At 45.5% G+C, this 42,819-nt stretch carries 41 protein-coding genes (1 of these 41 only partly in view); 7 read left to right on the forward strand and 34 right to left on the reverse strand.

The genetic code is table 11. The annotated features are described in order from the left end of the window. From EIZ58_RS25735 to EIZ58_RS25795, 12 genes are all read right to left on the reverse strand, one after another. On the reverse strand, positions 1–770 hold the 5' portion of the coding sequence (locus tag EIZ58_RS25735; protein ID WP_134703839.1) for a zinc-dependent alcohol dehydrogenase. The gene continues 217 nt to the left of window position 1, outside the view; the window shows 770 of its 987 coding nt (coding positions 1–770); it begins with the start codon at positions 768–770; its stop codon lies beyond the left edge, outside the window. A gap of 514 nt (positions 771–1,284) precedes the next feature. Further along, on the reverse strand, positions 1,285–1,830 hold the full coding sequence (locus tag EIZ58_RS35075; RefSeq protein ID WP_305034158.1) for a UGSC family (seleno)protein: 546 nt from the start codon (positions 1,828–1,830) through the stop codon (positions 1,285–1,287). Positions 1,831–1,892: 62 nt separating this feature from the next. Beyond that, on the reverse strand, positions 1,893–2,933 hold the full coding sequence (locus tag EIZ58_RS25750) for a hypothetical protein (RefSeq protein WP_134703842.1): 1,041 nt from the start codon (positions 2,931–2,933) through the stop codon (positions 1,893–1,895). A 23-nt stretch (positions 2,934–2,956) separates the two neighbouring features. Next, positions 2,957–4,240 carry a TRAP transporter large permease gene (locus EIZ58_RS25755; RefSeq protein ID WP_134703843.1) on the reverse strand — a complete coding sequence of 428 codons (1,284 nt, stop codon included), beginning with the start codon at positions 4,238–4,240 and terminating at the stop codon, positions 2,957–2,959. 11 nt (positions 4,241–4,251) lie between these two features. Then, positions 4,252–4,830: a TRAP transporter small permease gene (locus EIZ58_RS25760; protein WP_134703844.1), complete on the reverse strand. Its 579-nt coding sequence runs from the start codon at positions 4,828–4,830 to the stop codon at positions 4,252–4,254. Between the two features lie 78 nt (positions 4,831–4,908). Next, positions 4,909–5,970 carry a TRAP transporter substrate-binding protein gene (locus EIZ58_RS25765; RefSeq protein ID WP_134703845.1) on the reverse strand — a complete coding sequence of 354 codons (1,062 nt, stop codon included), beginning with the start codon at positions 5,968–5,970 and terminating at the stop codon, positions 4,909–4,911. Continuing rightward, positions 5,957–6,682 carry a GntR family transcriptional regulator gene (locus EIZ58_RS25770; protein WP_134703846.1) on the reverse strand — a complete coding sequence of 242 codons (726 nt, stop codon included), beginning with the start codon at positions 6,680–6,682 and terminating at the stop codon, positions 5,957–5,959. Before EIZ58_RS25770 ends, EIZ58_RS25765 begins: the two co-directional genes overlap by 14 nt. 23 nt (positions 6,683–6,705) lie before the next feature. Further along, positions 6,706–8,070: an FAD-dependent oxidoreductase gene (locus EIZ58_RS25775; protein WP_167577974.1), complete on the reverse strand. Its 1,365-nt coding sequence runs from the start codon at positions 8,068–8,070 to the stop codon at positions 6,706–6,708. 313 nt (positions 8,071–8,383) lie between these two features. Continuing rightward, on the reverse strand, positions 8,384–8,944 hold the full coding sequence (locus EIZ58_RS25780; protein WP_167577975.1) for a DUF2179 domain-containing protein: 561 nt from the start codon (positions 8,942–8,944) through the stop codon (positions 8,384–8,386). A gap of 36 nt (positions 8,945–8,980) precedes the next feature. After that, positions 8,981–10,060, reverse strand: a complete 1,080-nt coding sequence (locus EIZ58_RS25785; RefSeq protein WP_134703849.1) for a tartrate dehydrogenase — start codon at positions 10,058–10,060, stop codon at positions 8,981–8,983. An 18-nt stretch (positions 10,061–10,078) separates the two neighbouring features. Continuing rightward, positions 10,079–11,500, reverse strand: coding sequence for an aldehyde dehydrogenase family protein (locus tag EIZ58_RS25790; protein WP_134703850.1), 1,422 nt, complete (start codon positions 11,498–11,500; stop codon positions 10,079–10,081). A gap of 13 nt (positions 11,501–11,513) precedes the next feature. Further along, a complete protein-coding gene (locus tag EIZ58_RS25795) occupies positions 11,514–12,587 on the reverse strand; it encodes an aromatic ring-hydroxylating oxygenase subunit alpha (RefSeq protein ID WP_134703851.1) in 1,074 nt (357 codons plus the stop codon). Between the two features lie 223 nt (positions 12,588–12,810). Between EIZ58_RS25795 and EIZ58_RS33870 the strand changes: the two genes are divergently transcribed. Continuing rightward, on the forward strand, positions 12,811–13,011 hold the full coding sequence (locus EIZ58_RS33870) for a hypothetical protein (protein WP_167577976.1): 201 nt from the start codon (positions 12,811–12,813) through the stop codon (positions 13,009–13,011). Positions 13,012–13,227: 216 nt separating this feature from the next. Here EIZ58_RS33870 and EIZ58_RS25800 read toward each other — a convergent pair whose 3' ends face one another. Beyond that, entirely contained in the window at positions 13,228–14,826 is a 1,599-nt protein-coding gene (locus EIZ58_RS25800; protein WP_134703852.1) for a BCCT family transporter, read from the reverse strand. A gap of 266 nt (positions 14,827–15,092) precedes the next feature. Between EIZ58_RS25800 and EIZ58_RS25805 the strand changes: the two genes are divergently transcribed. Both EIZ58_RS25805 and EIZ58_RS25810 read left to right on the forward strand, forming a co-directional pair. Beyond that, positions 15,093–16,469 (forward strand): sigma-54 interaction domain-containing protein, encoded by a 1,377-nt coding sequence (locus tag EIZ58_RS25805; RefSeq protein WP_134703853.1) that lies wholly within the window; start codon positions 15,093–15,095, stop codon positions 16,467–16,469. A gap of 216 nt (positions 16,470–16,685) precedes the next feature. After that, a complete protein-coding gene (locus tag EIZ58_RS25810) occupies positions 16,686–17,384 on the forward strand; it encodes a FadR/GntR family transcriptional regulator (protein WP_134703854.1) in 699 nt (232 codons plus the stop codon). A 50-nt stretch (positions 17,385–17,434) separates the two neighbouring features. On the opposite strand, the gene EIZ58_RS25815 is transcribed toward EIZ58_RS25810, so the two are convergent. The 8 genes from EIZ58_RS25815 to EIZ58_RS25850 form a co-directional block, all read right to left on the reverse strand. Continuing rightward, a complete protein-coding gene (locus EIZ58_RS25815) occupies positions 17,435–18,718 on the reverse strand; it encodes a TRAP transporter large permease (RefSeq protein WP_134703855.1) in 1,284 nt (427 codons plus the stop codon). Positions 18,719–18,734: 16 nt separating this feature from the next. After that, complete coding sequence (locus tag EIZ58_RS25820; RefSeq protein WP_134703856.1) at positions 18,735–19,310, reverse strand: TRAP transporter small permease; 576 nt, start codon at positions 19,308–19,310, stop codon at positions 18,735–18,737. Positions 19,311–19,348: 38 nt separating this feature from the next. Next, on the reverse strand, positions 19,349–20,380 hold the full coding sequence (locus tag EIZ58_RS25825; RefSeq protein ID WP_167577977.1) for a TRAP transporter substrate-binding protein: 1,032 nt from the start codon (positions 20,378–20,380) through the stop codon (positions 19,349–19,351). An 18-nt stretch (positions 20,381–20,398) separates the two neighbouring features. Then, the gene (locus EIZ58_RS25830; protein ID WP_240689422.1) at positions 20,399–21,466 is read right to left on the reverse strand and encodes an Ldh family oxidoreductase; all 1,068 of its coding nucleotides are present in this window, start codon (positions 21,464–21,466) and stop codon (positions 20,399–20,401) included. After that, positions 21,441–22,169 (reverse strand): FadR/GntR family transcriptional regulator, encoded by a 729-nt coding sequence (locus tag EIZ58_RS25835; protein ID WP_134703858.1) that lies wholly within the window; start codon positions 22,167–22,169, stop codon positions 21,441–21,443. The genes EIZ58_RS25830 and EIZ58_RS25835 overlap by 26 nt, the downstream gene beginning before the upstream one ends. Positions 22,170–22,186: 17 nt before the next feature. After that, complete coding sequence (locus tag EIZ58_RS25840; RefSeq protein ID WP_134703859.1) at positions 22,187–23,134, reverse strand: hydroxyacid dehydrogenase; 948 nt, start codon at positions 23,132–23,134, stop codon at positions 22,187–22,189. Positions 23,135–23,211: 77 nt separating this feature from the next. After that, positions 23,212–24,363 carry a UxaA family hydrolase gene (locus EIZ58_RS25845; RefSeq protein WP_134703860.1) on the reverse strand — a complete coding sequence of 384 codons (1,152 nt, stop codon included), beginning with the start codon at positions 24,361–24,363 and terminating at the stop codon, positions 23,212–23,214. Positions 24,364–24,437: 74 nt separating this feature from the next. Further along, the gene (locus tag EIZ58_RS25850) at positions 24,438–24,731 is read right to left on the reverse strand and encodes a UxaA family hydrolase (RefSeq protein WP_134703861.1); all 294 of its coding nucleotides are present in this window, start codon (positions 24,729–24,731) and stop codon (positions 24,438–24,440) included. Positions 24,732–25,029: 298 nt separating this feature from the next. Here EIZ58_RS25850 and EIZ58_RS25855 point away from each other — a divergent pair, with 298 nt between their 5' ends. After that, complete coding sequence (locus EIZ58_RS25855) at positions 25,030–26,046, forward strand: YeiH family protein (RefSeq protein ID WP_134703883.1); 1,017 nt, start codon at positions 25,030–25,032, stop codon at positions 26,044–26,046. An 18-nt stretch (positions 26,047–26,064) separates the two neighbouring features. Beyond that, positions 26,065–27,006, forward strand: coding sequence for a selenium metabolism-associated LysR family transcriptional regulator (locus EIZ58_RS25860; RefSeq protein ID WP_134703862.1), 942 nt, complete (start codon positions 26,065–26,067; stop codon positions 27,004–27,006). A 382-nt stretch (positions 27,007–27,388) separates the two neighbouring features. Here the strand turns inward: EIZ58_RS25860 and EIZ58_RS25865 are convergent, their stop codons facing one another. Together EIZ58_RS25865 and EIZ58_RS25870 are read right to left on the reverse strand one after the other, a co-directional pair. Next, positions 27,389–28,645: a sensor histidine kinase gene (locus EIZ58_RS25865; protein WP_134703863.1), complete on the reverse strand. Its 1,257-nt coding sequence runs from the start codon at positions 28,643–28,645 to the stop codon at positions 27,389–27,391. A gap of 311 nt (positions 28,646–28,956) precedes the next feature. Next, on the reverse strand, positions 28,957–29,769 hold the full coding sequence (locus tag EIZ58_RS25870; RefSeq protein WP_134703864.1) for an AraC family transcriptional regulator: 813 nt from the start codon (positions 29,767–29,769) through the stop codon (positions 28,957–28,959). Positions 29,770–29,923: 154 nt separating this feature from the next. Here EIZ58_RS25870 and EIZ58_RS25875 point away from each other — a divergent pair, with 154 nt between their 5' ends. Next, positions 29,924–30,661: an alpha/beta hydrolase family protein gene (locus EIZ58_RS25875; protein ID WP_134703865.1), complete on the forward strand. Its 738-nt coding sequence runs from the start codon at positions 29,924–29,926 to the stop codon at positions 30,659–30,661. A 91-nt stretch (positions 30,662–30,752) separates the two neighbouring features. Here EIZ58_RS25875 and EIZ58_RS25880 read toward each other — a convergent pair whose 3' ends face one another. From EIZ58_RS25880 to EIZ58_RS25920, 9 genes are all read right to left on the reverse strand, one after another. Further along, the gene (locus EIZ58_RS25880) at positions 30,753–31,421 is read right to left on the reverse strand and encodes a cyclase family protein (RefSeq protein WP_134703866.1); all 669 of its coding nucleotides are present in this window, start codon (positions 31,419–31,421) and stop codon (positions 30,753–30,755) included. Positions 31,422–31,520: 99 nt separating this feature from the next. Next, positions 31,521–32,270 carry a phytanoyl-CoA dioxygenase family protein gene (locus EIZ58_RS25885; protein ID WP_134703867.1) on the reverse strand — a complete coding sequence of 250 codons (750 nt, stop codon included), beginning with the start codon at positions 32,268–32,270 and terminating at the stop codon, positions 31,521–31,523. Between the two features lie 42 nt (positions 32,271–32,312). Continuing rightward, on the reverse strand, positions 32,313–33,407 hold the full coding sequence (locus tag EIZ58_RS25890; RefSeq protein WP_240689423.1) for a Gfo/Idh/MocA family protein: 1,095 nt from the start codon (positions 33,405–33,407) through the stop codon (positions 32,313–32,315). Between the two features lie 38 nt (positions 33,408–33,445). Next, on the reverse strand, positions 33,446–34,276 hold the full coding sequence (locus EIZ58_RS25895; RefSeq protein WP_134703869.1) for a carbohydrate ABC transporter permease: 831 nt from the start codon (positions 34,274–34,276) through the stop codon (positions 33,446–33,448). A 12-nt stretch (positions 34,277–34,288) separates the two neighbouring features. After that, the gene (locus EIZ58_RS25900) at positions 34,289–35,203 is read right to left on the reverse strand and encodes a carbohydrate ABC transporter permease (protein WP_240689424.1); all 915 of its coding nucleotides are present in this window, start codon (positions 35,201–35,203) and stop codon (positions 34,289–34,291) included. 71 nt (positions 35,204–35,274) lie between these two features. Then, positions 35,275–36,609: an ABC transporter substrate-binding protein gene (locus EIZ58_RS25905; protein WP_240689425.1), complete on the reverse strand. Its 1,335-nt coding sequence runs from the start codon at positions 36,607–36,609 to the stop codon at positions 35,275–35,277. A 134-nt stretch (positions 36,610–36,743) separates the two neighbouring features. Then, positions 36,744–37,769: a LacI family DNA-binding transcriptional regulator gene (locus EIZ58_RS25910; RefSeq protein ID WP_370297809.1), complete on the reverse strand. Its 1,026-nt coding sequence runs from the start codon at positions 37,767–37,769 to the stop codon at positions 36,744–36,746. Between the two features lie 201 nt (positions 37,770–37,970). Next, the gene (locus EIZ58_RS25915; protein ID WP_134703871.1) at positions 37,971–38,753 is read right to left on the reverse strand and encodes an SDR family NAD(P)-dependent oxidoreductase; all 783 of its coding nucleotides are present in this window, start codon (positions 38,751–38,753) and stop codon (positions 37,971–37,973) included. A 395-nt stretch (positions 38,754–39,148) separates the two neighbouring features. Beyond that, positions 39,149–39,574 (reverse strand): Rrf2 family transcriptional regulator, encoded by a 426-nt coding sequence (locus EIZ58_RS25920; RefSeq protein WP_167577978.1) that lies wholly within the window; start codon positions 39,572–39,574, stop codon positions 39,149–39,151. A 263-nt stretch (positions 39,575–39,837) separates the two neighbouring features. On the opposite strand from EIZ58_RS25920, the gene EIZ58_RS25925 reads away from it, so the two are divergent. After that, entirely contained in the window at positions 39,838–40,893 is a 1,056-nt protein-coding gene (locus tag EIZ58_RS25925; protein ID WP_134703873.1) for a TRAP transporter substrate-binding protein, read from the forward strand. A gap of 97 nt (positions 40,894–40,990) precedes the next feature. Here EIZ58_RS25925 and EIZ58_RS25930 read toward each other — a convergent pair whose 3' ends face one another. Together EIZ58_RS25930 and EIZ58_RS25935 are read right to left on the reverse strand one after the other, a co-directional pair. Beyond that, the gene (locus EIZ58_RS25930; protein WP_134703874.1) at positions 40,991–42,052 is read right to left on the reverse strand and encodes an NAD(P)-dependent alcohol dehydrogenase; all 1,062 of its coding nucleotides are present in this window, start codon (positions 42,050–42,052) and stop codon (positions 40,991–40,993) included. Between the two features lie 82 nt (positions 42,053–42,134). Beyond that, positions 42,135–42,819: iron-containing alcohol dehydrogenase (locus EIZ58_RS25935; RefSeq protein WP_134703875.1), on the reverse strand; the 685-nt coding region annotated here is incomplete at its 5' end.

Here is a 42,819-nt window from a genome sequence, read left to right on the forward strand (position 1 = left end):
TGGAATCGGTGCACATTGACGTTAATCGGTGCCATAATATCTGGAATGGAAACGAAAATCCCTTCATCTCTTGTCACATCCAGGCATAGGTCAAAGTATGACTCGGCGTGAGGGTTCCAATAGCCGCAAGAATGATAAGCGACGTCCACCCCTTTGCCCTTGGTCAAATCCAGAATCGCTTCCTTCGCATCCTCCTTTTGCGTATTAATGACGATATCTGCTCCCCGTTGCTTCGCTAACTCCAAATGGGCATCCGAATAATCCAGGGCGATTAAGGTTTCCGCTCCTTTTTTCTTCAGGCCTTCTACCGCCATTTGACCTTGGAAATTCAAGCCCGCCACAACCACCGTATCTCCTAGCTCCACGCCGCTTTGGTACACTCCGTACATCCCGACACAAATCGGTTCTCCTAAGCAAGCAAGCTTCATATCCAAACCCTCGGGGACTTTATGGAGATGCTGCACCTTGGACTTGAAATAGGTGGAAATACTATTATCCGGCCCGAAGACCATTACCTGATCGCCAACTTGGAACTCTCTTACCTTACTCCCTACCTCTACCACGACGCCTCCACCTTCGTGTCCCATCCAGGGAAAGCACGTAGGCGGCAGATCACTAGGAATAAATAGCCCTTTCCACGCTCTTAAATCCGCATCACAGATCGAGCTTTGAACCGTCTTCACTAACACTTCATCCTCTTGTAACGATAGATTACGAGACACTAGTTGCAGATCACCTGGTTTTGGCATATGCACGCATTTAGTTTCCATCTTCGCAGCCCCCTTGCCTCATTCGTTTGAATTTGATGAGTTTGCTAAGCGTAATGAGATCATCCCGCTCTCCTCAATCTATAGGTATGCGCTTACATCCAAAGATATGATCTTCGGTTTTTCATATCTGCATATAGAGAGAGGAGAGAGAGGAGAGAGAGGAGAGAGTGCCTGTCACTCCCCGATTTTTGTCGATAACGGACGTCTTACTTTTTGTCTATTGACAGCAGTGTGATAACAACTAAAATAATCGATGCGATCAAATGACCAAATCCGTTTAGTGGATTCAGTGCTTCACTTGTCTCCACTATTAGGACAGAACTAGAAGAAGGAAGTATGCCCAAAAGGCTATTCTATGTAGTTCAGCGAAAAACAAGGGTTTATAGTGCCCGCATGATAACAAACAGCGTCCTTAGTATAAAGGACGCTGTTAAAACTCAACCATTTTTTAAAATGAAGTGGATCATCCTAATCCATCTTCTCTCATGTCTTTCTACCAAAATCCCTATTTATTTTAAAGATCGAACCAATCCCCTGTCAGAACAGCCAGTACTTCATCCGCAATTCTTTTCGCTTCCTGGTTCAATGCATCGGGAAGGGCTGTTGCGATCGGGTGAAATACCTCCACAATGTGGTAGCGACTAAATCCTTGCACCTGGGCAGCCAGCCTTCCCTGCTCCATAAACTTATCGGTACAGATGGCGGCAGATGGTATGCCGATCTTTTCCAAATATATTCCGTCAAGCACACTGCTTGAACTGCATGATCCTCAGTCCCCAATACCTGCTATGACCCCATGGCTTGATCTGAGCTGTTCAAGCATGGCCTCCGGGAAAGGCAAGGAAGGATTTTTCTTATCGATCCAAATGATCTCCAGGCGATGTCTTCTTTTAAGTTCTTCAGCTAATGCCGACAGCAGAACTTCTGAGTTTCTTTTCCCATTATTGATAAAGACAATCCTTTTTCCGTCCACTTCTGAAAGTCTTGGGGCCAAATGATTCTCCGCTTCCACAGGTCCTTCTGTAGGATCGAGTACAACCATCTTTTCATTGGTATTCATGCCTCTTCCTCCTTTATCGAAGTTATGTCCTTACCGGGCCAACGACCCGATTAGCAATCGCTTCAGGTAAATCCTGACAAGTGAATCTGCTTCGTTACTGCAACGGTTTGACTGATACTTCCCCAACCCGGAATAAAAGAGGAAAAACGGCCAGCAGGACCGCCTCCAGTCAATAATAATAGATCATCAGGAGAAGGAACCGCAGAGATCCATTCGTCTTCCGCTTCTCCAATTGGTTGGAGCTGCAAACCAAATCGGTAATAATCGGATTTCTTTCTTCTGGCATGTTCGAAAAGGAATTGTCTGACTTGTGATTTATTCCAGCCATATTCCAATAAAGTATCCAAATGTTCAGGACAAAACACAACTACACTTTGCGTGCTTCTTTGCATATGAAACGTCGCCACGTCTGTCATGACGTCGGCTACGGACAGGAGAAGCCCTTCTGGAGAATGAGCAACATGGTTATTGATCTGGTGGGGTCCTTCGGAAGCAAAAGCAGTGACTGTACTCTGGCTTCGCTTAAAACCTCTCTCAACATGGAGGGGCTCCCACTCCGCGCCTTCGGCTTCACCAATGCAAAAACTGATCTTGCCCGGGTGTCCGATGGTCGTTTGATCGAATTGAGAAGAGCCGCCTGCATTTTTCAGGATAAGCCCGATAGCCCGGCCAATTGTAGCGTTGGCGCGATGACCTCCCGCCATGAGATTTTTTCCCGTATTGATCCCAATTTGGTGGATGATAGGACCGTTGACAATGAGAAGGATGGAAGCCCCCCCTGTACTTGAAGTTGGACCGTGAACGCCAAATTGGGGATCGAGCACCGCTTCCATTGCAGCCATAACGACAGGCATATAAGTGGGTAAACACCCGGCCATGACCGCATTAATCGCTATCTTTTCAGCTGAAATGAACCGGTTTCTCTCAGGAATCCCGCCTACTATATGATGAGGCTCCATCTTTACATAGTCTAGCATCGCCTGTACCCGCTCCGGCGTAGGAGGAATAATCGGCAACCCATCTGTCCAGCCCTGTTCAAAAAAGTGATCCACCACTTCGTAAGAATGGTTGAATTCTAAAGATCTGGATGAAAATCTAGCCATTCTATCAACTCCTTCATAGATTATTACGGCCCTAGCACGCTCGGCAGCCACATCGATATTTGGGGAATATACGTAATCAGCATTAAATCAATTGTTAACACCAAAATGAACGGCAGAATGGCTCGAATGAGCTGATCAAGCGGGATATTCGCAATACCTTGTACAATGAAGAGATCCAATCCTACAGGCGGCGTAATCAAGCCCAAGGCTAGGTTGACTACCATGATGAGTCCAAAGAATACGGGATCGATCCCCACACCGGTAACCAGGGGCAGAAATAGCGGAGCGAGAATCGTGATAGCCGCGGAGGCATTCAAAAAGCACCCAGTCACAAAAAGCACCATATTGATCAGCAGTAAAATGAAATACTTATTATCCGTAAAATTCGTGATCATAGCCGCTAATTTCTGAGGAACCTGTTCAGCTGTCAGCAGCCAGCCGAAAACATTCGCCGCTGCGATAATGAAAATGACCATGGCCGTCGTGATTCCTGCCTGCAAAAGCACTTGCGGAAGATGTTTGATCTTCAGATCTTTATACACAAACATTCCAATTATAAGCGCATAAGCGGCTGCAATTGCTGCCGATTCCGTTGGAGTAAAGATCCCTGTACGGATTCCTCCAATGATAATGATGGGTAGAAATAGAGCCCAAATACCTTCTTTAAGAGCTTTTCTAAAAGTAATGATTTCAAATTTCCCGCCCTCGGTGTCATATCCCTTTTTCCGCGCGGTATAGTAATTTAACGCCATAATGGATAATCCTATTAAAATTCCTGGTATGATTCCGGCCGTAAATAAAGCTCCGATGGATACCCCTGCCGTCACCCCATAGACGATCATAGGAATACTGGGAGGGATGACGACTGCGATCGTTCCGGCTGTAGCAACCGTAGAAGCAGCAAACCCCTTGTCATATCCTTTTTTCTCCATCGCCGGGATCATCATTTTCCCGACTGCGGCTGTATCCGCTGCCCCTGAGCCGGATATTCCAGCAAAAAACATCGACGCCAACGTCGATACTTGGGCCAATCCGCCCCGCAGCCAGCCCACGCAGGCATAAGCCATATTGGTAATGCGCTGAGCCATCGTTCCAACCATCATGAGTTCTCCAGCGAGCATGAAAAAAGGAATAGCTAGCAATGGGAACGAGTCCACGGCTGTAAAGTACCGCTGGACAACGACGGTCAGGGGAAGGTTCGCATCACTGAATGTCAGGCCCCCTACAGCAGCTAAAGACAGAGCGATGGCGATGGGAACACCAAGGAACATAAGAGCAAACAATATAGAGGAAACGGCTAATAACATGATGTCCTCCTTTACCCGACATTCTCTGCCGTAACGGCAGGAGACTCTTCTTCCTTCACGTTTTTTCTCACCTTTCCTCCAGTCAGATCCTGAAGCAAAAAAGAAACCGAGTGGATGAAGCAGATGAGCGAACAAGCCACAATCGCCGTATACATATACCCCATATTCATGCCAAGGGAAGGAGATAACTGGCCGCTTGTGATCTTCATCATGGCTAAACCTTTGACAAAAAGAACAGAAAAGAGCGTCATGTTAAGCAATTCCACTACTATGCCAACACGTCGCTTCCACATGAGCGGAAGAAAGTTAATGATGATTTCCACTTGCGCATGTCCCTTTAATTTATAGACAACACCTATCCCTAAGAATACAATCCAGATGAATAAATATCGGATCAGCTCTTCCAGCCAGGGAAAATTTAATAGAGATAAATTCACGCCTGATAACGTATCCATGACCAACGGACTTTGCAATACATATCGAGAAAAAACCTGATAAACAGTACACACAAACGCTACGGCCATGAAGATGATCATGATATATCTGCAGATTCGATCGGTCCAATGACTGAATAGTTGAATCGCCTTCATCCTCTTCTCCTTTAGTATAAAGTATGGGTTTCATCCAGCCTATGGGACGTTTCGTAGGCTGGATGAATTGGGTCCTTGTTAACGCTTTCTAATCTCTTCAACTAGTTTGTATGCATCCTCGCCAAACTCTTTCCTGAACATCTCATAGACCGGGGTCACCGCTTCACGGAAGGCATCCGCTTGAGGATGAGTAACGGTCACGTTTAATTCCGCCAATTTTTGCTCCAAGCTCTTTTCTTCCTCGAGAATTAATTGCCGCTCATACTCAGCAGAAGCCTTAGCGGCCTGCTCTACCCATCCCTGTTGCTCGCTGTTCAGCTTCGACCAAGTGGCTTCGGACATGTGCAGCAATTGAGCGGAGTACACATAATTAATGAAGGCTACACTTGATGCAACTTCGTTAAATTTGCTGTTGAGATACGTATTGATAGCTCCTTCTGCTCCATTAATGAGTTTCGTTTCCAAACCTGTATACACTTCTCCAAACGGAAGCGGTGTCGGAGTAGCTCCCAAAACTTCCCACGTCTTGATATAATAAGGATCTTCTAGCGTTCGGACCTTCTTCCCCCTCAAATCTTCGATCCCATTCACCGGGGTTGTTCCATAGTAGCTTCGGGCTCCACCGATCCAATAGGCAATGGGACGAATTCCTTTTTGAATAAGCGGAGGATGAAGTTTGTCCTGAATAGCCGGATTATCCATCGCTGCAAAGGCATCCTCATAGCTTCCGAACAGGAAAGGAAGGCTAAACACTTGATATTCTGGATTAAACCTGCCCGTCAGCGCAGAAGTGGTCGTCACGACATCGACTGAGCCCATTTGCAGCCCTTCTAGTAAATCTCTTTCATTCCCTAGGGAACCGCTGGAGAAAACTTCAACCTCCATCTGCCCTCCGGATACTTCCTTTAATACTTCTGCAAATTTTACCGACCCTTTATGAAAAGGATGACTCTCTGGCTGAACATGGGCCAGCTTGAACACGATTTTTTTTGCAGAACCCTCCGCAGTTGGAGCAGAAGACGTTCCTTCACCGGCGGGCGCGGAGTTTGAAGATGAACTGCCGCCGCAACCGAGAAGAACCGTACTCATGACTAGCAATGACCCCAAAGCAAGACTAAACATTCTACTATGTTTCTTCATCTTTATGGATCCCCCTCTTAGAGAACATAGAAACCAGGATATCTTGTGCTGTACTTAAATGGTGTCTCAGGATTCGAACCGCTTCCTCTGGGTTGCCCGCTTTCAGCGCTTCTAGAATTTGATGATGCTCCTCCACCCCCGCTTCTGCCCACTCCGGGTCCATCAAGGAGTAATAGCGAAAGAGCGAAAACGTATCGTTAAGAGAATCCAAGAATTGCTTTAGGCGCCTATTTTTTAAAGCTGAAACAATAACCATGTGAAATTGGGTATTGATTTCCCGCAACCCTTGGATATTGTTATCTGCCAGAAATACTTCCGATTGAGCTAGACAACTTTCCATGTGTTGTATGATCTCATGATCGTTGGGAGAGATCGCTTTGAGCCCTTCGGTTTCTACCATCAATCGAATCTCGTAAATTTCAATAATATCTTGAATCGTAGGAATCGAGACAATGACCTTGCGACCCGGGAGCATGGTTACGAGATTTTCTGTTTCCAGCGTACGCAAGGCTTCACGAACCGGAGTGCGGCTTACAGAAAGCTTGGCAGCAATTTTATTCTCGCTTAACAGCTGCCCTGGCTTCAGCTTTCCATCAAGAATGGCTTTTCTTATGGCCTGAAAAACAACTTCTCTTAGAGGAACAAAAGAGGGGATATCCGTCAGCCCCTCCATATCAATGTCTTGGTCAATAATATCTGCGTAGGTTTCCATTGTTGTCCCCCCAACTTTTATATTTAACGATTAACTTGCTTTACTCTTCTCTCTCGATCCCCAAGAAACACGCCCCGCTCTTCTAAACATTCTTGCAATTTAGGGACATTCAGCTCAGGGATATCGACATTATCTTTTACAGCAAGAGCTGCTGCTACTCCGGCTCCCTCTCCCATTACCAGGCAAGGTGCCATATTTCTCGTTGCGCCGTGCGCATACGAAGTCGCAGAAATACATCTGCCTGCCACCAACACATTGCTTAAGCCTTTCGGAATCATTGAACGCAGCGGAATATCAAACGCTCCATCATCCCCGATTTGGTAGAAATAAGCTTGGCCCGTATCCGGGTCATGGATATCCACAGGGAAACAAATTTGCCCGATAGTATCCTCAAACTTGCGTCCGGAATTGACATCCTCATCATTGATTTCATATAAGCCTTCAATATTTCGCGTTTCTCTCACTCCTGCGAAGACAGAAGGGACAAAGTAGGCATCTTCAAATCCAGGCACATGATCTTTTAAAAATTGGCTAATTCGATAGATTTGATCGGTTAATTCCACCGTCGCACGGGATAACGCAAGCGGGTCCGTACCATCCACGCCAACCACAGCAGAGGTGTTCACATTAATGTGATTGGGCCAAACGGTATTGAAAAACACTTTATGATCCTCATTCGGGAAAATGTTATTCTCACGGATGATATCATTCCATTGGCTAAACGCTCCATTAAAGTATACAGGAAAAGGTACCGGATGGTCAGCCCTTGTTGCCATCGCAGGCTGTCTAACAGCAATCGCATCCGCAATCGCCTGGTTGTTCGTTCCAAAACAACGGAGCACCATGGACACAGGCTGCATTTTTCCTGTCTCCTTATCCCCCTTGCGGTAATTGGCCCCCGCCATTACGGCGACATCGGCATCTCCGCTAGCGTCAATGTAAGTCTTCGCGCGAACGGTGCGCACGCCTCCTTTTACTCCTAGTTGAACGCTCTGGATTTTTCCGCCTTCGGCTTCAACTCCGATTACGTTCGTGCCATAAAGCACCGTCACTCCCGCTTCTGCCAGCAATTGAGTGGAAAGAACTCGGAACAGTTCACCATCTACCGGTGTCACGGAATGAACAAAATCCCCATACGGGATATGCCCAACCGCTCCCCCCATCTTAATGAGTCGGTCGACAATTTCCTGCGCCATGCCAAAAACAACCTGGCGACCCAATTTAGTTATGTAGTTATGGAGACAAAGTCCCGTTGTGGCATTGCCGCCCACAAATGGCTTCGCTTCTATTAGGATAGTCTTTACTCCACTTCTTGCAGCCGCTGTAGCCGCCGCAATTCCCGTGACACCGCCTCCAATAACGAGAACCTCACAATCCAGATGTTGCATTCGAAAAACCTCCTTTTGTTTTTGCATCCATGTGTGCTTGTGTTCTTGTGTGCTTGTATACATGTATTATATTACCATTTTAGAATTTTGTAAATACTTTTAATTGTGCCTGTCACTCCCCGAATTTTGTCGATGCCGTGCAGGAAAAAGAAGAAGCCGAACTCCCAGAGGTGGAAGTTCGGCTAATTAAACATTGTCATTGATTATTCAACCCTACGCCCACCATATGTCCGTGATCTGCATTGATCTTAACCGTGAACGTGAAGGCGAGCATAACTTCATGTTTCGATGGAAACGTCGGATTTCCGTGTCCTTAGAATTCAGCCCTTTCTCTCTCGTCGACAAAATTGGGGGAGTGACAGGCACTCTTTTTAATATACTTCAGCAAAAACCCACCTTTAAAGGCTTGCGGATCTAATCGCACGATAAACGCCTTGGGGTCGATCTCCTCCACCCATTTCATCACGTTGACGCCCCACTTTCTTCGCACGACAACCATGAGGACTTCACGTTCTCCTTCTCGTCCTGCTGCACTCCACACGGTAACGCCGAGTCCCGCCTCTCTTAGCTTTGGCGCAAGATTCATATAAGGGTGGGTAACAATTTGGAAAATGGTATAGCCAATCGCTAATCTCTCTTCGATTACACTTCCAGCCAAAGAGCCTACAGCATACCCAAGGGCAAAGGCAGCAATTCTCAACGGATCATCCAGCTGAACCATGACCATGCCTAAGGCAATAACTTGAAGGATTTGCTCAAAGAAGCTAATTACCGAGGCGATATAGCGGCTTCCACGGATCAAGATGATCCATCTGCAGGTCATAACCGTAACGAAAAGTGCTTCCAGTAAAAAAATAAGAACTAAATCAGCCATCGTCATTACCAGCCTTTACGAAAACGAAAACATCCGTTATACGGGGATCAACGTTTCCTCCATGATCTTCACCAATCGATCCCCCACCTCTGATGTCGAGGCTGTTCCATCCATATCGGGCGTTAAGGTTTCCTTTTCCGTCAAAAGCTGCTCTATAGCCTCAATCACCGAATGCGCATAGGCTTCGTACCCCAAAAACTCAAGCAATTGGCTGGCTGACCAGATGGCGGCTAGCGGATTCGCGATTCCCATCCCGGCAATATCCGGAGCTGAACCATGGATCGGCTCAAACATCGAAGGATACTCCCTTTCCGGATTGATATTAGCCCCGGCAGCAAGACCCAACCCTCCGGCAAGCGCGGCACCCAAGTCGGTCAGAATATCCCCAAACAAATTCGAAGTCACCACCACCTCAAACCGCTCCGGCTGCTTGACCATAAACATCGCGGCGGCATCGACGAGATAGGAATAGGTTTGGACATCCGGATACTCCCGGCTTACCTCCTCAAACACCTGGTCCCAGAACACCATCGAGTAATTTAGCGCATTGCCTTTACTAATGCTGGTCAAAGATTTATTCATTTTCCTCGCCGTTTCAAAAGCATAACGAATCACGCGTTCCGTCCCTTTTCGGGAAAACACCCCCGTCTGCAGCACGACCTCCTCCGGTTTCCCTTTGAACAGCCAATCCCCCGCACCGGCATACTCGCCTTCCGAATTTTCACGGATGAACAGCATGTCGATATCTTCCCGTTGACTATCCTTCAAAGGACAAGGCGCACCTTGCAATAGCGTAATCGGGCGTATATTGATATATTGGTCAAATCCCTTTCGTATCTTCAACAAAAGATCCCACAAGGAGATATGATCAGGGACCCCCGGGTACCCTACGGCTCCCAAATAAATCGCATCAAAGGACGCCAGCTGTTCCATGCCATCATCGTCCATCATCTTGCCATGCTTCGCATAATATTCGCATCCCCAAGGAAAATGCGTGAATTCAAACCGAAAGTCTCCGCTCCGTTCCGCCACCTTTTCCAATACCTTGATTCCTTCGCGAATCACTTCCGGTCCAATGCCATCTCCTGCGATTACCGCAATTTTAAAGGTTTTCATCTTATCTGCCTTCTCCTTTTAGTTCCGATTCCAAATAATCAGCTTCATCTCCGTCATTTCTTCGATGGCATATTTAATCCCTTCGCGTCCCGTGCCGCTTTCCTTGACGCCTCCATAAGGCATATGATCCACACGGAAGGTCGGTATATCATTAATCAGGACACCACCGACATGCAATTGTTCAGCTGCATCGAGTGCTGTATGGACATTCTCCGTATAAATGCCCGCTTGCAGGCCAAATCGAGAATCATTGACCTTTTCAATCCCTTCCTGGACGGATTGGATTTTGTTGATAAGCACGATGGGGCCAAACACTTCCTGGCACGAGACCTTCAGGCTTGTTTCGGCATCTAGAATCACCGTCGGATAAAGCACATTCCCTTCCGCTTTGCCTCCGGCGGCGATATGGGCTCCGGCTTGCCTCGCCTCCTCGATCCACGCCAAGGTTCTCTGTACATCTTTAGGTGAAATCAAGGCAGAAACATCAGTTTCAGGATCTAGCGGATCGCCTAATGTCAGTTGTTCAGTAGCTCGAACAAACTTTTCAACAAAAGACTCGTAGACCGCTTCATGAGCATAAATCCGCTGCAGCGAAATACACACTTGACCCTGGTTGGAAAAAGCCCCCGTTACGCAACGGGCGATAATCTTATCGATGTTCACGCCCTGGTCGATGATCACCGCCGCATTCGAACCTAGCTCTAAGGTCACGCGCTTTAATCCAGCTTTGTTACGGATACCAATGCCCACCCCCGGACTTCCGGTAAAGGTAACCATGTGGACTCGCTCATCCGTAACCAGTTTATCCCCGACCACACTGCCTTCCCCGGTCACCACATTCAAAACCCCTGCAGGAAGCCCCGCTTCTTCTAGTAACTCAGCAAGGAACAACGCCGATAGAGGCGTTTGATTGGCAGGCTTCAAGACGATCGTATTCCCCGCAGCAATCGCCGGTCCTACTTTATGCGCTACCAAATTCATAGGGAAATTGAAAGGCGTAATCGCTCCAATTACCCCAAGCGGTTCCCGTACCGTAAAAGCTAGCCTCCCTTCGCCACCTGGTGCGGCATCCATGGGAATCGTCTCCCCATGAATGCGCTTCGCCTCTTCCGCAGCAAATTTATAAGTCTGAACCGTCCGAGCTACCTCCAGTCTGGCTGTGGCCAGGGGTTTCGCGGCTTCTAAAGCAATGATCCTCGCGGCTTCCTCAGCACGTTGCCCCATAAGTTCGGCCAGCTTTTCCAGGATCGCAGCCCTTTGGTGGGCTGGCATCTTCGCCATCACTCCGCGAGCGCGATATGCCGCTTCGATCGCCATCTCAGTCTCTTGAACCGATGCCAATGGCACTTCCGCGATTACCTCCTGCGTAAAAGGGGACAGCAAGGGACTGTATTTTGTGGCTTCCATCCACTCTCCGTTGATAAATAATCTCTTTTTCATCTCTGCACGCTCCTTATTCCTGAACTCCCAGTACTTCTTGAATCATTTCATGAAATTGCAAAACCCCATTTTCCGTCGGAGACAATACCCCTCTCTTGAAGGCCTTCGAACGGAATCCAATTTGCGCCAGCTCCACTAATTCAATATCTTCATCACGGACCTGCTCCATAAATTTCAGTAGATCCTGCTCTTCTTGGGTCAGATTCTCGTCGCGGAAAAAGACGTGATAGACGCCTAAAGTCGTCTCATGGTCGATCGGAATCATCTGGATGACAGACATATTTCCGGAACCCGGATAGATGGTCACCATCAGATTTGGCCATAACCAGTAAAAACGTCCGCCCTGGAATTCAGCCTTATTCAATTCCACGCTTCCATATTTCTTATCCGGCTTAACCACGGTGCCCTGAACGGAATAGTTTTCACAAGCAATCACCTTATATTGGCTCATATCCAGGGTAGCAACAAAACTCGGATGCGCGATCGGGCAATGGTCACATTCCAAGTAGTTATCGACAAAAGCCTTCCAATTTCCTTTAATCACCCTTTGCTTACCCCATACCCTTTTCAATTCTCCCAAGAAGGGGACATCCTCCAGCGACGCAAAGAAATCTCCATAACTTGCTCTAAGCGGCAACGCTTGATCATCCAAATTAACAAAAATCATAGAGGCTTGAATCTCTAACCGAACCGTACGAAGACATGCATCCCCTTCACAGAACGAGTCGACATCCTTAAAATTAGGCGCTTTATGCAACGACCCGTCCAAATTAAACGTCCACCCATGATATCCGCATTGAAGGATCTTCTTATTGCCTTCCTGGTTCTTCTCCAGCTTAGTCGCCCGGTGCGGACAAACATTATAGAAAGCGCGAACGACTTCATCTCTTCCGCACACGATCACCAGGGGCTCGCCTGCCACTTCACAAGTAAAATAATCCCCTGGCTTCTTCACTTGGCTGATATGCCCGACGTATTGCCACGTTTTGGAAAAAATCTTTTCCTGCTCTTCTTCTAGCACCTTCGGGTCAGTATATAAACGATAAGGCATGGTTTTATATTTTTGTTCTGTTGTAAGGTTTTGCATAATCAAGTCCCTCCCATGAATTCCTTTTGATGTTTACTTCTTGCTTAGTTCTATTGCAATAGTAATGCCAATGTTGGGAAAGGCTTTCTAGTGGGGATTCAGTAGGTTTTCAAGGTTTAAAACGTGAATATGAGTTAAAACTAACTCATTTTGAATCAAAATGACTCGGGCGGGGAGTATACCTTGGGCGATCGTATCGTGATTGGGCGATCCACCTCACTTTTTGGGCGATCGGCCATTACTTTTGGGCGTTTCCCTAGCTGGATTGGGCGATCGCATCGTGATTGGGCGATCCACCTCACTTTTCGGGCGATCGGCCATTACTTTTGGGCGTTTCCCTAGCTGGATTGGGCGATCGCATCGTGATTGGGCGATCCACCTCACTTTTCGGGCGATCGGCCATTACTTTTGGGCGTTTCCCTAGCTGGATTGGGCGATCGCATCGTGATTGGGCGATCCACCTCACTTTTCGGGCGATCGGCCATTACTTTTGGGCGTTTCCCTAGCTGGATTGGGCGGTCGTACCCTGTCCGAATCCCCTCTCATTCAGACAGCCTCCTCCAACAAAAGCCCCGCCTCGTCCGAATCCACCCCTATACGGAAAAAAGGATGCCCTCAATGAGGACACCCTTTTTGGTAACTACCCGGTCATGCTTTTCGTTTTCGCATTTGATTTTGCGGCCTTCTTCACATCCACACTCTCACTCGATACTTTCGCCGCATAGTCTTCCTTTAGCCACTTCATGAAGGAGTAAGTGGAGATACCCAGGACGAAAATGAGCGGGAAGGAGGTAATGACCGATAGATTTTGAAGCGCCTTCAATCCGCCTCCGTACATTAGGATAATCGCAATGGCCCCCAAAGTAACCGCCCAGAATAGACGGTGCCACTTGGCCGGTTCTTGTCCATCTTCTAAATCCCTCGAAGCCGCATCGGCTAGCGTATACGCCGAAGAGTCCAGTGTTGTCGCTAAGAATAGCAGCGTGAGGATGGTAAAGGCAGCAAGCAAGATCACACCGCCAGGCAAAGCTTGAAAAGTAGCCACGATCGCGGCCGGCTCCCCGCTCTTTTCCAAAATGCCGGCAATATCAGCACCCGTCGAAGGATCCTTTTGGAAAGCCAACTGAAGGGACATTGAAGTATTCCCCAATACCGCGAAGGCGATCCAACATCCGAGCGTCCCTCCTACTAGTTCAGCGGCGATCAACTGGCGAATCGTTCTCCCTTTCGAGATGCGGGCGACGAAGATCCCCATAAACGGCGCATAGGCCACCCACCAAGCCCAATAGAAAATGGTCCACCCTTCCGAAAACCCGGATCCCCCAACGGAATCAGTGTAGAAGCTCATGCGAGTGAAATTTTGAAGCAAAAGGCCAACCGAGTCGGTAAAGCGAGATAGAATAAAGACGGTAGGCCCGAAAACAAAGATGAACACGGCAATGGCCAAGAACAGCCAGGCGTTCATATCGCTCAAGATCTTGAGACCTTTCTGCAGGCCAGAATAAACGCTAAGTCCAAAAATAACCGTCCAAGCAAGAATAATAAAGGTGTCCAATGTCAGGCTCTTTTCCACGCCAAACATGGTCGAAAGAGATTCAGAGATCAACGGCGTAGCTAGTCCTAATGACGTTCCCACACCACCAATGATGCCGAACATGAAAAAGACATCGATGACCTTTCCGACGAGCCCCTGCGCGTGCTTTTCCCCAATGACCCCTGCACATGCTGTACTTAAGCGTACATTTTTATATTTACGAACGTACATCGCATAGGCAATGGGCAAAGCGGGAAGACAATAAATCGCCCAGGCCGTGAATCCCCAGTGGAACATCCCGTACGTAGCGGCCCAGTCCGCCGCCTCTACACTTCTTGCTTCGACGCCATAAGGTGGATACAGATAGTACCAGGCCCATTCAATGGTTCCCCAATACATCAGCCCCGAACCAATCCCCGCCGTAAAAAGCATCGCAATCCAGCTTCCAGTTGAAAACTCAGGCTTAGTATCCTCGTCCCCCAGCTTGACATGGCCATATTTGCTGAGAGCCAGCCAAATGAGCAAACCGAATGCCGCTGCACATCCCCATAAATATAACGTACCAAACTTCCCTGTGATAGAAGATAAGGCATCTCCAAACACTTTGCTCCCTTGCTCCGGGTCAGCCAAAAGCAGTACGGAAAGAACAACAATAATAGCGACAGCGGATGAAAAAATGACTTTATCAATCCTGGGTGGTTTCATTTTTCATTTTGCCTCCCTCTTCAGTTTGTTATAAGCGCTTTCACCTCTGACAATATCGATTATATCCTCTATTCAAACTTTTTACAGGCTGGTAATTCCATCCAGACACCCTCCCTTCTTTACAATAAATTACTAAGCAATAACCATGCCAGTCCATATTCGCCCTATTTCCACCTTTTTTATATAATTAACACTTTTTAAATTTCAAAATTCGAACTATAATCAACTCAGATGAATTACTTTTAACTCAGAATGGCGGGGGCTATATGTTAAACAGGATCGAAACCCATCAAGAATTAGAAATCACCACAGAGATTTTAATGAATATTCTCAATCACTCTTCTGATGAAATTTTTGTCCTCGATAAAGAAGGACGCATCATTTACGTCAATCGTACGTGCGAAAGGCATTACGGCCTGAAGCCCTCCGAAGTGATCGGCCGGCTCAATGGAGAATTTGTCTCCAAAGGATACTGGGGTCCTTCCATTATCCCTTATGTACTCAAAGAGAAAAAACCCGTTACCATCAAGCAAACGACGTATATCGGTGGAGAATTGCTGACGACGGCCATCCCCATTTTTCATGCGGAAACGAATGAAATTGAACTGATTGTCACCACTTCACATGAACAAACCTTTAAATCCCTCTATCATCCCGAAGAGGAGCATATGGGCGAACCCGCCAAAGAGATTCAGCCTGTCACAAACAACATGATTACCAACAACGAAAAGATGAAAGCGCTATTAAAACTTTGCGATAAGGTTGCTCGAGTGGATACCACCATTCTGATTCAAGGGGAGTCCGGAACAGGCAAAAGCCTACTCGCCAGCCACATCCATAAAATGAGCCAACGAAAAAGCGGACCCTTCCTCGCCCTCAATTGTGCCGCGATACCGGAAGACCTTCTGGAATCCGAACTATTCGGCTATTCTCAGGGAGCTTTTACCGGCGCGAACCGGGGAGGGAAAACAGGGTTGATTGAAGCCGCAAACGGAGGCACCCTCTTCTTGGATGAAATTGGGGAGATTTCTCCAAAAGTCCAAGCCAAATTGCTTCAGGTGATTCAAGAGCGGCAATTCCTCCCGATTGGCGGCCGAGAGGTAAAAACAGTCGATATCCGCATCATCGCCGCCACCAATCAAAACCTGCAGCAGATGGTGGAAAACCGGCAATTCAGGGAAGACCTCTTTTATCGTCTCAATGTCATTGACTTGAAGCTTCCCCCCTTGCGGGAACGAAAAGAGGATATTATCCCGCTCACCTACTATTTTCTGAACAAATTCAACCAAAAATATCAATCCAGCCAGATCATCTCTCAGGAAGCCTTGGAAGTCCTCTCAGACCACCAATGGCCAGGCAATGTCCGCCAGCTGGAGAATGTAATCGAACGGCTGGTCATCACCAGTGATGGGGTCATCCAGCTATCCGATCTTCCCGACATGATCCTTCAAAACGCCAAGCCCAAAACCCACCGCTCCTATTCTTCCTCCCTAGAAGTCGCCCTGGAAGAATTCGAAAAAGAGATGGTCATCAATTCCTATAAAAAATTTCTAAGCTCACGAAAAGTGGCGATGGATCTGAATATCAGCCAAACGAAAGCATCGAAACTGATTCGTAAGTATTGTTCTGACAGTGAAGGATGAGTTCTATTGATTCATAGTAAAAAAGTGGAATTGAAATACGGACTGCTGGCCGTTGCGAACTGCTCTGCCTTCCGTGTGCCACGGCATCTGGTTATGATGCGTAAACGTTCTGCCGTTCCTCAAGAACCGATTCACAAATTTGTAGATTTCATCATTCAGAATAAATGAAAGAAGAGGTATAATGAAATAAACTGAGTAGAAAGCGAAGGAAACCCTATGTTCGAATCCCTGAAAGTTGATCGAAAGTCGGTTTCAAGTGCGGTTATTGAACATATTAAGCAATTAATCCATGAGGAAAAGCTCACTCCCGGGGATAAACTGCCGAGTGAACGGGAGATGGCTGGGCAAATTCAAGTTAGCAGAAATACGGTCCGTGAAGCCTATAAGATGCTAGAGGCAGAGGGTTACCTAATCATCAAGCATGGCAATGGGGTTTTCGTCGCCGATCAAGAATCGCAGATTCGTAAGTTAACGGCATCGTTATTTGTGAAAGAGGATCAGGTTCGTGACCTGCTTTCTATTCGGAAAGTATTAGAGGTGGAAGCTGTTAAATGGGCCGCCCAAAGAGGAACACCACAGGATTACCGTTATTTACACAATGTTCTTGACGATATGAAAACCCTCATTAAAGATCGAAACTATGAAGAATTGAAGTCATTGGATCAGGATTTTCATATCCACATTGCCCAGATGTCAGGCAATAGAATTATGTTGCGCATTATGCTGAATTTAGTAGATATGATTAACGAAATGCAAAATGAATCCTTACTCATACCCGGCCGAGCGAAACAATCTTTAGATGAGCATCTGCAAATTTTAAAGGCCATGGAAGAAAAAGATATCCAAAAGGCAGGTCAGTATATGCAGGAACACCTAACCAGCATAGAACAGTCCCTATCCCTTAAAGAAAAATAAAAGAAGACCTGTTGATCATCGAACTGATGATTCACAGGTCTTCTTCCTTATTAAGGCCCCAGTATACTTGGCAACCACATCGATATTTGCGGAATATAAGTAATCAGCATTAAATCAATCGTAAGTACTAGGATAAAGGGCAGTATTGCTCTTACGAGCTGATCCAATGAGATATTGGCGATCCCTTGCACGATAAACAAATCGAGTCCAACCGGAGGCGTGATTAATCCTAGCGCGAGGTTGACCACCATCACGAGCCCGAAGAATACCGGATCAATCCCCACACTGATAACCAAAGGCAGGAACAGCGGGGTAAGAATGGTGATCGCGGCTGAGGCATTAAGGAAACATCCGGCAACAAACAGAACCATGTTAATGAGCAACAAGATAAAGTACTTGTTGTTGGTTAAATTCATAATCAGGGCTGCCAGCTTTTGAGGAACCTGTTCGGCTGTAAGCAACCATCCAAACAAGTTGGCTGCGGCAATAATAAAGATCACCATCGCCGTGGTAATACCAGCTTGCAAGAATACCTCCGGCAAATGCTTGATTTTCAAGTCCTTATAGACAAACATACCCACGATTAAGGCGTAAGCGGCTGCAATGGCGGCGGACTCTGTCGGCGTAAATATCCCTGTACGAATTCCTACAATGATAATAATAGGAAGCAATAACGCCCAAATGCCTTCCTTTAACGCCTTCCTCAGGGTAATAAGCTCAAATTTTCCCCCTTCGCTATCGTACCCCTTCTTCCGAGCGGTATAGTAATTCAGGCACATAATGGATAAACCGATCAAAATGCCTGGGATAATCCCCGCTGTAAATAACGCACCGATCGAGACACCCGCTGTAACCCCATAGACGATCATGGGTATACTGGGGGGAATTACGACGGCGATCGTACCCGCTGTCGCAACGGTTGATGCAGCAAACCCTTTGTCATAGCCTTTCTTCTCCATCGCAGGAATCAGCATCTTCCCCACGGCGGCGGTATCCGCTGCTCCTGAACCCGATATTCCCGCAAAGAACATACTAGCTAACGTAGATACTTGCGCTAGACCTCCACGCAACCACCCGACACAGGCAAAAGCGACATTGGTGATCCGTTGGGCCATGGTCCCTACCATCATGAGCTCCCCAGCTAGCATAAAGAAAGGAATCGCAAGTAAGGGAAACGAATCCACCGCGGTGAAAAAACGTTGGACAACCACAGTTAAAGGAATGAATCCATCGCTAAACGTTAACCCATAAACAGCAGCGAGAGATAAGGCAATCGCAATGGGGACCCCAATCAGCATAAAAGCAAATAAGATAGACGTAACTGCCAGAATCATTTAATTCATCCCTCCTTTACCCGATCGTCTCCGGTTGTACGGGAGCCGCATGCTTTCCTGCTTCTTTCTTCACCCGATTCACCCCTAGATCTTGTAAGAGAAAAGAAACGGCATGAACGAAACAAATCAAGGAACAAGCGACAATGGCTGTGTACATATAAGCCATATTTAATTGAAGAGAAGGAGATAATTGACCATTCGTAATCTTGAGCATTTCTAGCCCTTTGATGAAAAGCAGCGCAAAAAACACCACATTGATGGCTTCCACAAGAATGGCAAAACGGCGCTTCCAAACCTTAGGCAAGAAATTAATCACTATCTCCACATGAGCATGCCCTTTCAACTTATAAACCGTAGCGACGCCAAGAAAAACAACCCAAACAAACAAATAACGGATGAGCTCTTCCATCCAGGGAAAATTGAAGCCGGCAAGATTGGCTCCGGACATCAGACTCATGACAAAAGAGCTCTGCAAGACATAACGGGAAAATACTTGATAAATGGTGCAAATAAAGGCTAATCCCATGAAGAGCACCATCACATACCTGCAAGCCTGATCGGTCCAATGACTAATGAAATGAAGCGCCTTCATGTCATTCCTCCTAAAAAAAGGGAAGGGCAGCCTTCCCTTTATTTCATATTTTTAATCCTATCAATCAGCTCTTTTCCGCCATATTGATCTTGGAGCTCTTCATACACGGGCACCACCGCTTGACGGAAAGAGTCCAGGTCAGGTTTTTCCTCCACTGCCATTCCGCTGTCCTTTAACTGTTGTAAAAATTTCGATTCAGACTCCTTAGAAACCTCACGCTCATAAGCCCCTGCTTCCATCGCTGCATCCTTTACTACCTGCTGAAGATCCGCGGGAAGCTTATCTAATGCCATCTTGCTCATCAAAAAGACAGCGGCGTCGTACGTATGGGCAGTTAAAGTCAGATGCTTCTGTACTTCATTAAACTTATTGGTAGCAATCTGAGCCAGAGGATTTTCCTGGCTATCTACCACCTTTTGCTCCATCGCCGTATACAACTCGCCAAACGGAATCGGGGTTGGAGTGGAGCCTAAGGCTTTAATCATCGAGATATAGACCGGAGACTCTTGGACACGAACCTTCAGACCCGCTGCATCGTTAGCGGATTTAATCGGCCGCGTATTATTCGTCATGTGACGGTAACCATTCTCCCAGAAAGCTAGGTTGACAATGCCTTTGGATTCTAAGTCCTTGGACAATTCCGCTCCGATTTCCCCATCCAATACTTTCACCGCATGTTCTCGGCTATCAAATAAATAAGGCATACTTAAAACATTCATTTTCGGGGCAAAGTTGGCTACAGGCGCCACCGAACCCACATGCAGCTGAATGCTGCCCATCTGTAACCCTTCAATTTGGTCGCGTCCATTCCCTAGTTGGCTGCTTGGGAAGATATCCACTTTGATTCTCCCGTTCGAATTCTGCTCCACCAAATCTTTAAACTTTTCGGCTCCTTTTTGATAAGGGTGGTCTCCCCCTTGAAGATGGCCCAATTTAAACGTGAATTCCGTACTTGGTGCACTCGTACCGCTTGTACCGCTAGTGGCTGTGGGCTGGTCGGACCCGCCGCATCCTGTAATCGCAACCATGAGAGAAATAGCCAAGACTCCTAAAAACGAACGTTTTATCATTTATGAATCCCCTTCTCTTTAGATTAAAATGGTAGCCGGCAAGTATAACTCTAGTTCTTCTCCCAATAGCCGCAATTCCTTTTCTACTTCCTCGGATAAAGCTATGCCCGTATCTAATCGTCTTCTGTACTCCTTGGATCTTCGTTCCCCCGGGTATAGGATTTCATCCACCCCTTCAGCCTTGGGAACCGACTTTACTTCCTCAAGAAACTGATCGATTAGCAGCTTAAAATGACTCAAGTCCATAAACTTCTCAATATCAAAAAGGATAAAGAAATGACCGATATTGGATTTCTCATCATGCTCATCATACATGTTCTTGACATGCGGCCCAAAAGCAGCTCCCGAAAGCACACCTGTTAAAATCTCAATCGCTAGTGCAAGAGCATATCCCTTGGCCCCGCCCAATGGTAAAACGGCCCCACGTAAAGCTTCTTGAGCATCCTGTGTTTCCACCCCCTGCTCGTTCATCGCCCACCCATTCGGTATGGACTGGCCTTGCTTCGCTGCTAGGATGATCTTCCCTCTGGCCACGACACTGGTGGACATGTCAATAATCACGGGTGTATCCGTACCTGTAGGAAATCCAAACGCAATCGGGTTGGTTCCAAAAAAGGCCTTTTTGCCTCCCCATGGTGCAATGCCGGGTGGCGAGTTGGTGAAAGCCATGATCCCCAGCCCCTGCTCACAGGCCATCTGGCAAAAGTAGGAAGCTGTTCCGAAATGGTTGCTGTTGCGGACGGCAACAGCCGCTAATCCCGTTTTCTTCGCCAGTTCCATTCCTGCCTTCACGCTATGGGCGGCCACGATTTGTCCTAGGCCATGATCCCCGTCCACTAATAGGACAGACTCTCCCTTTTTTTCGACTGAAATGTGAGGAGCAGCCTGAATTCTTCCTTCCTTCATCCGCCTCGCATAGATCGCTAATCGACTGATCCCGTGACTATCTACCCCTTCTAGATTGGCCCTGACTAAGGCATCCGCTGCTATGTAAGCGTCTTCAGGACAGGCTCCAAGCTTTTCAAACACTTGTTGGCTAAACCTCTTCATATCGAGTGGATTATACAAGGGCATTATCTTTTCCATCCTTAACTTGATATTTTATTATCGATTCCTCTACACTACTTAGATGTTCAAGTATCAGTTGCTTGGCTCGTTTCTTATCTCTTGTAATCATGGCCTCCACAATAAGAATATGCTCCTTCAAGGATTGTTCGGAACGTCCCGGAATCTGTATCGTTTGAGTCCTCACTTCAGAAAGTAAATCTATTAAATTTATCATAATACGAATGAGGATGGTATTTCCAGACATTCTGCATAACGCCAGGTGAAATTTTTGATCGAGAAGAGCCAATTCCTCGTAGCTCGCTTTATTTTTGAGGGCCGTCTTATTGTCCTCCAGGATATTTTTCAATTCACGATGGTGATCCAGACGAGGATTCTCCATCGCCCAGATGACCGCTTGCGACTCTAATACCTTCCTTATTGCGAACAGTTCCAGTACATCGTCTTTCTTTATAAAAAAAGAAGAGGTGAGGTTTCGAATCTGAGACTCTTCATCCGAGATGAAAACCCCTTGCCCGTGCTTAATCGTAAGGTAGCCTTGTGCTCCTAAGATCTTGTATGCTTCTCGGACCGTATTTCGGCTGACATTGATCTTTTTCGCCATCTCTCTCTCACCGGGAATCTTTTCTCCTGGCGAAAACTTATCCTGATGGATAAGATCCTTAATATACTGTACCACTTCATCCGAAATGCTTTTCCTATCCACTTTGAATGTATCGAACACGTCAGCACCCCTAGCCGCTAGCGGACAACACAAAGAGCCGATTGTCCCTGCAAAATTTTGATCACTTCTTCGGCTACTAATATAGAAGTCCTTACTTGGGATTCATCGGTTAAACCGGCTACATGTGGAGTAATAACGATGTTGTCGTTCTGTAAAAGAGGATGGTTGGGATCAATCGGCTCCTGCTCTAATACATCGAGGAAAGCACCCATGATCCAATTCGAGTTTACAGCATGAAGTAGAGCTCCCTCGTCGATAATCCCTCCTCTAGCGGTGTTAATGATATAGGCAGTCTCCTTCATCATTTGAAATTGATCGCTAGAAAACATGGAGCGCGTTTGTGGTGTAAGTGGAACATGAATACTAATAAAGTCAGAATGGGAAAGTAATTCACTAAAAGACACAGCTTCAATGCCGGTTTCAGCGGTTGGGAAGTCATAGGGAGTCATAAAGGGGTCATAACCAACGACATGCATGCCAAAAGCCTTTGCTCTTTTAGCCAGGCGATGCGCAATTTCCCCCATCCCGACTACACCTAGAGTCTTGCCATATAGTTCAAAACCGGTAAAGCGCTTACGGTCCCAATTGCCTTTTTTTACATCCTGGTTAGCCTGAAAAAGCGGTCGATTCGCTTCAAGCATAGCCGACATGACATACTCCGCAACGGAGATCGCATTGGCATTCCTTCCATATACAACGTCAACCTTTAATAGCTTGGCAATCTTCAGGTCGATATTATCTAATCCTACCCCCAGACGCCCTACTACTTTTAAATTCTTAGCCGATTGCAGCAGGATGTCATCTACCCTCGTTTGATTTCTTACGATAAGTGCATCCACATCTTTTACCTTTTCTAGCAAAGCTTCACGATCATTCCATAACGTTGGATCGTATTCCACATGAGCAACACTGGATAACCGATCAATTCCAACGGGCCAGATCAGCTCTGTAATTAGTACCTTCATATTCATCCCCCACCCATGAAGTGTTGAGGTAAGGGCGTTTAGTTTCCCTTACCTCCCTATTTTTGAGGTTCTTGTCCTTATGCGCTTCGATAAAGCTTGGTGAGAGAAAACTCACGATGACCTAAGGCTTCTGCCGCAGTCAATCTTCCGTTGATCGTACGAATCAGCATCTCCATTAAAAGATCACCGGCTTGTTGAAGATTTAACTCTCTGCGAAGGAGACCTGATACATCCACATCCACGTGTTCAGACATAGTGGCTACGGTAATCGGGTTCGCCGTAATCTTGATTACGGGTTCAATGGGGTTACCAATGATATTCCCTTGACCGGTTGGGAAGAAGTGAACAACAGCACCACCCGCGGCCATTAAAGTAATACATTCTGCTGCGGCTGACGAGGTGTCCATGAAATTCAATCCCTTCACCGTGGGGGCCATCGCTGGTTCAAGTGCATCCACCACAGGCTTCGTTCCAGTTTTTTCAATGTTGCCTAGAGCCTTTTCTTCAATCGTGGTCAACCCGCCGCGCACATTCCCTTCCGTAGGCTGACTGCCCAGTAGGTCAACGCCTTTCGATTCAATCTCTCCAATATAATCGTTATAGATATTATAGAACTTATCCCCAACCGCAGGGGTTGCGCAGCGTGCAGCGATCAAGTGCTCTCCGCCCGTGAGCTCCGACGTTTCCCCGAATAGGACCGTTCCGCCGGCATCAACCAAGCGATCCACCACATTTCCGACCGTAGGGCAAGAGGCTAATCCAGTAGTGGTATCCGACTCCCCACATTTAATACTGACCATAATTTCAGACAAGTCTACAGGGACACGTTGTAATTCAGAAGCTCGCTGCAGGAATTCTTTCGCTACTCTGGAGGCTTTTTCGATCGTAGCGAAGTCACCATGACGCTCAATGGAGAAACCAGCGACAGGTTTTCCGGTTTTCGCAATACCATCTACAATTCGTTGGGTCCAGATAGGCTCAATTCCAATGACCACAACTGCAGCCACATTGGGGTTAGCGCAATTTCCAATAATCGTTCTAAAGTGTAACTCTAAATCCGGACCATACTGCAAGCGGCCATAAGCATGGGGAATTGCTAACGTTCCAGGTACTACCTTAGCCACCGCCTCTGCGGCTGCATTCGAGATATCATCTACTGGCATAATCACTACATGATTGCGAATTCCTACTCTACCATTCTCACGTCTGTATCCAAAAATCGCTGACATATATATCCACCTCTTATATTTTAATAGTTTTATTTAAAATCTGAAATGTACAAATCTGAAGCCTGCTTCGATCACTATTTCTTATAATCCCATCTAGCCGTCTTCAAGTTATGCGTATGTACATAGTCACCCGGTACAATGTCTTGGGTCGTAACACCGATCGGAATACGGTATTCCATTACCTTCTCCCCTGTCTTGAGATCCGCTAACCCAATCTTATGACCTAGTGGAATAAAACTCTTTGCTTCTACAAAAATAGAGAAATCATTCTCCATGATAACGCCTTCAACCTTCTCACCCGCTTGGATATCTTCCACCGCTACCCCTACATGATCCCCTACATGATGTACAAGAAATTTGTGTGCCATCGATACTCCTCCTCAATCTTTCATTTATTTTTTTGGTTCATTGGTTGGAGGACTTATGGTTAAGTGACCCAACCAATCGCTCATGAACATATTAAAACACGTAATTTTATAATATTCAACACTTTTCAACTATTTTAATTTATTGTAAAATGCAATAAGTGGGCTAAATTATTCTAATAATTCCCAGACCCCTCCTTGTGATATCGTTAAGACAAAACAACCACTATCCAAGGAGGAGAAAAGAATGTCATTACCCCATTTAGATAAGGTTAGGTCAGCAAGCTCTTTGATTCATCCCATGCCTAAGTCAGACCCCAAAAAGGAAAATAAGAATCTAGGCTTCTTAAAAGGAGTGATTCTCACCCTAGTTTTAGCTCTACTAGCTGGCAATATCGCTCGACTCCCCTTCTTCTCTATCATGGGGATTATGATTATCTCCATTATTCTGGGCATGAGCTGGAAGGCTCTCATGCAAGTCCCTGCCGATGCCAGCGCTGGCATCACCTTTAGTAGTAAGATCTTACTCCGGGCAGGCATTATCTTAATGGGATTGCGGCTGAACTTTTCACAAATAGTGGAAGCTGGCTTTTCGGTCGTCCTTGTTGACATCATCGTGATTGCCTTTACCCTGACCCTCATGATCTATCTAGGAAAGGTTCTATCCGTGGATAAATATCTGTCCGCTCTCATCGCGGTGGGAACAGCGGTTTGCGGTGCAGCTGCGATCGTGGCCGTAGCTCCCTTGATTAAAGCCAAAAAGGAGTTTGTCGCGGTATCTGTAGCCTGTATTGCGATTCTTGGGACTATAGGGACCATTATTTACACCGTACTTTATCCGGTTCTGGGTTTGGATTCTTATCAGTATGGCGTGCTAGTAGGGGCTACGCTACATGAGCTAGCTCATGTAATTGCAGCCGCGATTCCTGGAGGAGATGCAAGCGGGGAGATCGCTATTCTTGTTAAATTGGGGAGAGTTGCACTGCTGATCCCTGTGGCGATGATCTTAGGCTATCTTTTCACCTCTAAAGATCAAGAAGAAAGCAAAAAAAGAGGATTCAAAGATCTCCCCATTCCTTGGTTTATCTTTGGTTTCCTCGGTATGTGCTTGGTTAATACCCTGGGTTTCTTGTCTAGCACCGTGACGCAGATGTTCATCGCTTTAAGCGTTTTCCTGCTTTCCATGGCGATGGCTGGTTTGGGATTGAGTATTAATTTTGGAGATTTTAAAAAGGTAGGTTACAAAGCGGTAATCGTGGGGATCATCGGCTTCATCGCCTTAACGGCCATAAGCCCTTTACTTCTCAAGCTGGTATAAATTCGATGGAGGGGAATCATGAACTTAGACCATCTCAAAGTTTTTTACGTAGCAGCAATGAAGAAAAACTTCTCAGAAACTGCGAAATCTCTGCACCTCTCACAACCAACGGTCAGTTTACAGATTCAGCAGCTGGAGTCCGTTTTAGATACGAGATTATTTGAGAGAACAACTAAAAATATCAAGCTAACCAAACCTGGCAAATTACTTTTTCAGTTCGCGGAGAAGATTATTGAATTAGAGAACCTGGCAAAAAAGGAAATCGCTCTACTATCCGAATCCATCCAAGGAAATCTGAATATTGGAGCCAGTCTGACCATTGGCGAATCGATTCTCCCTCCTATGATTGGTAAGTATAGCAGAGAGTTTCCCGGCGTAAATCTCAACATGGATATCTATAATTCTACTCAGATCATTCAATTATTAAAAAATCAAGACATTGATCTAGGTTTTATTGAATCCCCTATCTATCACTCGGAATTAGTTCATCTTCCCTTCATGGAAGATGAACTCATTCTTATCTCTTCCGCATGGGAAGTCCATCCGCTTATTGGCGAGCGCAATGCCATCAGTCCGGAAGAGCTGTTCTCCTTGCCGCTAATATTGAGAGAACCGGGGTCCGGAACTCGACAAGTCATCGAGAAAACTCTTCGCAAACATGACCTTAATCCCGGTAAATTAAACGTGGTGCTAGAACTCGGAAACACCGAATCCATTAAAGCTACGGTTGAGTCCGGTATGGCCTTATCCATTATTTCTCGATCCTCTATCCAAAAAGAGCTTGCATTAGGCTCCCTCCGAACAATCCGTATCCAGGGGATCTCCCTACTCCGCAATTTCTTTGCGGTTTATGAGAAGAATAAACCTACTTCCGTCCCTGCCGATGCCTTCTTAGACCTTATTCTGAAGACCTACGAAACCTCTAGATCCTCCATACGAAGTATAGAATACTCAATCTAATAGCGCGTGATAAAGTGTTCCGTGGTCTGTCTCTGACGGACTACGGAATCTTTATTTCAACTCGTTTTTTATCTGATTTATGGTTTTGTCTTCAAACATGCAAGTTACAATCGTAAAAGCCCACTTCTTAAGCAGTGTAAAGGGATGCGCGTGAGTGTTATTTAGGGGGATGACATTTTGTTTTGAGATAATCAAGAGAGCCCTCTCCTTTTTATTTCCGAGTTAAGTACTAAGGATAGTGTACTATGTGTTTTTGGGTTTGTCAATTTTAAATATTCACATTAGTTTTTGGGTTTTGTTCTTGCCGTGCAGCAAAGAATAACTTAAGCCGAACTCCCTGGGGGAAGTTCGGCTTATTTAAGTAGACTGAGACCCTTCCCCCTTATACACTCGGAAATCGCAAGATAAATTGAGTTCCTTTGCCCAGCTTACTCGTAATATCGATTTTCCCCTGCATCTTTTTAATAATTTGAAAAGAAACCATGGTCCCAAGTCCCGTTCCTTTTTCCTTCGTGGAGTAATATGGGGTTCCCAAGCGATTGATTTGACTCGTCGTCATCCCCACCCCCGTATCGCTAATCGTGATGGAAGCCCATCCGTTTTCCTTGCTAACTTTGATTTCTAAAAGACCGCCATTGTGCATGGCTTCAATGGCATTTTTTCCAATATTAATGAGCGCCTGCCGAAATTTGTACTTATCCCCCATCATGTAGACCTCATCGTCTTGGGAAAGAATCAAATCGATTTGTACATTATTGTAATTCGCATACGTAACTAAAATACTAGAGATTTGGCTGATTTCCTCATTCAGGTTCATTCTTTCAACGATCTCTAAATCCGGTTTGGCGATGGAAAGATAGTCTGAAATAATCCTCTCTGCGCGATTCAGCTCATCTAAGCATATCTTTTGGAAAAACCTCCTCTTCTCTTCATGGATATCCGGATCTGCAAGGAGTTGAATAAACCCTTTCACGGCTGTAAGGGGATTTCGGATCTCATGGGCAACAGAAGCCGCCATATCGCTCACGATCCTTGCTTTCTCCCCTTTAAACACCTCCTCCTCCAGCCGGAAATACCGATTGACCAATTCAATTAAGTAAACATATAAAGCAATAATTATCCCCTGTATGAGGTAGGTCCGGATATTTTCTAACAGATTATCGGTAAACAAGTGCAGGCTTTGCGTATAGGCGAGAAAGGAAATAAAGATAATCAGCTTCATAAACGTACAGAGCATGACCGCAACCAGCATTTTCTGATACAGCTTTAAATGGCTAAAGCTTCTTACAGCCAAGAGAACAACGAACACCGTCGGCAAAATAGAGACGATATAAAACCACTGGTGCGCATTCCCCAACAGAAAGCGGCATAAAACCAGTGTACCAAACAAGAGCAGCGAAACCACCGGCCCACCGTATAGAGAACCAACCACGAGGGGAATCGACCGCAAATCATAGGTGAGTCCGTTAACACTAATCGGGAAAAACATCGTAGTAATAATGGCCAACGCGAAAAAGAGATAGAGGAAGGATTTATAAAGGATGATATTGTTCTGTGCTCTTTTTATATACGGATAAAATACCAGTGGAGAGAAAATCAAGAAAATATTAAGCAGAAAATCCTTCAGATAAACCACCATGTTTTATTACCCCCGCGTTTTCGGAGAGTGCCTGTCACTCCCCGAGTTTTGTCGATTCCCCTTTGTCAGATATATTCGACAAATCTAGCAACTCTTCCTTCTCGGACATGCCTTTACTCCTAAAATAAACAAAAAAAGAGGGCTCCCTTGAAAAGCAATTTCCGGGGACGCCCTCATCACGCTAGTAGCACGTGTTGTATTTAGTAGTTGTTACTTCAGCATCTTGTAAAGCATATACATAGGCGCTGCTTCCGCGCGGTCTACACCGGGATTGTCCCTTGTCAGTAACCTGTCGGCTCGTTATCCTCTTACTAAACCTTCTTCCTATAAAAAGATGGCGGATTCCCGTCTATTTTCTTGAAACTTCGACTAAAAGAATGAATGGTTTCAAAGCCTAATTCACTCGCAATTTGGGATAATGAATAGTTGGTATGGCGGATCAGTTCCTTCGCTTTTTCAATTCTTACGATTTGGTGATAGTGCATAGGTGTGTAGCCGAATGTTTTTTTGAATAAACAGATTAAGTGGTATTTGCTGATATTTGCAATATCTACGAGCTCATTTAATGTTACTTTGTTCGCAAAATTATCATTTAAAAATTCTTTTACTTTCAATAAAGTCTCGTAGTTTGGATCCATATTTGTTTTTTTCCAGTGAAACTCCCGCCATAAATAGACAAGCAGTTCGGTAACCTTAGCTTTGACCTGCAGCTCGTAATGCGGGATTTTTTTATCGAATTCATGAATGAGGTCCAGCAATTTATTTTCAAAAGGAAGCGAGTTGTTTAATCGGATGTGTTCAGGAATAAATAAATCACCTTGTAAAATATCTTTTCGAAAAAATGCCCTCTCTTCACTGCTAAACAGACCGAAATGAACATAGAGTTGATGCACCTTCATTTTACTGATGGATTGGATCGAATGTTTGATATTAGGCCGAAAGAAAAAAATGTCTCCAGGTTCTCCAGTATATTCTTTTCCTTCAACGATGACCTTCAGCTTACCTTGTTTGAGGTACAGGATCTCAAAATCAAAGATCACTCTTTCTTTTAATACCCCATCATTCGGGGCGAATCCATATTTAGCGTCTCGGACAAAAGGTGTAATGAACTCAATTTGATTCATAAAGATCCCTCCCTGAAGCAATTTTTGCTAAAAAAAACAAAAAGATCTGCTAAATAAAATCCTTTTTCCTTCTAGTAAAATTACTAAATAATAGAATGCTATATCAGAAAGCTGCCGGAGCTAGGTTTTAAATACGATAAAAGGAGAGTTTCCATTGAATTATAAAAAGGTAGATCATATTCCCGTCATTTGGCGAGAACCCAAACAGGATATCCAAGGTGTAGTCATTTGGTTAACAGGATTTTCAGGAAATAAAGAAAAAATGATCCCGTACTTGGAAACGATGGCCGATAACGGATTATTGGCGTTCAGCTTTGATCCTCATGAACATGGAGAGCGTTTATTGATGGATCATGATGAATTAAGAGGCAGAATCAAAGGAAATCTTCGCAGGTATTTCTGGCCCATCCTTGCTATCACGTCTGAAGAAATGAGCCGAATCATTGACTGGATCAGCGAAACCTTTCCATCTAAGGCTCCCATTATGGTCGGTGGAATTTCCATGGGCGGTGATATCTCCGTTGTTTCTGCGGGGCTGGATAAAAGGATCAGCAAGGTAGCAGCTAGCATTGCTACACCGGATTGGCTTCGTCCTGGCAGCTGGGAGCCGCAAGGAGAGGCAGATACCTATGCCTGGCATTGTTACCATCGATGCAACCCCTTATCCAATCTCCACAGGTATCAACATTTGCCTTCGATTCGCTTCTTTTGCGGAGCGGAGGATGGTCAGGTTCCGCCTGATGGGGCCGAACGTTTTGTGGATGTGCTTCGACAGGGGAGTTACAAACACACACCTGAAAGGTTAGATGTGGTGAAGCTCAATGGGGTTTCGCATGAATTTGTCCCAAGGATGCTGGAGGCGTCCATTCAATTTTTCCTTGAACAGGAATAGAGAAGCCTGATAATTCCTGATTCTCGGGTTTTTATTTGTGCACACAGCCAAAAGCATAAGCACCTTCCCGAGCGGATAGGTGCTTTCTATGCTAAATTTCAACAACAACCGTAACCGGCGAACTATCTATCCCTTCAATAAACAGAGGGATCGAACACATGCTTTTCAGCCTGCCAGCAGGAAGCCCTTCAAAATTCAAATCTTCGATGATACAGATAAACCGATTATGAAACTTGCCCAATAGATACTGGTGTGCGAGAATTCCGTCCTCTAGATGAGCATAGGAGGCAAGAGAGATCCAATCCATGCCTATTGCTTTTAATTGCGGAAATTCATCGATTAAGTATTGGCAGGCCTCTGCACTGACGCCTGGCCCTTCACTTGCATATCTGTCAGCATCCTCCTTGCGGGTAGTAGAGAATCCGCTTCGGATAAGCAAGACATCGGCATCCCTGATTTGCTCTTCATACGACTTCAGATCATCCGCTCGCACCAGCTCCTTGAAGCCTTTGGGAATATCGACTAAAAGCGGGCGCTTATAGAAGAAGTTTTCGATCGGCAATTCGGGCAGCCTTGGGCCTTCATCATTAAAGTGCTTGGGGCCATCCATGTGGGATCCGAAATGGTTGAAAAAGGTCACTTGGAATCCGTTGGCGACCTCACCTTCTGAAATGAGCGAGTGCGGTTCCACTTTAACGGTGGGGTTACCTGGCCAGCCAGGGGCCTTGTCCGTCATCGAATAAGAGATGCGCTTCAACATGTTAACTCCTCCTCTATTCACGATTTCTTCTTGAGCCATTCGATCATCTAACTCTTTCTAAAAAGCTGCCATTCATGAAATGGCAGCTTTTTGTACAAATTATCCAATTTTAGAATGTCCGATCAGTGAACCAGGTCGAACCCCGTGTCCAACGCCCATTATTTTTTGTAGCACGGAGCTTGAGCCTTCAATCGCTTCTTTCTCCACGATTCGCTGCCAATCTTCCATCGGCCGAATATAAGGGCGGCAAAAATAACCTAATAGTCCAACCCTTTCCAGCCCTGTTTGATTTTTTCCGCTTCCATGCCACAAAGAACCATTAAAGATGATGACCGAACCTTTAGGAGCGACCAGTTTAACCAAGTCTGGCCTTTGTTCTTCGCCCGGCTTCGGCTTTTTTAAAGAGCGGTGGCTGCCAGGCAAGACGTGGGTTGCCCCATTTTCCTCGGTAAAGTCGTCTAACAGCCAGACGCTATTCGCCGTCAAGGCCATGTCCGGCAGCGGTTCCGGGAATTCCATCAGCGGCACGTCCACGTGAAGAAAGCCAATTGGGTCTTCGGAGTGTATGATATTGGCAGACCAGCTGCTGAGCACGGCTTCCTCGCCCAACAGATACCTCATGGCCGATAATACATCTGGATGTTGGATGAGTTCACCAAATTCAGATCCTTTATTCAGCAAGTTCCAAATCCTTGGATTCCTGCTTCCGTTGACTTCGGTTTCTCTTTTCTGCAATTCGAGCACCTTTTGGCGCAAATGGGCGACCGTTTCCTCGTCTACAAGATTTTCAAAAATCACATACCCCTGTTCATCTAAGCAACGCTGAGCTTCCTCGTTCCAATAATTCATCTTTTCTCCTCCTTTATTATTCCATCGAATCCTTTGATAGGGTTACAGAACAGCAGCGGATTCATTTTTTCTCATCGCTTCGATGATCATCTTAAAAATCTTCAAATCTTCCTTAAAGTCTTCAGGCGTTGTTTTCGGTTTTAAGCCCTGGGTCACCACATCATACAGGTACTTGATCTCATGCGTATACGCATCTTCAAAGGTAGGCCGAACCACCGATTCCTGATAAGCCTCCCCAATCGTTTCACTAACGGCCAACGTGGTTGGCAAATGGCGGATGTAGGGAGTATTGTACTGTACCTTTAATTGTTTGCTGGCGGAAAACACCTCAATGTGGGCATCGAAACGCCTTTGTTGGTCCACGCCGGTTTCAAAAGTAGCATTGAAGCCATCATACTCAAAAATGGCATTGATGAATCTTCCACCGTTCCACTGCGTGGCGGCAACGACACGGTTCGGAACTCCTATGATCTCTCGCATGGCCGAGAGATCATGGCTGCTTAATCCACAGAGCAGGCGGTAAGCGGAAACCAATTCAGGCGGTGCCTCGCCGATGGCTTCCTGAACCAGCCGCTTCGCACGGTCTGCCTTATCTTGGATCGCGGCTTCCGGTATATCGTTGAAGCGCTGAACCACGCTGGACTGGTCAATAATTAAGCGATTTTGCCCAATGATGTCACGAATTCTCGCATAATTGATCTTATCTAGTTTTTTCACTTCTTCTACGGCTTGGACAAAGGCGGGAGCAAACCTTCTCATATAGCCCACCATGACTTGAACCCCTGCCTCATCCCTCGCTTGGATGATTTCATCCGCTTCTCTTTCCGTCAAGCACATGGGTTTCTCAATCAGCACATGCTTCTTGTTCCTGACAGCCGAAATCACGCACTCGGCATGATATTCATCGCTATTCAGGACAAACACGACATCCAGGTCTGCTTGCTCCGTCAACGCTTTAGCATCCGTATACAAATGATCGGCTACACGGTACTTCTCCCCCATGCTGTACAATAATCCTGGAGAAATATCGCACAAGGCTGCAATTTCAAAACGATCCGCTAATTCTTCAAGGATCGGCAAATGAATGATTTGAGCCACTTCCCCTAAACCAATCACGCCCACTTTTAATCTTTTCAATGTAGTCCCTCCCATTTTCCACCATTTGCAATGCTGCTTTACCCCTTAACAGAGCCAGCAACACTACCTGAGATAAAGTATTTTTGAACGAACAAGAAGAAAACGAATACTGGCAGCATGGTCAACGTTGCGGCTGCTGTCAAACTTCCCCAATCCGTAGCATATTGCTGCATAAATAATTGGACACCGACCGGAATCGTCATTAATTGCTCGTGCCGCAAAAAGACGCTGGCAATCAAATATTCATTCCACGAAAACAAGAAGGAAAAAATCGCTACTGCAGCAATCCCAGGACCTGAAATCGGAAGGATAATTCGGAAAAAGCTCTGCAATCGCGAACAGCCGTCAATCAAGGCCGCCTCCTCTAACTCCTTTGGAATCGCATCAAAATAGCCTTTGTACATCCAAATCGAAAAGGGCAAGTGAACGGTAATGTAAAGCAAGATCACCGTAAAGTAAGTATTGATTAACCCTAGGTTGCGGAACATGATAAAAAGCGGAATCAACACTAGGATGATGGGAAACATCTGCAGCATCAGCAGGGATCGGGCAAATCCCGTAATAAATAGGGATCGGAACCTTGAAATGGCATACCCTGCAAAAGCTGCAATGATAATACTGAATAGGGTTCCATAGAAAGCCACGATCAGGCTGTTTTTGAACTGAGTCCAGAACAGCGTTTTCTCGTGCAGAATTTGATAGTTTTCGAATGTAATCTGCTGTGGAAAAATCTTCTTGGAAGACAAAATCTCCGAGTTGCTTTTCAGCGAATTCAACATCATCGTGATGATCGGCAGGTTCACCAGGAATGATATGATGGAAAGAGAAACAAATAAGATCCACTTTTTCAGATTTTTATACTTTCGCATCCAATTCCCCCCTTATTCATCTTTCTCTTGTCTTTTCAGCAAGAGCCATGCCAACACCATCAAGATGATTAAACTGATAATGGCGATTGCGGAGCCGAGCCCGACATTATTTTTGGTAAACGTATATTTATAGGCTAAAACAATGAGATTTTCTGTCGCATTGGCAGGTCCGCCTTCCGTCAGAAGCCAAATCGTATCGAAATCGTTAAAACACCATATAGTCATTAAGATCCAGCACACGATGGATATCATTTTGATGGAAGGTACTGTGATATACCAGAATGATTTCCATCGGCCCGCCCCATCAATTTGGGCTGCTTCATAGAGATCGTGATTAATCGTTTGTAAAGCGGCTAATAAAGAAATCATCATGAAAGGAAAACTGCGCCAAATCTTAATCAGAATGACGGAAAAGATCGCCCCCTCTTCCGTTCCCAGAAAATTAATGGGAGCCATGCCAAACCATCCAATTACTTGATTGGCCAGCCCGCTTTGGTCCCCGATCAGCCAGCGCCACCCTACGATGGAGACGATGGAGGGAATGATCCACGGCACAAGCAAAGCCACGCGAAAGAATCCTCTTCCCCAAACCTCTTGATTCAGCATCAAGGCAAAGGCTAATCCGAATAGATAGCTTCCTACCACACTACACAATCCGAAAATCGCACTGAAATAGAGGGAATGCCAAAATTCAGACATCTGCAATAGAGCTATGTAATTATCAATGCCTACAAAAGCCCCTTGTTTGATTAATGTCCCTTCTTTAAAGCTATAGAGAAGTCCGGATAAGAAAGGATAAAGGTTAATCAACAGAATTAAAAAAAGGGAAGGCAACAGAAATTGATACTGTATCCAATCAATCTTAACCCGCTTGGAGGAACGCTTCTGCACGCCCGCTTGATTGGTTTCTAATTTTGAGAGACTCACGTTTTGTCCCCCCTTCCTGTAAAGTGGAGGGAAGAGTGTTTAGGATGTTCCTCTTCCCTCTATGAATTCTATTATTCTTTTACAATTTGTTTAATTTTAGCTTCTGCCTTATCCAATGTTGCTTTTGGATCTTTACCCATGATCAACTCCTGCATCATGGTTTGCATGACGCCCTCACCCTCAATTTCATTCAGAGCAGGAAACGCTCCTTCAGAACGAGCCGCCAGGGTTTTCCCGACCGGTACCCACTGATCATACACTTGCTTCGTATCCGGGTTGTTTTGGAAGAATGCATCCTTAGAGAAAGAAACTCTTGCCGATAATTGGTTAGAATGTCCTTCCGACCACAAAGGCAGGTTATTCTCAGACCACCACTTCATGAATACCTTTGCTTCCTCTGGGTGCTTGCTTTGTTTATAGATCATAAGATTATTGACCCACATAATGGTTCCTTTGTCTCCGTGAGGACCTTCCAGTGGTTCCATCATCCCGATTTTATCCATCATTTCAGGAAGATGGCTTCTGAAGCCAGGATTGCGGATAATGATTGCTGCATCCCCTTGGCCAAACGATTTGATGGCGTCATCCCCTTTGAAGCCCGAACCGTTAGGGTTCACGGATCCATCCGCGACCATGTCGGCAAAGAACTGTATCGCTTCCATGTTCCGTTCGTTCGAGAACTCCACTTTTCGATCCGGAGTAAAGATTCCCCCGCCATTATTCAACATCAAGGTGTAAAGGTATTGCGTTCCTCCCGTATCGGACGGGGCAACCATCCCATACTGCCCCTTGCCATTAGACAGTTTTTTTGCAGCCTCTCTAAATTCAGCCCAATTCTTCGGAACATCTACACCAGCTTTTTCAAATAATTCCTTGTTGTACCACGGAACGCGAATATCCAAGGCCCAAGGCAACGCCACGTAGTGCCCATCATATTTCAGCGTTTCAACCGCGCCTGGGAAGAAATCCTCCAGCTTTCCTTCCTTTCTCCACTCTTCAACCACATCATCAATAGGCAGGATGGCATCTTGATCATAAAATTGGAAAGCTTGGAATCCTCCTCCCGTACTAATATCAGGAGCTGTACCTGAAGCGATCGCGGTGCTAAAGGTTTGATACCAGTTATTCCAAGGGGTGGATTGATAGGTCACTTGAATATTCGGGTGCTCCTTGTTAAACTGAGCCACCAATTTTTTGGCCGTATCTATGTACTCAGGCGGCCCCCATACCATATCCCAAAACTGGAGATTGACCGCTCCCTTGGCGGTTTCTTGCGCCTTGTTGGGTTCCCCGCCGGAGGATGGATTGCTTCCCGTCGAAGAAGGGCTGCTGGAACATCCCACAATAGTTGAAAGTGCAAACATGACTGAGAATAGGACGGTGGAAATCTTCTTTAGCTTAATCACACTTTTCACCCCTTTTTGTACATTGTAAATATTCAGAACTATAAAACTAAAAAAATATGATTCCTAAAACTTCATTATTGTAAGTGCACATCCCCCCCTTCAATGCTCGCTAATCTCATCATTTGTAAAAACGTTTACATCTTTTTATGCGCTGCGCCGCAGCTTTCTCTCACAATCAATTCCATCGGAAACATGAGATTCTTAGGGATGTGATTTTGATTTTTCATCGATTCCTTCAATAACTCTACGATTGCACAACCCATCTCCACGATCGGCTGGCGAACAGTCGTCAAGGCCGGCTTAACCAAGGAGGCCATTTGGATATCATCATAACCCACTATAGCGATATCCTCCGGAACCCGGATTGATGCTTTTTTCAACGCTTCGATGACACCAAAAGCGATTAAGTCATTTCCGCAGAAAATCGCTGTAAAATCTAGTTTGTCCCGCAACAATTCCTCCGCCGCTAGATAACCGAATTCAAACCTGAAATCCCCCCGTTTGAGCAAAGCTTCATCCACTGACAGCCCATTCACCGTATGGGCATTCCGGTAACCCAGTTCTCGATCCGGGAATGACAAAGGACCCCCAATATACGCGATCTTCTGATGACCTAAACGAATCAAATGCTCAACCGCTTTCATCGCTCCTTGCATGTGGTCCCCAAACACTCGGTCGATTCCATCGATCTTTCTGTCAAAGGTAATAATCGGAATATCTGCAGTCAAATAATCATTGATGATCGCATCGCGTTCCGAATGGCGGCCGCAATAGATAATTCCATCTACTTTTCTTTCAATAAAGCTGTTCAGATAGAAGCGCTCCTTCTCGAACAAAACCCCTCCCGTCGCGCACAGCATCAAAGCGTATCCACTCTCCCACAACCGTTCCTGGATCACTTCCGAAATCCTAGCCCAGTATTCATTCAAAGAGGGAACGATCAGCCCAATCGTTTTCGTTTCCTTCACAATCATCGTTCGGGCCGTATTATCCGGTTTAAAATTCAATTTTTTAATAACCTCTTCCACTTTCTTTTTTGTGGCTAGCTTCACCCGATCTTTTCCGTTTATCACTCGGGAGACGGTAGCAATAGAAACACCTGCCTCTAGAGCAACATCTTTAATTGTAATCGTCATATCGTTTCTCCACTGTAAAATGATTTATGTAATGTAAACGTTTTTACTAAATTTACTTTTATTTTACATTATTCTTGACGATTGTCAATAACTTCCTCAAAACATTTTTAGTAGAGTGCCTGTCACTCCTCGAATTTTGTCGATGCCGTGCAAAAAGCTGTTTTCCTTAAAAAAGGATAACAGCTTTTTGGGGGCTATAAAAAGGATTCGCAAACACGACCCTTTTTAAAGAACCCCGGACATACCACCGTCTACATTAATGGATGTACCGGTTACATAAGATGCAGCATCCGAAACAAGGAATGTAATGACTTTAGCAGCCTCTTCCGTATTTCCAATCCGCCCCAGAGGAATTTGATGCTTGCTTTCTCTTGCATACTGTTCCCATGTAAGTTCTGGTGCTTCTCTTTGCCACATTTTTTCTATTTGATCACTTCGTACTAAACCGATACATACCGTATTCACTCGAATATTGTCCGAACCAAGGTCTTTACTCATCGCTTTAGTAAGAGCCATCCCAGCTGCTCGACTGACACTGGTAGGTAGAGAGGATGCAGGAGGAGTTTTCGCAGCCGCAGCCGTCACGTTCACAATGGATCCACCACCAACTTGGCGCATATAAGGAATGGCATAGCGTGAACAATGAATCGCAGCAAATAATTTTAAATCAAGATCATGCTGCCATAGATCGGTGCCCACTTGATCAAATGATTGTGCCGCAGAAATTCCTGCGTTATTGACTACAATATCTAATCGTCCAAAATGTTCGGCTGTTTGAGTCACTATTCTTTTGCAATCCTCTTCCTTCGTGACATCTGCAGGGATGTAGAATACTTCAACACCTGTCTTCTCAAAAATAAGGCTTGGAGCTACCTTTAGATGTTCCTCATTTCTTGCACAAATGGCAACGCTTGCACCTTCTTTAGCTAAATATAAAGCCGTTTCGAATCCGATCCCTTTACTCGCTCCTGTGATTAGTGCGACCTTTCCTTGCAATCCCAATTCCATCTATGCTGTCTCCTTTTTTACCGAATATTGATATAAAATAGATTTTGCCGCAAGCTTGCATCTGACTGATTCAATTCCCGATAGCGGATAATAGCCAAACCAAACATACCCCCTACTGGGTATTTTCAAGGAATCATGGTAGACATGTAATAAAAATAAGAATGAATAGATGGAAATTGTACACCTATTGATTAAAATTGAATATGATTTCGTCTTATAGGTGGAAAAACTCCACCTATAAGCTCGGAAAGCCCTATTCATAAGCTATTTTCATGCTTTAGTTGTCTTTTCTCCACCTATTTTACTTTATATCCTCTATTTTTTTTCGATAAGTGGACTTTCTCCCACTACCAATCCACCTCTATGATTCCACCATCTTTGAAAGTAACCATTCATTATTTTATTACATGACTTTGTTCAACTAAGTCTTTTATTGTATAACTGTCTAAAATCGACTGAAATTCTTCTTCAGCTTTTGAGATGATGAGAGAAATAAATAATTCTGAACCCGTTGTCGCAGGAACAGTCCAATGAGGTGTTGGGGGAGTTGCGCTGAGCGCTCTATATACAGCTCCCACCGTTATCTGACAGGATTCTTTTTTTAAAGCATAACCCCCATAACGCCCTCCCTGACTGACTACAAGATCTGTTTTAGAAAGTTGGATCAATATTTTTCTGAGGTAAGTTGGATCTGCACCAATGATTTCTGCAATATGATGGCTCTTTACTAAATCATTAGACCTGGCCATTAAAACCATAGCACGTAAAGCAACATGAAACCATTTAGGCCCAAGATCGCCTGACTGAAGAATAAGCTGCAATAGAATCACCCTATATAAAATCTCAATTGTGAACATATTACCACAATTAAACAACTATATTCAACACATAATTAATTATATTGACAACAGGTATAATTTTCTGTAGATTTAATTGTGTTAATATCGTCACAATTAAATCTTTTGAAGGGGAGGTCTCACCTTACGCTGCTCCTGCGCGTGCTAGGATGCCCCCAAGCAGAGGTTAGTCAAATTTTACATAGAAATGTTTTTCGAACGTATACAAACGCCAAGGAGGGTTATCTATGAAAAAATGGAGCAAGAATCTGGCATTAAGCTTTATCGTATCTAGCTTGCTTATCGCAACTGGCTGTGGAAATACAGGGGGGACAGAAAACACAAGTGGGTCAAGTTCCTCTTCAAACGTTATTCAAGAGCGTACGATCAAATTTGCAACGACGGTTGCAAAAACCCATCCGGCTGGTCAAGGGATGGACAAGTTTGCAGAGATCGTCTCCCAAAAGAGCGGTGGCCAAATAAAGGTTCAAACTTATTTCGATGCAGCGCTAGGCGGCGACAAGCAAATGTCGGAAGCGGTTAGGAACGGTACGCAAGAAATGGCTATGCTGTCCCCTGCGCCCTTGGTCGGGACTGTAAAAGAATTTGGTATCTTCGATTTGCCCTATACCTTTAGCAATGAAAAAGAAATTGATGCACTCCTCCAAGGATCATTCGGCCAGAAAATGCTTGACTTTTTGCCGCAATATGATTGGATTGGTCTTGGCTGGTGGGAATCCGGCTTCCGTAATGTAACGAACAATAAACGCCCTATTACAAAAGCAGAGGATTTCAAAGGCTTGAAGATTCGGACGATGGAAAATAAGATTCATTTGCAAGCATTTAAAGAATTCGGCGCCAATCCTACGCCAATGTCCTTCTCAGAAGTTTTTACCGCCTTGGAAAGCGAAGCTATTGACGGTCAAGAAAACCCCGTTCAAATTATTGAAACGAGTAGATTTAACGAAGTACAAAAATACTTGAGCTTAACTAAACACGTTTATGCACCGGCTATTTTGCTTACGAGCAAGAAGTTTTGGGATCAGCTATCGGAAGAGGAAAAGAAAATCTTGCAAGAGGCTGCTGATGAAGCTGGCCAATTCTCACGTGGGGAAAATAGATCCAGCACTCAAAAGACGATTGAGAATCTAAAATCTACGGGGATGGAAGTAAATGAAATATCTCCTGAAGAAATGAAGAAAATGCAAGAGATGACGAAACCCGTCATCGAGCAATTCTCCAGCCAAATCGGAGATGATCTGGTAAAAGAATTCTTCACTGAATTGGAAAAAACCCGCCAATAAAGTTTATCCATAAAGCCATTTTAGCCCTTCAAGTACTGAAGGGCTTTATTTTTTGTTCACTTCGGGGATCCCCCCTCAGGTAGGGGAGTGTCCCTCGTCACATGATATCGCCTGCATTGGGATAAATCATCACTTTAATACTTGTATCCTTCTGTGTTCTGGCTACTTCCACCGCTTCTTTAATTTGTTCCAGCGGATATTTGTGGGTTATTACCTTCCGGATATCGACCGGGCTTTTACTTAAAGCCTGGATCGCTGCCGGATAAGTATTGGCATAGCGGAAAATGCCATAAACGTCTAATTCGGAATCCACCAATAACGGAATATCCAGTGGAATTTCATTCGTTACAGGAAGGCCCACAAAGACGATCCGGCCTCCTCGTTTGACCGTATGGACCGTGTCGGAGATGGCCCTTGCATTCCCCGATGTTTCGATAATGACATCCACCCCCTTGCCTCCGGATAGCTGCGCAAGCTGTTCCGCTACACCTCCTTCCAGCGGATTGATGACACCCGTCGCCCCCATTTCCAAAGCCAACTCCCTGCGGAAAGGAACCACATCACTGGCATAGATTTCCGTCACCCCAAACAGCTTGGCGGCTTGAATCGCGAGAAGGCCTATGGGCCCTAAGCCAACGACCAGCAAGCGGTCTTGCGGTCCCACCTTCCCCCGCCGCATGGCATGGAATCCAACGGATAGAGGTTCGAGAAGGGCCCCTTCCTCAAAGCTCATCTCATCCGGCAATGGAAACAGGAAATCACTGCGGACAGCGACATAATCCGCCCATGCGCCATCAACCGGTGGAGTTGCCATAAAGACAACATCCGGACAAAGGTTATACCGCCCTGACTTGCAATAATCGCATCGGCTGCAGGTTACTCCAGGTTCCACGGCCACTCGGTCGCCTACAGCAACATTGGTTACCTGATCTCCTACTTCTACAACCACCCCAGCCAATTCATGGCCAAGTATAATCGGGCTTTTCACCTCATACCGGCCAATTTTTCCATGTTCATAATAGTGGATGTCAGATCCGCATACGCCAATGCAATGAACCTTCACAAGGGCTTCATCCGGACCCGGCTTCGGCCGGTTTACGGTCTTTATTTCAATGGAGAACGGTTTTTCTAATACAGCAGCCATCATCTTGTCACTCATTCTCTTTTCCCCTCTCAACATAGTGTGTTCACTTCGGAGATACTCCCCCAGGTAGGGGAGTGTCCCTCGTCACATTCATTCTCTACAACTCTACTAAATTACCCTCATAAGCTTTCTCAATGATCATCTGAATGTCGGCAGCCCTAGTCAGTCTAGGGTTGGCTAGCACATTTCCGCTTCGCATCGAGTCCTCCACTAATTTTGGCAAGGCTTCCAGGGAAACACCCAATTCTTTGATAGTAAGCGGAATTTTCATTGCCCGATTCATCTCGATTACAGCATCAATGGCTTTTTCAGCCGCCTCTGTGACCGATAAACCGCTGACATCCTTTCCCAATGCGACGGCGATATCTCTGAACTTCTCCGGACATGCCGGCAGATTGAATTTCATAACAAACGGCAGCAGAGCGGCATTGGCGATACCATGAGGAATATTAAACACCCCTCCGAACGTGTGGGAAATCGCATGCACATTGCCCAAGCGGGATTGGGCAAAGGCTACCCCGGCCATCATGGAAGCTACAAGCATATTTTCTCTATTTTCCAAGTTCGTTCCGACAAAATAAGATTTCGTTAGGTTTTCCCCTATCATTTTCATGGCGTGCAGGGCAAATCCCTGACTAACAGGGCTAGCCATCTTGGAGGTATAGGATTCAATGGCATGCGTTAAGGCATCCATGCCTGTCGCTGCTGTAAGTCCTTGAGGCAACCCCAAAGTAAGAGACGGGTCCAATATCGCAAGCGTTGGAAATAAGTAGGGGCTAATG

Origin of the sequence: Ammoniphilus sp. YIM 78166, from assembly GCF_004522215.1 — a bacterium.
Classification (GTDB): domain Bacteria; phylum Bacillota; class Bacilli; order Aneurinibacillales; family RAOX-1; genus YIM-78166.

Excerpts from the sequence above, each read along its gene's own strand:
- EIZ58_RS25750 (WP_134703842.1), bottom strand. The coding sequence starts at position 2,933 with ATGGCTAGATTTTCATCCAGATCTTTAGAATTCAACCATTCTTACGAA.
- EIZ58_RS25755 (WP_134703843.1), bottom strand. The coding sequence starts at position 4,240 with ATGTTATTAGCCGTTTCCTCTATATTGTTTGCTCTTATGTTCCTTGGT.
- EIZ58_RS25760 (WP_134703844.1), bottom strand. The coding sequence starts at position 4,830 with ATGAAGGCGATTCAACTATTCAGTCATTGGACCGATCGAATCTGCAGA.
- EIZ58_RS25765 (WP_134703845.1), bottom strand. The coding sequence starts at position 5,970 with ATGAAGAAACATAGTAGAATGTTTAGTCTTGCTTTGGGGTCATTGCTA.
- EIZ58_RS25770 (WP_134703846.1), bottom strand. The coding sequence starts at position 6,682 with ATGGAAACCTACGCAGATATTATTGACCAAGACATTGATATGGAGGGG.
- EIZ58_RS25775 (WP_167577974.1), bottom strand. The coding sequence starts at position 8,070 with ATGCAACATCTGGATTGTGAGGTTCTCGTTATTGGAGGCGGTGTCACG.
- EIZ58_RS25780 (WP_167577975.1), bottom strand. The coding sequence starts at position 8,944 with ATGGCTGATTTAGTTCTTATTTTTTTACTGGAAGCACTTTTCGTTACG.
- EIZ58_RS25785 (WP_134703849.1), bottom strand. The coding sequence starts at position 10,060 with ATGAAAACCTTTAAAATTGCGGTAATCGCAGGAGATGGCATTGGACCG.
- EIZ58_RS25790 (WP_134703850.1), bottom strand. The coding sequence starts at position 11,500 with ATGAAAAAGAGATTATTTATCAACGGAGAGTGGATGGAAGCCACAAAA.
- EIZ58_RS25795 (WP_134703851.1), bottom strand. The coding sequence starts at position 12,587 with ATGCAAAACCTTACAACAGAACAAAAATATAAAACCATGCCTTATCGT.
- EIZ58_RS25800 (WP_134703852.1), bottom strand. The coding sequence starts at position 14,826 with ATGAAACCACCCAGGATTGATAAAGTCATTTTTTCATCCGCTGTCGCT.
- EIZ58_RS25805 (WP_134703853.1), top strand. The coding sequence starts at position 15,093 with ATGTTAAACAGGATCGAAACCCATCAAGAATTAGAAATCACCACAGAG.
- EIZ58_RS25810 (WP_134703854.1), top strand. The coding sequence starts at position 16,686 with ATGTTCGAATCCCTGAAAGTTGATCGAAAGTCGGTTTCAAGTGCGGTT.
- EIZ58_RS25815 (WP_134703855.1), bottom strand. The coding sequence starts at position 18,718 with ATGATTCTGGCAGTTACGTCTATCTTATTTGCTTTTATGCTGATTGGG.
- EIZ58_RS25820 (WP_134703856.1), bottom strand. The coding sequence starts at position 19,310 with ATGAAGGCGCTTCATTTCATTAGTCATTGGACCGATCAGGCTTGCAGG.
- EIZ58_RS25825 (WP_167577977.1), bottom strand. The coding sequence starts at position 20,380 with ATGATAAAACGTTCGTTTTTAGGAGTCTTGGCTATTTCTCTCATGGTT.
- EIZ58_RS25830 (WP_240689422.1), bottom strand. The coding sequence starts at position 21,466 with ATGGAAAAGATAATGCCCTTGTATAATCCACTCGATATGAAGAGGTTT.
- EIZ58_RS25840 (WP_134703859.1), bottom strand. The coding sequence starts at position 23,134 with ATGAAGGTACTAATTACAGAGCTGATCTGGCCCGTTGGAATTGATCGG.
- EIZ58_RS25845 (WP_134703860.1), bottom strand. The coding sequence starts at position 24,363 with ATGTCAGCGATTTTTGGATACAGACGTGAGAATGGTAGAGTAGGAATT.
- EIZ58_RS25850 (WP_134703861.1), bottom strand. The coding sequence starts at position 24,731 with ATGGCACACAAATTTCTTGTACATCATGTAGGGGATCATGTAGGGGTA.
- EIZ58_RS25855 (WP_134703883.1), top strand. The coding sequence starts at position 25,030 with ATGCCTAAGTCAGACCCCAAAAAGGAAAATAAGAATCTAGGCTTCTTA.
- EIZ58_RS25860 (WP_134703862.1), top strand. The coding sequence starts at position 26,065 with ATGAACTTAGACCATCTCAAAGTTTTTTACGTAGCAGCAATGAAGAAA.
- EIZ58_RS25865 (WP_134703863.1), bottom strand. The coding sequence starts at position 28,645 with ATGGTGGTTTATCTGAAGGATTTTCTGCTTAATATTTTCTTGATTTTC.
- EIZ58_RS25870 (WP_134703864.1), bottom strand. The coding sequence starts at position 29,769 with ATGAATCAAATTGAGTTCATTACACCTTTTGTCCGAGACGCTAAATAT.
- EIZ58_RS25880 (WP_134703866.1), bottom strand. The coding sequence starts at position 31,421 with ATGTTGAAGCGCATCTCTTATTCGATGACGGACAAGGCCCCTGGCTGG.
- EIZ58_RS25885 (WP_134703867.1), bottom strand. The coding sequence starts at position 32,270 with ATGAATTATTGGAACGAGGAAGCTCAGCGTTGCTTAGATGAACAGGGG.
- EIZ58_RS25895 (WP_134703869.1), bottom strand. The coding sequence starts at position 34,276 with ATGCGAAAGTATAAAAATCTGAAAAAGTGGATCTTATTTGTTTCTCTT.
- EIZ58_RS25915 (WP_134703871.1), bottom strand. The coding sequence starts at position 38,753 with ATGGAATTGGGATTGCAAGGAAAGGTCGCACTAATCACAGGAGCGAGT.
- EIZ58_RS25925 (WP_134703873.1), top strand. The coding sequence starts at position 39,838 with ATGAAAAAATGGAGCAAGAATCTGGCATTAAGCTTTATCGTATCTAGC.
- EIZ58_RS25930 (WP_134703874.1), bottom strand. The coding sequence starts at position 42,052 with ATGAGTGACAAGATGATGGCTGCTGTATTAGAAAAACCGTTCTCCATT.